Here is a 57,671-nt window from a genome sequence, read left to right on the forward strand (position 1 = left end):
AGCGCCATTTACGGTTCTTCCGGCGCCAGGGGTGTTGTTTTAATTACCACCAAAAATGGCGGGCTTAATAAAAAGGCACAGCTGAATTTTTCCAGTTCGTACAGCATTGACAATCCCATTTTACCAGGCTTCCAGGATAAATATGCACAGGGCCTGAATGGGGTTTATGTAGATGGCAACAATGGTCAGTTTGGTTCTGGTTCATGGGGACCGTTGATTGATACCTTAAAAGTAAACGGTGTACCGGTAAAAAAACATAACCAGGCGAAAGAGTTTTTCAGAACCGGCCATAGTTACGACAATACGGTAAGTGTAAGTGGCGCCGCCAACAATTCACGCTACTTCTTTTCTTATTCTTATTTAAAAGATGATGGTCTGATCCCCACTACCAGTTTAAACCGGCATGCTATTTTTGGAAAATTTTCCAACCAGGTGGCGGATAAACTCAACCTGTCTTTTCAAATGAACTACGTAAATACCGACAACCACCGCACAAACGAAGGTAACGGTTTGGGAAATCCATTGTGGACAGTATATGGAGCTCCTATTTCATGGGATCCTCTCCCCAGCACCAATCCTGATGGAACACAACGCTTGTACCGTGCTGCAAGAAATAACCCTACATGGCTGGTTAATAATACTGGTTTTCAATCCAACGTAAACAGGTTTATACCAGTAGCCGCACTTACCTATACTCCCTACACCTGGCTTACACTAACCGAACGACTGGGTGCGGATATGTACACCGACCAATCTGACTATCATGAAGCAAAGGGCATTGTAGGCGGTTTAAGTCCGGATGGCGGCGTGATTAACCGCAACGAAAACTTCAAGCAGTTTAACAATGATTTCATTGCCGATATACATAAGCAACTGACTTCAAAAATATATGGCTCTTTTCTGCTGGGAAGCAACCTGTTTTCAAAATCTGATCGGTTTGACCAGGCCACAGGTTTGGGATTAGGCATAGATGGCTTCTATAACATCAGCAATACTTCCAAACAAACATCCAGCAGCAACCTTTACAGGTATCGTAAAGTGGGATTTTATGCGCAGGCCAACCTGGAGTACGAGAAGCTGCTAACCCTCGCCTTAACCGGCCGGTATGATGGTACTTCCACACTGGCACAGGATAAAGCTTACTACCCTTACGGTTCAGCAGCGCTGGGCTTCATTTTCAGTGAATTAATGCATGATAAATCCTTCTTAAGTTTTGGTAAAATAAGGGCTTCTTATTCACTGGTAGGCAGTGATAATATCGGGCCTTATGCTTTAACAACGCCTTACTCTTCAGCCGTTGTTTCCAATATCACGTTCCCCTACAATGGCCAGACAGGGTTTTTATTAAATACAACCCTGGGAAGCAATAAGCTGAAAAATGAATCATTAAAAGAAATGGAAATTGGCCTTGATCTGAAATTCCTTAAAAACAGGTTGTCTTTTGAGGGATCTTATTTTAAACGTACCAGCTCCGACCTGCTGGCGCCAATCCAGATTGATCCTGCCACAGGTTTTACCAATGCCAATTTAAACGTAGCAACCATTGAAAACAAAGGATTCGAATTGTTACTTAGCGGTATACCCATTAAAACAAAAGATGTAACCTGGGAAATAAACCTCAATTTCAGCCGCATCCGCAACAAGGTGATTGACCTTGGTCCGGGCTTAAACTCTTACCAGTTTGGTGGCTTTTCAGGAGGCGGTGGTATCTATGCCTTTAAAGACCAGCCTTACGGCGTTATTTTTGGCTCAAGATATAAGCGGAATGCTGCCGGCAGAATTTTAGTGGATGATGACGGAAGAGCAATACTGGATGACAATAACGGACCAGTAGGCAACACCAATCCGAACTGGACAGCAGGTTTTTCCAACACCATTACTTATAAAGGATTTTCTTTCAACTTCGTTTTTGATGTAAAGAAAGGTGGCGATCTCTTCAACTTTGATGAACATTACAACTGGTTTTACGGTACTCCCAAAGCTACAGAAGACCGCAGCCCAAGACTAATAAACGGTGTACGGGAAAGCGACGGAAAAGAAAATACAACGCAGATCTCAGCCCAAACTTATTTCAGGGATTTAAGCGCTATCGACGAGGCCGTAATTGAAGATGGAACGTATGTGAAGTTGAGAAATGCGGGTATTTCCTATACGCTGAGCCGCGCCAAAATGGGCAGGTTTCCTTTCAGTGCTTTAACATTTACCGTAGCCGGCAGAAACCTCTGGATATACAAACCACATTTTTACGGATCTGATCCTGAGGCAAACCTGCAGGGCGGTGGTAACGGCCAGGGCCTGGTGAATTATATGGTACCTACAACCCGTTCAATCAGTTTTGGTTTAAAAGCTACATTTTAAAAAACAAGCAACATGAAAAAAATTAATTTCCTCATACTATTTGTATTTTTTATTTCCGCGAATGGTTGTAAAAAATTCCTGGATGTAAATAAAAACCCCAACAATCCCACGGAGGTTCCGGAATCTATTTCACTGCCCGCAGTGGAAACAGTAATTGCTACCGAAATTGTGGGAGGCAATGTAACTTTCGGCGTATCCACTACCACTTCGTACTGGACACAACAGCTGGCATTGAACCAGGAGCAGCCGCAGATTGATGGGTACAAGATTACAACAGACGGAGTAGACTGGTATTTTTTATACCCTACCATTAAGAACCTGCAGTTGTTAAGCAGCAAAGCAGTAACCAATAGCAATTACGCATACGCTGGCATTGCTGAAGTATTGTCGGCTTATACCATGGGTATTATTACCGACCTGTGGGGTGATGTGCCTTATTCGCAGGCGTTAGCCTCCGACAATATCCGTCCGACTTATGACAAGCAGGAAGACATCTATAAAGGCCTACAGGCACAATTAGATAAGGCAATTGAATACTTTGGTAAACCAGCAGGATTAGCACCAGGTTCAGATGATTATATTTATGCCGGTGATATGGATAAATGGAAAAAGTTTGCCTATACCCTTAAAGCAAGATATTACATGCACCTTACAAAGGCGCCAGGCTATACCGCTGCTGCGCAGGCAGACCTTGCGCTGGCCGCTTTGCAAAACGGGTTTGGCAGCAATGCTGATGAAGCATCATTTGCCTACCCGGGAACTTCCGGAAATGAAAGTCCATGGTTCCAGAACACCTTATCCGGCGCCGGTGGTGTAGTGCTATCTTCCACATTGATAGACTCCCTGGTTGCACGCAATGATCCACGATTGCCGGTAATAGCTGCTGAAGCTGCCACAGGTGGCGGGTATCATGGAAGGATAATCGGTACTGGTGCCAATCCCGACCCCGACGCATATTCACGCATCAATGATTTTTATGCCGGTGCGGCAGCCAGTGTGTATATATTAACTTATACTGAAGCGCTGTTTCTTAAAGCCGAAGCTACTTTAATCAAAACCGGATTCAGCGATGCACAACCTATTTACCAGGCGGGTATTAAGGCACACATGACCAAGCTGGGACTCAATGCCAGCTCTCCCGCTGTAGCAGCTTACCTGGTAAAAAGAGGTACGTTGACAGCCGGCAATGCATTGCAAAGAATAATGGAAGAAAAATCGCTGGCTAACTTTTTATCCGTTGAAAATTACAATGACTGGAGGCGCACTGGCTTCCCTTTGTTAACCCCGGTGCAACACAGTTATTACCCTGCCATACCGGTACGTTTTCCTTATCCTTTAACATCCATTACCAGCAATCCTCAACCTCAGCAGTCTGCTACTGTTACCACGCCTGTTTGGTGGGATAATTAATATTTTTTAGTACTACTGTAAAGAGGCGCTTTGTTACACAAAGCGCCTCTTTATTTTTTAATAGAAAGCGTTGGGAAAGCAAAAGAAATGTACAACAGCAACAGCTGTCAGCAATTCGATACTTTGTATAAAATACAGTCAACAATCGCCGCTCTATTTCGTCATGCTATAGCTGAACTGTTCGCCAATGGCCGCGTCGTAACTGGTAATAAATATACTCGATAATTTGATGTCAGGAAATACTGCCGGACAACACTCTTCGCCATCCTCCTCTTAACTGGAATGCCTTTTGAAGCTGCAAAATAAAAAGTTTTGTTTAGTATCAAACGGGGTAACATGATCTTCTGTAATACACCGGATCTTGTCAAAACCATTGTGTAGTTCTGCTGCTAATTGCTCTTCATTGTATTGCCTTACTTGCAGTCCGCTGCATTTCTCCGGGCCGTTTTCGGAGAAAGTGCCGATGGTTAAAAAGCCATTCACCGCGTTTTTCGCTATGTTGATATATTGAGCGATTTGCTCACCGGTTGTTAAAAAATGAAAAGTCGCCCGGTCGTGCCAAACATCAAAAGTGGTGTTGGGTTTAAATTCCGTGATGTCACTAACTATCCAGTTAATTTTTTTAGCCTTATCTCCCAGCCTTTTTTTTGCTTTTTCAAGTGCCTGGGCCGAAATATCGAGCACCGTTATATTTTCAAAACCTTCGTCCAGCAAATAGTCGGCAAGTTTACTGTCGCCTCCACCAATGTCAATAATTTTGGCAGTTTTCGGTAACCCGAAAGAATGTATAAAGTTCAGTGAAGTTACAGGGATGGCTTGTGTCCAGCTTACCTGGCCGGCATCTTTAGTTTTATAAATGGTATCCCAATGATTTTGTGTTGTATTACCCATATTATAAAGTTCTGAAGAAAAACACTTTTCCTGTGTTACAAAAGTTGCACTTGGGTTACATGATATCTTTTTATGCAGTTAACTACAGCGGGTAACATCCGGATAAGAAAGATTGCACCAACCAGTACCCTGTGGAAATGCAATGCCGTAAACACAATACATGGTTAACCGCGTGCTGGTTACAATAGTGTTACCTCCTGTTTCGCAAAATAATAGCTCACAGCTTCCTGGACCGCCTGCAGAGAACTATACCTGGGCTGATAGTTAAGTAATAGTTTTGCCTTTTCAATGCTTCCATTAGGGCTATGGGTAATATGGTCCCATGTAAGTTCTGCATCTCTTTGGCTGACTGTCGTCTTCCATTCTTCCCAGGGTTTAAAACAAAGGTTGGCTTCCTGCCCGAACCATTTTGCCATCGCAATGGCAAAGCCTCTCAAAGTAATTGCCTGCTCAGAAACAATATGAAAAGATTCGCCGATACAGCGCTGCCTGTAGTCTATCGCATGCAGGAAGGCTTGCGCTACATCATCCGCATGCACATGGTGCAGGGTTTCCATCCCCTGGTTAGGTAAGGTAACTGATTCGCCTCTTGCTAATTTCACGAATATTTCCGGATCCAGGTTCCCGGCAGGATTGATGGGCAGCCACCCCGGCCCAGTGATATGCCCGGGGTGTAATATTGTAACCGGAAAGCCCTGCCGGCGGCAAACGGACAGCAGGTAAGATTCTATTTCGGCTTTGTTAATACCATATTCATCTATGGGCTTTTGCTCCTGGGTTTCCTTCGCCGGCACCAGTTCGCTGTGCCCATGCACCCACATTGTGCCACAGTGTATAAATTGCTGCACCTCCCCCATCAGTGCTTCTGTAAGCATTGTAGCACTTGCCTGCGTAAAACAAATCAGGTCAATTACAACGTCGCCCTGCAACGCTTTAATAGCTGTACCAAAGGTTCCGCCTGTTTCAGCTTCCGGCCGGTCGATTAGAACATGCCTGACAAACTTCCAAAGCGGGTTTAAACTATAGGGCACACTTTTTTGCCGGCTGACACAAGTGACTTCGTGACCTGCTACTACCAACAGGGGAACTAAATAAGTGCCTATGTGGCCGGTGCCACCGATGACTACAACTTTCATTTTTACCTTAATTTGCTTTGATGCCATGATGAAAACAAAGCATACACCCAATACGTTTTTAATTTGCTTTAGCAGTGCTTTTTAACTATCACAACGGGAGTTTGTGGCAGTTAATACCGATATCAAATATCACTGTTAATAATTACATAGTTCATCAAATTCTGCGACAATTTCATGCTCATCTTATAAGCATCATATTCTTTAAAGCTTTTTATTTTAGGAGTGAAAAACAAATCACATCTTCATCAAAGCCGGATAAAACCGCAGGTACACTTCAAAAGCCATCGGATTTTTGCCGTATAAATTATTCAGCTTGTTATCTGCATGGTAGAACGTAAACTGGCTGCCCCCGGCTATTTTGGTTTTTCCAATCTTCAGCAGGTCGTAATTAAACCCGAGGCTAAAAGCGTTTACAGGAAAAACAGCACTGTGTCCATAGATCGATTCATCGAGATTTAATTCTTCCACTGATTTTTGAACATACTCATACCTGCCATGAATGGCAAGTTTGTTGCGGAGCCATGAAGCTTCCAGCAATAAAGCATTTTCACCAACGTGGCCTTTTATTTTGTTTTGCCCCCAAAGTGCAACGGCATTCAACCAGCCGCTACCCGGCAAAGGCAAACTGTAAATGGCAGAAGCTGTAGTACGGTTGACGTCTTCGCTTGCATGCAACTCTTCCGGGCTTTTTATAAAACCATGCGATACCTGCAAAGCCCAGTTTTTGGAAGGGTTGTACGATAGTCTGCCGCTCCAGCTGTCAAAACGTGGCTTATCAAAATCAAAACGTTTATCATTCGGCTCCCTCCCGGTAAATGAAGAACCTTCCAGTTTAATATTACCCAAACGAACACCCAGCGTTGCTACGCCGAACGTAACGTGAGTGGCATCAGCCCAGTGGTGAGAAAGTGGCGCATCGGGATTGTATAACGCAGACGGGCGGTGCATAAAGGCAACCGGACCCAGCGCAGGTTCGCCAGGATAAGCCAGGTAAATAAACACGTCGGCTTTTTTTGAAAGCGCCTGTGCATAGCTTACAGACAGCTCAGAAAATAAGTCGTGCGGATGTTGCCTGTCGACAATGGGCTTGCCTTTATAAGCTTCGCCGCTTTGAAACAACAACGGATAACCACCACCGCCCATCGTGACGGCATCCAGCGAAAGCATAGTATTGAAATGCAACAACCCGTTGTTGCCTGCTTTTCTTTGGCCCATCCACATCAGCCAGTTCGGGGCATCCACTTTATCGCCACCCCTTACCCCTTTGTTTGAAAAATCCTGGTTGTTGTACCTGAGAAAAAGGTTGTAATGCAGCATGTGCATCCATTTTTTTTTATGATACATATTGCCATACATCGGTGAGGCATCCGGCAGCCACCCTGTACCGGAGCCATTTCGACTCATGGGGAGGTGTAGCGAAAAAGCATGGCTCATGTTGCCCATATCCATGTCATCGTCCATCATCGTATGGTCTTGCTCCATCATTGTATCCATTTCCATTGGCATTGTATCTTTAGCTGTATGCTTCGGAGTATCCTTCATGGGCATGGGATGTTGCTGCGCAGTTGACGCCAGGACCATCAAACAAAATAGTACAGTGAACCCAATTAATTTTTTCATGTATCGTAGTTTGTTTTTCATTACAGTTTATAAAAGTGAAACAAGCAAGCCGGCACTCATTGCTATCATCAGTGCGTCTTCAATAATGGTAACGCTACTCATTGGTAAATTGAAAACCGCTCCCAGGCACGCACATTGTATTTTTCTTTTATTGAATACGCTTTGCAATACCCCTATAATACTTACTCCCATAACAATTAGTGTTCCTGAATTGGTGATGAATGGCTGAAAGTTCAGGGCATATGCGATACCCAGCAACAGCTCAATAAAGGGGTAAATAAAACCCCATAGTCTCATTCTTTTTGCTACAATATCATACATCGCATAACTATCGGCAAAGCCGCTCAGGTTCAGCATTTTGAAGAATGAAAATGTGAGAAAGAAGCCTGCCATAAAAACATTCATTCCCTGCATTTGATTAAACCCGCCCTGTGCAGTAGCTGCAATTAATGCGACGGTTGTGATATAGCCAAAAATTAGCAAGAGAGGTTTGTATGCAGCCAGCCAGCTTTTTGTCTGTTCCGCAGTTTCGTTGTGTTCCGTTTCAGCTATTGCATATTTTTTGTCAAGTGCCTGTTGAAGAACAGCAAGTGGAATATGCTGGTCCATACTGATAACTGCTGTTTGCTTTTCTTTTGAAACTTCAACGGCCGTAATATTGGGCAGCTTCAGCAGACTGCTTTTTACATTGGCTTCGCAATGACCGCAGGTCATGCCCGTAACTTCATATGTATGTGTCATAATTGATTATTTTGACACAAAGTTAGTCTGGGCTGCAGGGCTGCCTGTTACGGAATTTTGTATTTGATTTATAACATTTACAGGTCTTCTATATTCTGCCTTTTATTTTCTTTAAGCGATTTAAAATAGCTGGGTGTAAAGCCGGTTATTTTTTTAAACTGGTTAGATAAATACGCAACGCTGCTATAGCCCAATTGATCAGCGATTTCAGAAATTGTCATTTCATCATACACCAGTAATTCCTTAGCCTTTTCAATGCGTTGATGAATGAAATATTTTTCAATGGTAGTGCCTTCAACTTCTGAAAACAAGTTGCTTAAATAATGGTAATCCTGGTGAATTTTAGAGGTGATAAAAGCTGACAGGTTGGTGTGCAGGTCGTTGTCTGAATGATGTACCAGTTCAACGATGGCATTTTTTATTTTTTCGATAGTCTTACTTTTTTTGTTGTCTATCAGTTTAAACCCAACCGCTTTTAAAGCCGTATCCAGCTGGAGTAACTGATCTTTTGATAATTCGTTTTCAATTTCAACTTCGCCCAAATCAACTGATAGTGGACGATGTCCCATAGTTTCCAATTGCGCCTTCACCATCATTTTGCAACGGCTGCAAACCATGTTTTTTATGTAGAGTTTCATATTTTATTCATCTTGTTGTACCCGCGAAAGTTAACAGGGCAATACTTTATATCTAAGTGATATAGCTGCATTATTTCATCAGAAATTGTCCGGATATTTTGCGTACAGTTCAGGAAACATAAGCTTCAAATCATCACTCTCTTCTGTCCATTCTTTTCCGGTTGTGTACTGGTTTTCTTCAAATGCAGAGGGGATGTCCTGCCCCGTCATCTCCTGGAAAACAGTGGAAGCAACATAGCCCAAACCTTCCCAGTCAACCTCCTCTATTTTATCTGTGTTAACTTCTACAAGGCTTTCCGGATCTTGAATCGTTTTATAATAAAAGGCTTTGCCTTGTCCTATTACCCATTCCCTGAAATCGTTAAAACTGTCGTCACTACAGCCGCCATGGATAATATAAATGGCACCCCAAAGCTCCCACGTATTTGCCCGGCCCCTGAGATAACGAAACCGGTTGTCAAACAACATAATGTCTCCGGCGGTTAGCTTACCCAATTCGTCCGCCAGCGCTTTCTGTTGTTGTTCATAGTCGCTACCTGACTTATCTTTTGTTGTTTGGATAATTTTCCAGAATGGATCTTCATCCATTAATTGATCTGAGGAAGTAAAGCTGGTGTCTTCGGGCAGCTCAACGTTTGAGCCTTTCTTTGTTCCGCCAAAAAGTTTGTCAAATAGTCCCATAACTAACTTTATTTATTGTAATGTACCACTTGTTTAGGATGAAGGGTTCCACATTTCGTCACCTCATCTTCTTTCATACATATTTTTTCAGCTGCTGATAATTAGTAATTACATTTTCGCCTGGCAGGCTTTCATTTTCCCCAAGATAGTCATACAAAACGGTAGCAATACCCAATTCTTTTGCTGCTTTTATTTCTGAATGCAGGTCATCACCAATAACCAAAACCTCATTGGGGGTAAGATTATACCGCAACATAATATCCTTAAAAAAATTCTTTTTTGTCAGCGAAGAAGCAATCGGATCAACAATGATTATTTCTTCAAAATGATCTTTAATATTCAGGTGATCAATTTTACTCAGCTGCAACTTTTTAAATCCGGTTGTTACTAAAAATTTCAAACAGGTTAATTTTGTAGTCAACGCATAATCATCAAAAGGAGCTATTGTGTCATCATAAGTAAGTTCGGTTAGCAATTTCAAACAGGTAGTTGTCAGTGCATCGCTGAAGGCATACATCTTTGCTACTACCTGGAATGGCTTTCGCATAATCTCCGCTTTTATTTCGCCCATTGTGCCTTGATAATTCCCATCATTCTCAATGGTTCTAAAAAGTGACTTGAATAGTTGATCACCTATAGCCGCAACCGGGTAGATGGTATTGTCAAGATCAAATATGATTGCTTTTTTTGTCATGGCTAAATTATTTACCTGCTGCCATTAACCGATAATGAGCAATACGGACAGGTGGCATAAACATGAAGCAGTGTGCTATCAGGCATGGATTCCGGGAAGAGCAATGATTGTTTATATATATGCCTGAGAAGAAATTTGGTTACCTTCTCAATATCTTTTCCATCGCTTTTCCTTTGGCTAATTCATCGATGAGCTTGTCAAGATATCGTATCTTTTGAATCACTTTGTCCCCGATGTCTTCTACCCGGTATCCGCAAATAACACCAGTTATTTTTGAAACATTTTCGTTCATCGCAGGAGCTCCGGCAAAAAATGTTTCGAAATCATTTCTACTGTCAATTTGTTTTTGTAATGTTTCTTTGTTGTAACCTGTTAACCAAAAAATAACCGCATCAACCTCATCCTTCGTACGACCTTTTGCCTCCGCTTTTTTTATGTATAAAGGATAGACACTGGCAAAAACAAGTTTATATATTCTATTCTTGTCCATTGTAGCATTGTTTAAAAATCAAGCCAGGTTAATGTTCAGGTCTTAACACAGCCGGGATATTACTTTCGTCCGCACAAAACCCTGTGCTGAATTTATAACTAAAAATTCAATATTCTAATTGCAATTTAAAGTTACCCGTTAATCCGGAACTAAATACTGGCTTGCTTTGGTTAAAGCCAAGGCCTCAATTCAATAATACCAAATGTTGGCAGCACGCTATTCTTTAAGTTGTTTTATTTTTTCAAAATACCCCATTACTTTTTTTTCAGTTTTAAACTGTAAAATAGTGTGTGCTTTAAAAAGTTCAGTTCTAAGTTGCCTGTAAACTGAAACTGCATTTTCTAAACTATCCAAAAGTGATGCTCTTGTATAGCCGGGTATTGTAGCTTTTAAATCTTCCAGGTCTTTGTTTGAAATTTGAGTTTCTATTTTCCTGACACCTCTTGGTAAATTGTTGTTTTTAATGTGTAGCAAAGGGCCTAATACCACCATTCTTAAAAAACCCAAAAAGTCAAATGCTTCTAATAGTTCACCACGTCCGATTTTCAAAAGTGCGTAGTGTATCCAAATCCAAAAACGGTCTTCAATCCATTGGTCGTCCGGGTAAGGAAATTGAAATTCTGTCTGTTCAATAATTTGTTGTAATTGATTGTTTGTATCCAGCAAAATTACTGGTTGCTCAATTCTATGTTTAAATTCTTCACGTGTCAAAAACTTGATATCAACGTGCAACAATGGGTTATCGTATAAGCAAATTAAAACCCTTGGCTCGCCAACGTGTTCCCCTGTGAATCCGGTTAAAAGCTGTCCAAACTGGCTGGCATATCCAAGCATTTTATTCTTGTCGGCTGAAATTTTTTCCTTGGTTACCACTATGAGGTCAAGGTCTGAAAACTCATCAAGTTCATCGGTAAGCCACGAACCTGCAACGGCTAAACCAATAACTGAATTGTCTGTTTTTAAGATTTCTTTTACCCTGTTTGCAAAATCTACTTGTAGCATCTTCGTCCTGCTTTGAATTTAAGGCTATGTCACTTTATGTTGGCGCTAACAACTCAATGGATGGTATTGCACGCAAGTAAAATAAAAAAAACTGAAATTGAAAAGTATTTCTTTACCATTGGCAATCCTGTTTGTTAACCGGGCAATGCACCACCATCATGCTGTATTTACTTCATTGCAGCAATCGTATAATTGCTGTATACAGCAGCCGGTTGTTGTTACTGATATTCAAATAATGCCAGGTCGTTCTGCTGTCAAAAAAATAGCAAGCCATTCGCACAAGGCTGTCGTCTCCCGGCGTATATGCCGGAAGGATGGCTACTTTGATAAGCCGTCAATTTATTTTAACAAATAAAAATTTGCAGCAGCGTTTACGTCTGCACCAGCATCCAGTCTGCATTGGACGACTGATGCAGCAAACACATCATTGAAAGCAGCACACCAACACACAGCGTTTGCCGCAGTTGGCATTGGTTTTGATTTTAGCAGCATACAACCAACCTCATGACTAAAAAACTACTATTGGTACTGGCGCTGATTACAGGCAGTATCGCATTTAAAGCTGCAGCCCAGGTTCATATTAATGTAAATATTGGCGTTCGTCCGGCATGGTGCCCCGTTGGGTATGAGCAGGCAGCATACTATTATATGCCAGATATTGACGCTTACTATGATGTACCGCAAAGACAGTTCATTTACCTTCAGGGTGGTGACTGGATTTTCGGTGCCTCCTTACCTGATCGTTATTGCAATTATGATTTGTACCGATGTAACAAAATAATGATCAACCAGCCAAGGCCTTACCTGCGGAACGATTATTACCGCCGGAGATATGGCGGCTATCGTGGCTACGAAAATGAACGTTTTGTAAGTTATGGGCGCAACGAAAGATACCGTGAGGAGCGGGAGCGTCCATACGAACGCAGGTGGGTTAACAACGATGGCTACAACCGTGGCTACGGCCGGGATTGGCACGAGCGCGGGCGGCACAATGGTCATCGCAGGGATTAACAACATGGATTACCTTTCATTATATAAAGGTCAATTTTTCCACTTGCGAAAAATTGACCTTTTTTATTGGCTGCAATCGAGGGATTGAAATAAATAAGCTGCAATATGCAGGGAGTTTGTTGTCCTGTTAGACTAAAACGCTTTTATCAGTTGTTGGCACTTTTTAGAAAATCAGTAATTTTTTCAACATCAGTTTTGGTAAGGTTAGCCCTTATTTGCATGTGTGTACCAACGATATCCCAGTTATCGTTATTTAATTCACCCGGGGCCGGTGCATTGTGGCAACGGTTACAGTTTTCTCCCCACAACTGTGCGCCCGATTTGTTGGCTACTTTAGCTGATACATAACAACCGGTTAATAAACTGGTTGCTAAAATAACAATGCTGAATACCGCGAATATTATCAATATTTTTTTCATACAATTTTTTTTAGGAATTAAAAACCAAATACAACAGAAGCATAGAATGTTTTAGGCTCATCGCTTTTAGACTGATATGCCAGCTTTATAAGACTGTTCCAGTGCAGCCAGTAATCAACCGCAAACTCATTGGAAGTTACAGCGGCTCCGCCCCATGGGGCGTTTACAGGTCGTTTATAATTGGAGTACCTGTAGGCAAATTCCAGGTTTCTGAAAAAAGTATTGTCAACCAGCGCAGGCCTCAAACTCCCTGATAAATACCAGGCCCTGGGTGAATTGGCAAACAAGTATTTTGTTACGCCATCGGCGGCCAGGTAAGCTGCGTTGGCGCCTGTTTTCTGGTGCCTTAATTCACCCGTAATACGCAGCGTACTTTGCAGGGCACTAATATTTTGGTACCAGTTAAGATCTACCGCCTGCATATCCAGGCTTACGTTCTCATTTTCAGTACCCGCGTCGCCGGTTTTTGCTTTATGCTGAAAAGAAAACCCCAACTCAAGATTAGATGCTGCCAATGGAACAATAGCAATCCTTCCGCCCACCGCCAGGCTGTTATTATTGGCTGTATAAGCTTCGTAATCAAACTGCCCGGCATTTAATGTATCCGTTAATAAATGAGGCCCGTTCACAACATAGCAATCGTACAAAATTTTAATGTCGCCAAAAGGCAAAGCACCCAGGGCACCAACACCGGTTTCAACGGAGGCACCAATACCGCCATCACCAAAGCCTGTGGGATTAGATGAAAAGCGGTTTATAAAACCTTCGGCAAGCCGCCCGCGGTAAGCGCCGAATTTTGGTAAAAATCTCCCTGCATGCAGAGTGAGGTAGGGGTTTACGGTATAGCACATATTGGCGTATTCAAGGCCAAGGTCTGCACTGCCGCCGCCGGTTTCAATTTCCATTTCCGCTTCTATAAAAAGCCTGGGCGAAATACGCCATAAAAAAATGGGTTTAAAGTTGATTTCACCAAAACCTTTAGCAGCGCTGTTGGAAATATAGCTTGCTTCCGCATTACCATAAACAGCAAATTTATTTGAACCGGGAGATGCCTTTGCAACGGCAACATTGACGGAATCCTGAGCCTGAGCTGATACGCACGATAACAGCAGGAGCACAATAGCCGGAATTATCTGTCTCATATATTTTGTTTTAGTTGTTTATTTTTTTACAAACGTTCTGATGTAGCTGATCAATTCCCAGCGCTGTTTTTCGGTTAGCGTAGTTTTGTAGGATGGCATCGGATTATGCCCCTCACTCATTTCCCAAAAAAGTGCACCATCCGTTTGGTTTTGTATAAAGGTGGAAGTATGGTCTGCAGGCTTTATCGCTAAACCTGCAGCGGCAACACCATCGCCTTTGCCCTTGCTTCCATGGCAGGGCATACAATACGTAGTGTATATTGTTTTAGCCTCCTTTAAAGTTGCCGCATCTGGCACAACCGGATTTTTTACCGCATCTGCAGATTTTGGAGCGATCCATTTGCCACCCTTTACCTGGGCCTTTGAGATAACGGCAAATAATAAAAACAAAATACTGATGGTTAACCGCAGCTGTAATAAAGCAAAACGGCTTTTGTTAAATTTGTAAGGCAGCATAAATTTATTTTTTTATAAATCTACTCCTGATACCAGCCTTTGCCAATGACTTTTTTACAGCATACAAATGATTGGTATCATGTTTAAGATGCCTTCAGCGGGATCAATTGATGCAATAACAATTGGTTAACAAAACACCCTTGACATTTAAGGAAAAAAAATAAACCATCAAAGTATAAATAATTTTCGCAATGCCATAGCGTTGTAAGGCAGAATGATAAATTTATCAGTTGGAAATTTGTAAAAACCTTCTGCTAAAACGGAAGCTGCCCAACGGGCTGATGGATCCATTATGCCATTCAAGCACAATGCAATTTGCATTGTTGACACGCAATAGGATTCGAAAGAATCAGCCAATGCTAAAACCAAGCCGCCCAAGAAAATATACCACACGAATACGTTCCGGCCATATGTGTCCTGGAAACAGAAAGTGCGCAGGAGGCGTCCGTATTTTAGACAACTATCCCTTTTACGGAACTGTTCACTTTAAAGAAAAGCTGCCAATAAATGGTCATCATGCGGCGGAACTTTACTACCCCACCAGCCGCATTTACAGGCGTTTTTACTTAGTTATTCTACAGTAAAGCAGGTTGCAGAATTCTAATTTGCAACTGCGTTCGTACCGTTACATCAGCCGTTGTAATTGTACCTCGCAGCATTTAATCCGACGCATAAAACTACCATTTATGAAACAGCATCATTACATACCATTTTGTTTCGTCCTGCTTTTACAAAACTTCTCTATACAAACAACTACAGCCCAAATTTGCCAGAAGGAAAGTAGTCAAACCGATTTTTTAGCAGGCACTGCTTACAATGTTGATCTGTTGAGCAGCCCCGGAGATATTACTTTACCGGCATTGGTTATAGACCAGCAAAACGCCTTACTAAGCAATACCGGTACAGCGCTTACGCCCACCAGTTATGGCGGACAAACATTTACACCTGCTGTCAGCGGCAGCCTTGCCAAAATTGCAGTTAGCCTTTTCTGTAGCAGTTGCACGGGCACTACCCCCGATCTTGTTGTTGAAATAAAAGCTACTGCGGCGGCAAAGCCAACTGGCACAGCCCTGGCAACCGGAACCATTGCAGGTTTTAATTCAGGGACCGCTGTAGATGCGGTTGCTAATTTTACAAGTCCGGCTACCTTAACTGCGGGCACTATGTATGCCATTGTAATTCATCCGTTGGCAAAACCATCTGCAGGCAGTTATGCCATTCAACGCAGCACCGGTGATGTATACGCAGGGGGAACAAATATCTGTGGATCCTCTTCCGGCACGGTGTGGTCAATACCCCTAACGCCCGGCTCTACTGATGTACGTTTTAAAACTTACATGGTAAACCCCAACCCCATTTCCGGCGATTTTACATCACAGTTGCAGGATGCAGGCACGTTATTAACATTCAGCGGCCTGGGATTTACCGCTGCCAAACCTGCCGGAACAGATATAAAATTTCAGGTAGCGGCCAGCAACCACAGTGCAGGACCTTTTACATTTGTTGGTCCGGATGGCACCGCCTCCAGCTATTTTACCAACAGCAACGCTTCACTTTTACAGTTTACCAATGTGCAGTATATTCAATACAAAGCGTACTTAACTGCCTCTAACGGCTATGCTTTACCCATAGTAAACGATGTAAACATTTGTCATTTGACCACCATGGCTGTTAAATGGCTGGAGGTGTCTGGCGATATAAACGATCAGCACCAGGCTGCATTAAACTGGACCATACAGGAAACCAATACCGACCACTACATTGTACAAAAAAGCGCCGACGGTAAACGGTTTATCAATGTTGGTACTGTTGCCAGCAAAGGGGATGGTACAAAAAGATATGCCTTTACAGAGGCTGTGGAAGGCAACGATGGCCTTTTGTTCAGGATACAGCAGGTAAATAAAAATGGAAGTTCTTCCAACTCACCCGTTAGCAAAATACTTCCACGTGTGTTAAATAGTGTGACGGTTTTCCCTAACCCTACAGATGGCTTCGTAAGACTGAGCACAGGTGCGAGCCTGTTAAACACAAAAGCCATACTTACCAACTGCGATGGTAAAATAATGCTTGGTTTTGCTATTCAATCTACTTCGTATGTATTGAATTTAAGCAGTTTTCCTGCCGGCATTTATATCTTAAAACTGGCCAATGGCACTTCTCAAAAAATAATTAAAAGATAACGGAACCGGGCTTTCTTGTCCTGATAATCCAATGCCCCTCACCCCGGCAACAAATGGTGGAGCCGTTGGAAACTGAATGCCTTGTTTAAAAATTTATTGAACAATTTTTTGTGGGTTTACAGAGCCGCTTTGTTGGGATGCAAGGCGGCTTTTTTTGACCTGTTGTTTGCATTGTACAATAACAGGCAGGCAATTTGCTGCCCCATACTCTATGCATTGTTTGAATTATACAATCATTGGTTTGAAAACAGCAATCGCTGCCTTCAATGCCTGTCGTAGTTTTGCAGCACAATCATTTGCCCACCGGGGCGGCAACATTCATCATTTAAAAATTAACGCAACATGAAGTATAACCTGCTTGGCACTACCGGCCTGAAAGTATCTGAGCTTTGCCTGGGCACCATGACCTTTGGTGGTAAAGGCATGTGGACCGCTATTGGCACGCTGCCTCAAACCGAAGTTGACACCATTGTAAAAAAATCGGTAGATGCCGGCATTAATTTTATAGATACAGCCAACGTGTACAGCGAAGGCCTCAGCGAACAACTCACCGGCCAGGCCATCCGCAACCTGGGGCTGCACCGCGACGAGCTGGTAATCGCCACCAAAGTAAGGGGTAAAATGGGCGAAGGGCCTAACCAATCGGGCCTTACACGTAAACATATTTTGCAACAGGCAGATGAAAGCCTGAAAAGACTACAACTGGATTACATTGACCTGTACCAGATACATGGCTTTGATGCGATTACGCCATTTGAAGAAACCCTGCATGCGCTGGATACACTCGTGAATAGTGGAAAAGTACGATACATCGGCTGCAGCAACCTGGCCGCCTGGCAACTGATGAAGTCGCTGGGTATAAGCGAGCGGAAAGGATATGCTAAATTTGTATCATTGCAGGCGTACTACACCATTGCCGGCCGCGATTTGGAAAGAGAACTTGTACCACTGTTAAAAGATCAGCAACTGGGCCTGATGGTGTGGAGCCCGCTGGCGGGTGGATTTTTAAGTGGCAAATACACCCGGCTACAAGGTGCGGAAGACGGGCGGCGTGCAGCCTTTGATTTTCCGCCAATTAATAAAGAAAAAGCCTATGATATTATAGATGTGATGCAGGCAATTGCCACCACTAAAAATGTATCGGTGGCCCAGGTTGCACTGGCGTGGTTACTGCACCAGCCGGTGGTAAGTTCTATCATCATTGGTGCTAAAAGGCCTGAGCAGCTGGATGAAAATATCAAAGCAACAACGGTATCCCTTGACGCAGATGATCTGATAAAACTGGATGCTGCAAGTAAATTAAACCCGGAATATCCCGGTTGGATGCTGGAAAGACAGGGTGCCGACCGAAAAGCATAAATCTAAAAAATAAAGATGCCAACAACAGAAACACTGGAAGATTTTTACAGGCAAAAATTCAATCAACTTCCCCCGGGGCCGCAGCAGGACCCGGGGCATTTCAATGTGTTCCGCATAGAAGATAGTGTGGGCTTAGGCAAGCCGCCTATGCAATACAGCCGCAGGGAGTTTTACAAAATCTCTTTGGTGAGGGGGCACCAGCGCTATCATTATGCAGATAAAAGCATTGAGGCGGAAGGCACTACGTTGCTGTTTTTTAATCCTACAGTGCCGTATAAAATGGAACAGGCAGGAGGCCCGCCAACAGGACGCTTTTGTATTTTTAAAGATGCTTTTTTTACCGAGCATATACGTGGCAGCCTAAAAGACCTGCCCATGTTTGCCCCCGGTGGTAAACCAGCCTATATGCTGGATAGCCACCAGGACCAATACATCAATGCGGTGTTTGACAAGATGCTGGATGAGATCAGCAGCGGTTACCGTTTTAAGTACGACCTGATACGCAACTACATCATGGAGATTGTGCATTATGCATTGAAAATGGAGCCAGCGGAAAATTTATATGAGCATACAGATGCCAATGCGAGAATCACCGCGGTGTTTACTGAGTTACTGGAAAGGCAGTTCCCCATTGAATCACCGGCGCAGCAGTTTAGTTTGCGCAGTGCGAAAGATTTTGCACGGCAGCTGAACGTACATGTAAATCATTTAAACAGGGCCATCCGCAACACTACCGGTAAAACCACCACCGCACATATTTTTGAGCGGCTTATCAGCGAGGCCAAGGCATTGCTGAAACATACAGATTGGAACGTATCTGAGATCAGCTATTGTTTGGGCTTTGAAGAACCAGCGCATTTTAATCATTTCTTTAAAAAGCAAACCAGCACTACGCCTACGGCGTTCAGGAGTTAGATGAATTTTATGATATCGTGAGATGGCGCCTTATTGTAGCAGTGTGCATTTTTATAACGATAAGCAAAAGCAGCATCCTTGCAATAACGCAGGCCACCAGTTATGATGGCTAATCGGCACGTAAAAATTCTTTTGGAATTGCTGCAGAACCGGCAACATTAATTGTTTTGGCAAAGCTTACTTTCCTTTTATCCTGCTATAAAAAGAAACAAAAAAATCAATAGGCCGTGGCGGATAATTACATAACGGCTTATCTCTAAAATCCCTGCATTTAATCTGGCAGCAACCCGTAACGTTGTATCCCGTAAGCGTGAATTTTTTCACTGAAAAAATAATTTAGTGAAACTGTTTGAAATTAAAATAACAGGAGCAGCGCTTACATCCACGTAAAAGGATCGCCGGATGCAATGTGCGTAATGGGTATACCAGGTAACATGGGTTGCAACCATTGCGCTACCCACTCCATGCCTGGCTCCTCGCTTACGCTGTGGCCCAGTACAACAAGTGCAGTCTTTGACCCCAGCAGTCTGCCATCGCGGATAAATTCAACAGTTTCCCATTCAGATGCTTCGCCGATAATCAGTACATCAGGCTTGTCTTGCAATACCGCTGCCATTTGCCTGTCGCCACCCCAGGCCCCCGGCAGCAAGGCGATGCGCTGGCAGTTTTGCTGCGGATCGCCTATTACCCGTACATGCGCAATGCCCAATGATTTTTTGAGGTGCTGAATGAGTGCAGCAAATTTTATTGCCGGAAGCTCCAGCAGCTTTTCACTTTGTTTATAATAGGGCAGCCATCCCGAATTTTTTGCCACGCCATAACTGATGGCATCCGGTTGTAATGCATGGCAATAATCGTGAAAGCGCCAAACCGTAATACTATGCTTCGCCAGCAGGGCTGCCTTTTGCTCCACTATTGTATTGTCTTTTACCTGCGTTTTATTATCGGTGTGATTATAAAAAGTGGGCTCGTGGGCGATGATAAAATTGGCATTTCTTTTCACTGCCGCATGAATCACATCAATGGTGGCAAACATGGTGGTAACAATGCCGGTCACTTTTTGATCGCCACTCCCGCTTTTAAGTGTGTCCACGGTTTCCTTAAAAGGTGCACCCGGTACTTCTTTTAAAATCAGGTCCATTATTTCCTGCACAGTATATTCTTTCAGCGAAGCACCGGCTGTTGCTGCCATCGCAAAGTTGTTGACTGACAACAATGAGATACCGCCGGCAAGTTTAACGGTATCGGATAAAAAAGATTTTCTGCTGTAATTAGTTTTTTTGTACTGGTCGGAAGGCTGTTTCATATTTGCGCTATTGTTTACAAAATGGAAATTGATTTAATAAATACCTGGCATTAAAGGCATATGATTTGTTTAAAAGAATGACGTAAACCTACTAAAAAGTCATAAACCTGGAGGTGGTATTTCATCCAGCTTAGTAACGATATAATTTACCTGTGCTGTTAAAATACACCAGGTGAGCAGTCCAAGGAGAAGAAAAATAGAACAGCCATGGTAAAAAAGGTAATCACTTTAAAGGTTAAAACAAAGCGTCCCGGCATTTTTCGTGTGGGAACAAGCAATGTTGTTTTGCCCGGCAACAAGCAATCTTTTCCAACCGGCTTTCAGCACAGTAGCAGGCTGCAATATTACGGTTCCCTATTTAACACCGTAGAACTAAACAGTACTTTTTATAAACTTCCACGTTTGAGTACGTTTGAAAAATGGGCACAGGAAGTAAATGGCAATTTTAGTTTTACCATTAAACTTTCCAAAGAAATAACACATGGAAAGGAGCTGCGGTTTGACCCTGAAAAGATCACTGAATTTATGACCGCCGCGGCAGGCATAGGCAACAAAGCCGGTTGCCTGCTGATTCAGTTTCCTGGTAAGATTACGCTGGATTATTTTGCCAAAGTAGAAAATATTTTTGAACAGCTTGCAGCAGCAGATCAACTAAATCAATGGCGCAAAGCGGTTGAATTCAGGAGCGCCGGCTGGTATATTGCAGAAACTTATGAACTGCTGAATGAATATGGAATGGCACTCGTATTGCACGACATATCAAAAGGAAAAAACAGCAACCCAGTGGCCTCACCCGGTTTTATTTACTGCCGGTTTCATGGACCAACAGGCGATTACAGGGGAAGTTACAGCGATGCGTTTTTACTCGAACAATCCATCAAAATAAAGGGCTGGCTTAAAGAAGGAAAGGATGTGTTCGCCTACTTTAATAATACCATGGGCAACGCCTTTACAAATGCCCTTACCTTACATCGCATGGTTGAAGCATAATTAAACCATGCCGCTACTTATCACCGCTCAAGGTCCAAACTGATACAGATCCTGCCGGGCAGTAAAACTCGGCCCAGCCTGTTTCATTGATTGTTATTTCCGCCGCATGTTTTCCCAAAATATCTTTAAATATTTTACCTGCATAGCGCTGGCCTATTTCCATCATTTTAGTTCCTTCTTCGCCATTGCTGCATACCACGGCGCAACCATGGTGTTCATCGTCACCCTCTCTCGTCCAGCCGATACAATTAGCATGATCAAAATAATCACGCTGCATTCCATAGGCATTGTTTACCCTTGCCTGCATCAGTAACTCGATTCCCTCTACCTTATCCAGAAATATTTCATAGTCCTGCCCATCTTTTCCTTTATCGGTGTAACTGCATCCAACCAGGTCGGGATAAAATATACAGGGATACCCATCCACCCTTAATAAAATAAGTGCATAGGCGATCGGTTTAAACCAGGGTTCTACCGGGGCTTCCAGTGCCTGCAACGGTTGTGTATCATGATTATCCACCACTGTTACGGCCAGCAACGGGTTGGCCTTTACCAGGCTGTCATCAAAAATAGTCCGCATATCAAAGTCGCTGCCACTGTTGGATGCATTGTGTAAGTTATGGTGCAGGGCTGCATCAAACAAACTCATATTGCCTTCTGTCATCTCAATATACTTCAGCAACAGTGGCAGTCTGCCTGGTGCCCAGTATTCGCCTACGGCGAATATTTCCTTGCCTGTTTCTTTCCTTAGCCTTACCAGCCATTCGTTAAAAAATTTGGGCGAAATGTGTTTTACAGCATCCAGCCTTACACCGTCAAATGCCACCATATCATGGTACCATTTTCCCCAACTTGCCAGTTCATCCCTTACCGCAGCATTCCTGAATTCAATGTCGCAATACATCAGGTAATCATAATTTCCTTTTTCGTCATCCACCATGGCTTCCCAATCACTGCCATGTTCATTCAGCAACGAGTAAATAGCGGTTTCGCCCGTCGCATGATTGTAATCTACCCCGGTAAAACAGCGGTAGTCCCATTTAAAAGAAGAATATTGTTCTTTGCGGCCGGGAAATAAAAATTTGGTATAAGCTTCAATTTCTTCCGGCTCTGCAAGCGGCTGATTCCGGTCTTCTTCATTCACTTTCACCGCCATCACTTTTTCAGTTTCATCACCACCTGCCTTATGATTGAGCACAACGTCTGCTATCACTTGTATGCCGGCACTTTGTAACGCATTCACTGCAGCCAGGTATTCTTCCTTGTTACCATATTTGGTTCGCACAGTGCCCTTTTGATCAAACTCGCCGAGGTCGTATAAATCATACACATCATAGCCTGTACTATAACCTCCACCAGCGGCTTTATACGCGGGTGGCAGCCATGCACTGGTTATGCCAAGCTTTGCCATTTCCAGGGCTTTTTCTTTTATCTCTTTCCATAAACTATTATCGGAAGTGTACCAGTGAAAATACTGGATCATGGTGCTGTTTTGCATTGTTGCCGGGGGTTTTTGCTGTGCATTAAAGCAAAGAATAAGCCATGCGGTAAAACAGTCAATTTGTTTCAGGTGTAAGCCTTTCATCAATAGTAATACATGAACAAGCAAGTAATAACCGTAGCATTTTTTCCACAATATTTAGTGAACTAAAGTTTTACATCAGCAACAGACTATGCTGACTTGCGGTATGCAGGTTGCGCCATACACGGTTAATTTCTGTTGCAGGGTTGGCAGCCTGCAGACCACAATAAGGGTATATTTCATCTACTGATTGCCGGGCAATTGCAGCGAGGTTCCTGCTTGCATTGGCTACAGCATTTAATAGTTGTTCCTGCTCCCGCTGTTGCAACAAATGCGCCCGCCATGATTGATCAATGGCTGTATAAAAATCGTTTCTTGCTGTCTGTAGTGCTGTGTGGCCCGTCATCCATCTGTCCAAAGAAAGTGTTATTGCATTTGTTCCATGGTTAGCCGGCTGGCATAGATCAAAAAAACGCATGGCCATACCCGAACTGTTAACTGCCAGCGTTGCTTCCGCCAGTTGCTGAAACGGATACATGTAAACGGGCAGCTGCAATATGGCCGATGCACCTGCAATAATAAAGCTCCGGTTTTTCGGGACCCGCAGTCGCTGTACCCCAAAACTATTGCTGGCCGTAGCAATCATACCTATCGTCTTCCAGGTAGGATGCAGACTTACCTCCTTTCTTAAAAACACAAAGCTTTTTATCACCGGGCTACCATCATTATTTTGCAACGGCTGGTCATCTTTTTCTATCACGCAGTTACCGGTAAAAGCAGTGGCCATAAAACCGCCCGTGGCGTAGTTCCAATGACCGGTTACTTCATAGGCATCTCCCAAATCTGTTGCCTTGCCCGTAGCTCTTCCACTACCGGCCAGGCAAACTTGCGGATTTGAAAAAAGTTCTTTCGCCAGCGTGGGATCGAGGAATCCTACAAACCAATTGGCACCGCTGCAGAGTGTAACTGTCCAGGCAGTGCTGCCGTCTGCCCATGCCAGGCCTTCTTCTTTTTGCAGTGCTTCAGGCAATGATAACTGCAGGCCACCAAATGTTACCGGTACAAAAAGCTTCAGCCATTTTTGTTGGTGAATAACGGATACCTGCTCCGGATGCAGGTGTTGTAATTGTTCCGCCGCCGCAGCATATTCAATGATAGTGCCTGCAACGGCAGCATCAATAAAAGATGCAGGATGAGGTATGGGTAGTGTTTGTATCATCGTCATACTGTAACGGTACTTGTAAACTGATTTTCTTTTTTTTTGGCAATTTTTCTCCATTCAATAAATCCCTGTATGGCAACTATAAAAAGAAAAATGGTGAGGCCGCTGTACAACAGTAAATGTTTATACACCAATAATGGAATGGCGAACAGATTGGAGATGTTGAGCAATATCCAGTTTTCAATTTTACGTTTGGCCAGCAACCACATGCCTGCCCAGGCGGTGGCACTTACCCAGGCATCCCACGCCGGCACAGCTGACGGGGTGAAGTTTTTTAAGCTGTAATATAGAATTGTAAATGCCGCTACCACAATCAACACAACTGTTCTCCATTCGCTACGGCTGCACCAGCTCACTTCTACGGCCGGCTCATCCTTCTTTTTTATCCAGTACCACCAGCCGTAGATGCTCATCGCCAGGTAATACCCGTTTAACAACCCTTCGGCATATAATCCTGCCGCAACCAATACATAAATTGAAATAACGGTACTGGCAATACCTGTGGGATACAACCATATTTTATTGGCTTTGGCATACAAAACTTCTGCCACGCCAAAGGCTACTGCCAGCCATTCCATCAAGGTTGTTTCTTTCATTTGAAGCAGCAGCAATTGCCACCAGTGTTGTACATCCATCAGTAATAAATTAAAAACACTTTGCAGGGTGAAACAAAAACAACGGCAATAAATACAAAGTATTAACCTCTTTCCTACGCCGGCATTATCCGGATCAGGTGCATGAAATGAAACTGGTCTGTTGAAAAACAGTTTCTTTCAATGGGTATAATCTCAGCCTTTATTTCATCAATTATTATACTGCTGTCAACAATTGTAAGGCACCCCTTGAGTGTGGATGCAAAGATAGGCTGAAAAGTAATAGCCCTGGTTTGTTCCTTTGCGGAGTTCCCGCTTTTTAAAACGGTTTCATTTTTGATTGCTGATATAATTTTTACTACCTTGATCAATGAGTAAACATACTTTCATCCGAAGAATAAATTATGAAAATAGCAACCTATAATGTAAATGGTGTTAACGGCCGGCTACCCGTTTTACTACGCTGGCTGAAGGAGACTTCTCCGGACGTAGCCTGCCTGCAGGAACTGAAAGCTCCGGATGAAAAATTTCCGCTGCAGGCTATTAATGATGCCGGCTATGAAGCTATCTGGCATGGGCAAAAAAGTTGGAACGGCGTAGCCATACTCTCCCGCATGGGGAAAATTAAAGAAATTCGCCGGGGACTGCCCGGCGACCCGGATGACACCCATAGCCGTTACCTTGAAGCGATTGTAAATGATGTGATCATTGGCTGTCTATACCTGCCCAATGGCAACCCGGCTCCGGGTCCGAAGTTTGATTATAAATTGCGTTGGTTTGAACGATTCACCGAACATGCAGCTGAATTACTGGCTTCGGATAAGCCGGTAGTGCTCACCGGCGATTACAATGTGATGCCAACCGAACAGGATGTATACAAGCCGGAACGATGGGTGGATGATGCCCTGTTCAGACCAGAAACACGTGCTGCTTTTAAAAAGCTGGTAGCACAGGGCTGGACAGACGCCATCCGAAAATTATATCCGGACGAAACCATCTATACTTTCTGGGATTATTTCCGCAATGCCTACGGCCGCAATGCAGGGCTGCGCATAGATCATTTTTTGCTGAGTCCGAAAATTGCCAGACGCCTTACCGCTGCTGGTGTGGACCGCGACGTACGTGGCTGGGAAAAATCAAGTGACCATGCACCGGTGTGGATTGAATTGTAAAAGCTGCAGAACTTCCTGTTGTTTCGGCAATGCTGAGTGCTAAGAAATTTCTTCTATCATAAAATAGTAAATAAACATCCTGATGTCCGATCAACAAGTACTTATCATCCAAATGATACTCGACAGCTGGAACCAGCAAATCAGCAAAACCGCCACCCTGATAAATAGTCTTACAGATGAGCAGCTGATGCAGGAAGTTGCCCCTGGCCGCAACCGTGGTATTTACCTCTTCGGGCATTTGATAGCTGTGCACGACCGGATGCTGCCATTGCTAAATTTATCAGAACAATTGTACCCGGAATTAAATGACCCCTTTCTCGACAAACCAGACAGGGCAGTGGCCACTATTCCGACCCTTGCAACATTACGGGCTCAATGGAAAACAGTGCATGCAGCACTCGCCATACATTTTGAAAGTATGCGGCCTGAAGGCTGGCTGTTAAAACACAAGGCCGTTTCTGAAGAAGCGTTTGCAAAAGAGCCGCACAGGAACCGGCTGAATGTGATTCTGAACAGAACAAATCATTTGTCGTACCATTACGGGCAACTCGCTTTTCTAAAAAAATAACAGGGTGCGTTTTAAATTCCTGCCTCTGCAAATCTTCTAACGGCAATTCTTTTCTTTCTCCGCTGAATGCTCCACAAGTCCACTGTAGTAAAGGTTCTTCCCTTTGCTCCACTATCAGTGTTTGCAATGTCTTCATGCACTTCTTCTGTAAGTACATTCATTTCTTTTTTGTTTACCGGCACAAATAAACCGGGTAGTAGCTTTTTCATAATAATTATTTTTTTGCGTTAATTTTTAATTTACAGCACAAATTTTCTATTGTTTTTTTGGGATTCAAATAACAAGTGAAATGAATTGCTGAAAGCACCTGATGAATTGAGTATAAAAGTGATAGCAAGCGTTCTGCGAAGGGTCTTTCGAAATAAAGATGGCCGGTACTTATCTTGATTCCAGGCTGCAACCGTTCTGTACAAATATGAATTTTAGCAAAACTTTATTCCCTGTAAATTAAGACGATTATAAAGTCATTTTCTTGAATTAATGTTGTAATGTGTGTAATTTTTGCCACAAAATCACTGTACTTAAGCACTGATGTGTTATCGTTATTACATCGCAAACAACAATAAATAATTGGCATTTATTTTGAAAAAATCCTATCGCAGTTTACTACTTCATTATTTTTTTACATGAGATTCTTCTGCCTTAATTAAAGGTTTATGTAATCACGTAATGTTTCCGGACAGCACTTAAACAAATTTTTTGCTGCGTTAATACTGCTGCATTTAACCTGGTGGAGGTATTGAATGAACGGGCAGGTTTTTTGAATACGGCACTTTAAATTATTTTGATTATGGCTACAGCATTGTCAACTAAAAAGGATACAAAAATCCGCCTGCAAAAAAGCCCCACGGGCATTGCAGGTTTGGATGAAATAACTGAAGGAGGCTTACCTAAAGGCAGACCTACATTAATTTGTGGGGAAGCAGGCGCAGGAAAGACGCTTTTTGGTATTGAATTTATAGTAAAAGGCGCCACGCAGTTTAATGAACCTGGTGTTTTTGTTGCCTTTGAAGAAAAGTCGGATGAACTTGCGGCCAACGTAGCCTCGCTGGGGTTTGACTTAAAAAAACTGGTGCAGGAAAAAAAGGTGCGGCTGGATTATGTACACATAGAAAGAAGTGAGATTGAAGAAACGGGCGAGTACGACCTGGATGGACTTTTCATTCGGCTTGGGTATGCGATCGATGCAATAAAAGCAAAGAGGGTTGTACTGGACACACTGGAAAATTTATTCAGCAGCCTGAGCAATGAAGCTATTTTGAGAGCTGAATTACGCAGGCTGTTTGAGTGGCTGAAAACGAAAGGTGTTACTGCTATTGTTACCGGAGAAAAAGGCAGCAACCAATTGACAAGGCAGGGACTGGAAGAATATGTTTCGGACTGTGTAATCCTGCTGGATCACAGGGTACAAAATCAAATTTCTACCCGCAGGTTAAGGGTTATAAAATACCGGGGCAGTATGCATGGTACCAATGAATATCCGTTTCTAATCGATAACAATGGTATTTCGGTATTACCCGTAACATCACTTACCCTGGAAAATAAGGTGTCCTCCCAACGTGTTTCTACCGGCATCCCGTCACTGGATAATATGCTGGGCGGACAGGGATTCTTTAAAGGCAGCAGCATACTGGTATCAGGAACAGCAGGTACGGGTAAAACCAGTATCGCTGCACATTTTGCCAACGCTGCATGTATGCGCAGGGAGCGCTGCATTTATTTTGCATTTGAAGAATCCCCGGAACAGATCATCCGGAATATGAAATCTATTAATGTAAATCTGGAAAAACATGTAAAATCAGGATTACTGAAATTTCATGCCAGCAGGCCTACCCTGTATGGTCTTGAAATGCACCTGTTGGTGATTTACAAAATGATACAGGAGTTTAAGCCAACCACAGTGATACTTGACCCCATTACCAACCTGGTTACTGTTGGTACGGTAAGCGATATAAAAAGTATGCTGATGAGGCTGATAGATTATTTACAAAAAGAGCAAATCACCGTCTTGTTTACGGCGCTTACTTTAAATACCATTATCAATGAAAATACGGATGAAGGTGTATCGTCGCTGGTAGATGCCTGGTTATTGGTAAGGGATATAGAATTTAACGGAGAAAGAAACCGCGGGATGTATATCATGAAAAGTCGTGGAATGAAACACAGCAACCAGGTACGTGAATTTGTGATTAATGACAATGGACTGGAACTGGTAGATGTGTTTCTTGGTCCGGAAGGCGTACTTACAGGCAGTGCAAGAGTAGCGCATCAACTGATGGAAAAAACAGAAAATGCGTTGAAAGCATTTTCGCTGAACAGGAAAGACAGGGAGATCGAAAGAAAAAGCAGTATGCTGGAAGCAAAAATAAGTGGCTTGCGCAGCGAGTTTGAATCGGTAAAAGACGAGCTGAACCGTATATACCAGGAGGAGGAGCTGAAGCAGGAAGTGTTGAATCAAAACAGGGAAGCCATGATCAACCTGCGAAAAGAAAAAGTGCAGCAAAGCACAAAAAAATAGTTTTATCATTAATAGAAAATACCATGGAAGAGACCTGGCAATTAAAATTGTATGTAGCAGGCAAAACAATAAAATCAGCTGCAGCTTTAAGCAACCTTAAAAAGTACTGTGAAGAATATTTGAAGGGCAAATACAAAATTGAAGTAATAGACCTTTTAGTAAAACCACAACTGGCTGAAGGTGACCAGATATTTGCGGTGCCTACACTGGTAAAAAAAGTACCTGAACCAATCAGGAAGATCATTGGCGATCTTTCAAACAAGGAAAAAGTTTTAGTGGGACTAAACATTATTCCTGTAAACAAATCATAATGAAAAAGCAGGAATCAGTTGCAGTGGATGAGTATGTGTTAACACTATTTGTTACCGGTGCATCACCCAATTCCGTTAGGGCTATTGCTAACATCAAACGCATTTGCGAGCTATACCTGGCTGGTAATTACAATTTGGAAATTATAGATGTATACCAGCAACCATTACTGGCAGAGAAGCAACAATTAATTGCGTTACCGATGCTGTTAAAATCGTCTCCGCTGCCACAAACGCGTTTAATCGGAGACATGAGTGACACACAAAAAGTGCTGAAAGGCCTTGGCAAGAACAATGAAACAACAGATGGAATTGAAGAAAACTTATAAAGAACTTGAAGAGGAACTAGCGAAAATTTCTTTACAACTGGAGGAAGCTACGGACAGCATTGAAGCCATCCGCAGCGGGCAGATAGATGCGCTGATAGTGAAGGGAGAAAATGGGAGCCAGATTTACACCGTAAAAAGTGCAGATCAAACCTATCGCATGTTTATTGAAAAAATGAATGAAGGTGCGCTTACACTCAACATTGATGGTTTAATTTTATATGCCAACTCCCGCTTTGCTGAAATGGTGGCATTACCTTTATCTAAAGTAATCGGTCATCCCTTCATACAATTTGTACCGCAGGAATATAAAAAGGTGTTCACCGAGTCAATAAACAACGGGTGGCAGGCGCATAATAAAGGTGAAATAATCATCACAAGAAGTGATGGTCATTGCATACCTCTTTTGTTTTCGCTCAGCACACTTGAACTGGACGAAGGCATGGCATTGAATATGATATTGACAGATCTTTCCCTACAAAAAGAAGGCGAACAGCGGCTAAAAGAAACCAACGAGCAGCTTTTGAAGGCGAACAGTTATGTAGAAAGAATGAACGACGAACTGGAACTGATGGTTAAGGAAAGAACAAAAGATTTACTCATCAGCAGGGAGAATTTTAAATTCTTAGCAGACAACATACCGGTAATTGCATGGACTGCCTTGCCGGACGGAACAATCAATTATCTTAACCAGCGGTTTTATGAATTTGCCGGGGTGAATGCAAGCGAATTTTTTATGAACGATTGGATCCAGGTGATTCATCCTGAAGACAGGGAAAAGACAACTGCGCAATGGCTACATGCAATCAAAAGTGGCGAGCCCCTGGACATTGAATACCGCTTTAAGTATGCGCCTGACGACAGTTATCACTGGCATTATGGTAAAGGGCTGCCTTACAAAAACGAAGAAGGGCATATCATTGCGTGGTTCGGCACTTCTACGGATATTGAATTGCAAAAAAAGGAGCTTGAAAAAAAGGATGAATTTATCAGCATGGTAAGCCATGAATTAAAAACACCTTTAACCAGTTTAAAAGGATTTACACAACTATTGATGTTTACAAACAAGCAGGCTAAAAACAACCTGGTAGACGGGTACCTGGAGACCATGAACAATCAGATAAACAAACTCACCCGTTTGATTGCCGACCTGCTTGACATTACAAAGTCCGAGGGTGGAGAACTGCAGTTTGATAATGAACTCTTCGACTTTAATGTACTGGTAAAAGAGATTGCAGGAGAAATGCAATTGACCACCATTAAACATACTATTGAACTGGAACTTGCGAAATCGGCAAAGGTTAATGGCGACAGAGACCGCATTGGCCAGGTAATTACCAACCTTATTTCCAACGCAATTAAATACTCGCCGGCGGCGGATAAGATTATTATAAGCACCAGAATTGAAAACAATAAGATCATTTTGTGTGTGCAGGATTTCGGGATTGGCATAAGCCGCTTGCAGCACCCCAACTTATACTCCCGTTTTTATCGGGTACTTGACACTTCCGAAGCGCATACCTTTCCAGGGATGGGACTGGGATTATACATATCAAAAAATATAATTGAAAAACACATGGGTAAAATGTGGCTTGAAAGTGAACCAGGCAAAGGCGCTAAATTTTATTTTGCCCTGATGATTGCCGATAACTAACAAGCAATAGCGTGAGTTGTAATTACACCTTCAGGTTCTATGCTTTGCACCGGTTGGTATTTAACATCGGTGCTTATTTTCGCTAACGCAACGTTTACAAGTTTCAATTATTTACGAATGGCAAGTTTAACTCCCTCTATAAAACTTTCAGCTGTAATTGCAGGGATGCCATGCATTTTATAAAGCTGACGTAGGCAGCGTTGGCCGGCCACCTCATTATAATTTTTTTGGGCCGCACAGGCGCTTTTACGGATCAGTTTGGCAAACACCGGATAACAGGGTGCAACAAGCGACAAGCCGCAATAGTTAATTGAACCAAATACCGCATTGTACAGCAGGGGCTTACTTTGCCTGATACAATTCATCAGGCCGCGTGGTAGATTGCTGTATAACCAGTGAAGCTTTCAGCTGACTGGTACTGATTGTCCCATTATGCAGCAAATTACTGAGCAGGTAGCTAACGGCCAATTCTCCAATTTCTTCAAGGGGTTGCTTAATATAGGTAACAGGTGAATAGAAAAGGTCCAGCATTTCGGTATGGTCAAAACAAATTACTGCCAGGTCGCACGGTACCCGCAACGAAAGTGAATTAATCAATTTTAAACTACTTGTTGCAATTTTATTTGATCCGAACAAAACGGCATCAACCCCCGGGGTAGCTGAAAGCAGGGCGCGGACAGCATCTTCAATTTGCTGTTGGTTATTTTCAATACCAACCAGCTGCAGCCATTCTTTTTCCACCCGCACACCATTGTTTTCTAATGCCCTGATATAACCGTTTTTTCTTTCCAGTAAATGTTGTAACTCGCTGTCGTAGGTAATCATGCCAATTCTTGTTCGTCCCGTAGATAGTAAATGATGAACAGCTTCCATTGATGCAGCAAAATTATCAATGATTACATAGCTGGTTTTGATGCCGGGAAAATACCGGTCCAGCAAAACAATCGGAATATCCTTTTGCTGCAGGCTTTCAATCACAGCTTCTGATTTTGCTGGCGGAGAAAGGATGAGGCCATCTACTTTCCTGTTCAGCATGGTGTGTACCAATTTGTCAAATTTGCCGGGATCTTCATCGGAGCTACCGAAGATGGTTGTGTACTGGCATTTTTCCGCTTCATCCTCAATAATGCGGGCAAGGTTAGCCGAAAAGGGATTGGAGATATCTGCCACTATAAGCCCAATGGTATTGGTTTTATTTGTTTTAAGGCTTTTCGCCAGCTGGTTGGTACTGTAATTTAACTGTCCTGCAATATCCCTTATTTTTTGGGCTGTAGCTACGCTAATCCTGCTCGGCAGGCGGTTATTTAGCACATATGAAACGAGTGCAGCAGACACACCTGCTTTTGCCGCAATATCCTTTAATGAAACCCTCTTTTGCATGGTAATTTGTAAAAGTTATGTAAAGTCAACAACCAGCCGGCTGTTAATTCTACGTTAACCAATGGGCTTTTTTTGAATAAATTAAATTGATAACGAGTGGATTATGCAAGCAGATGGCAACGGAGCAAGCTGCGTGTTTAATCGTTTAAACAAAAGTACGTATCTTTGTGTAATTATTACACGTTAAACAAATAAATTATGGCAAACGTAATGAATGTGGGATTGATAGAATGCAGGGATGCAGCCAGGCCTTTTCAATTGGACAGTAAAAACGAATCGAACAATTTCCACATAAAAAAAGTACTGGCAAATACCAGCCATTCATTCGCCGCATATTACCCTGATGCAGAATTTGTACAGGATAAAAACGCGATTCTGCAGGATGGGTCAATTGACCTTGTAATTATTTCTTCACCTGGTCAGGAAGGAATGCACCTTGTTACTGAAGCCCTTGAAGCCGGTAAAAGTGTAAGGATACTGTAACACAGTTACACCTTTCCATACGATTATTGCTACCAGGTACACTGCTTAGCCGAATGGCCAGGCAATGTACCCCGATTGTACGCTTGTACACCCTGCATGTGCAGCAGGCCGTGTATTGCGTGTTAAACAATTGAACGATTGTCTGCCTGCAGGCAGTTGCTTAAAGCAGCAGCCGTAAAACAGGACATTAACATTCACCTTTAAAAACTAAACAAATGAAAACATTCCCCTTAAAACAATTCGTAAGAATAAAAGCAGTATTTACTACCTCGGCTGAACCGGCAGAAAGTAACCCTGCAACCTCCAAAACAGTAAACAATCGCAAAACCGCTGCGTTGCATCGAAAAGCCCATATGGGTAACTTCTTTGCAGGTCCGCACTGTGTATTTGACCCAAGGTTGTTTTAATACTATCAGAAAGGAATCTTGTTGAAATGATAGCCTTTAAACAAACAGGTGCCCCGCAAGTGCAGGGGGCCTGTTTGTTTACATCTCTGTTTCCTTTGGAGGAAATCCATAACACTTATATCCGTCATTAAAACCACGTCCGTCCTGATGGACAGAAGATGCAGGAATAATAACAACAGGTTTATCCTGAAGCAAAATCATTTAATCAAATAGCCGAAGCTGTTTTAAAAATGAGCTGTGGCGGTTTCGAAATTTAATCGTTGCAGGCGTACATGTTAAATCCTGCAAACGCACTACAACCTGCAAATATCAGGGCACTGCGACAAAAATTCTTTTCAAACCTTTCCTGATTATGCATACGTATACAAGCAAGGTGAAGGGTTAATGAAATAAACAAATAGTTATTGTAAAAAAGAGACGCGGAAAATCCTGTATATTATTGAGTAAAACCAAACAGCCTTATTTATTATTTTTCGCCTTTAGTTTTTTTTCAACCACATCCGCCGGGTACTTCAACGCCAGCTGTCGTATCTCATAGCTGAATTCTGTGAATGTTTCCTCCCATAATTTCGCTTCTTCCGGCGTATAGTTATAAAAGCCGTGCGCATTGGCAACTCCTTTGCCACCTTCCCTTACAATTTTATCAATGAGTTCCGGCACTTCGGTACCATTGTGTAAGGTTGGAAAAAGATCTTTCATTACGGTATGATATGCCGGCACGCCTGTGAGGTCCATCCAGCGAAACACGCCTACCAGCGTCATCCAGTAACCGGTATTATTGCGGCAGGCCCGGTCCACATCTTCCACTGTAGCATAGCCATTTTCCACCAGGTTTATTGCTTCCCGGTACATGGCGTACATCAGGCGGTTGGTAATAAATCCACGGATATCTTTTCTTACCAGCGTAGGTTCCTTGCCCCATTGATGCGACAGGTTGTATAAAAATTCAGCCTTTACCGGATCACTTAATTCACCGCAAATAATTTCAAGAAAACGGGTTGTATGAGATGGTTCTGCCCAATGCAATCCAAAAAAACGCTTCGGATGCAGGGTCAGCTTTTGCAAAATACTGATAGGTATTGCGGATGTATTGCTCGTTAAAATGGCATCGCTGCCAATAACTGCCTCAATCTTATTGTACACTGATTGTTTGATGATTTCGCTTTCCAGCGTGCATTCAATTACTACCTGGCAATCTTTCAGCAAGCTGTAATCTTCCGTGATAATTAATTGCTGCAGATAATATTCTGGCTGCTGTTTAATTAAGCCATGTTCTACTGAGCGAATCAAATGATCGTGGATTCGTTTAGCTGCATGTTCAAGATCGGCGGACAGTGGTGCCACCGCAACAACAGGATGTCCGGCCATGAGCAGACAGGTGGTAATACTGCAACCCATCAAGCCAAGCCCCACTACCCCAACCGAAATTTTGGTTGTATCAATTGTTTCCATTGTATTAATTTATCAATGTAAGATGAAAATGTTTTGAATCGAATTTTAGTTGGCGCCGCTTTATCATTTATCTTCCAAACTCATCACCATATTCTGCTGCATACTTTTCAAATCTTTTTATCAGCGTGATGTTTTTTCTTTCTACATCCGTAAGCATGTTTTTTACCTCAGTTGTATTGGGGATGTACCACTCTTTATTTTCAAATAACTGGCGCAGGTATTTCTTTTGAAAGCAATAGCCATGTCTTGCAAAAATTTCGTTGCGCATCTGCTCCAGTTCTTCCGTATTGAAATTGTATACATCCTCCTCTTTCAGCAGCCGTTGAGAGGCCTGCGGGTAGCTACCAACTTCAGTCCTGTAGACAAAAGCCCGGCTTTGCAGTGTATATTCTTTAGATCCCAATTCATTTGTCGGCTGGTATGGATCCCAGGTTCCGGTTAACACGCCGGGTGTTTTGTTATCGAAGGAAAATTTAAATATCCCATCATGCACTTCTCCGCCTGGTTCCTTTGCAATAACAGTAATAACGCCATCTGCTGCTGCCATCACGCCCTTAAATGGCCGGTCATTTCCTCCCACAATCGACCTGCCTTCCAGGCTATCGCCAGTAACTTTTGTAATAAGCAATGTAATCATGTTGTCGCCAAAATTCCCGGCATAAGAACCTATCACGTTCGTGCTTGCCGCAAGCGTAGCGGTTTCTGCGCCACCCGGTTCTGCAGCGGATTTCGTATTGCTGTTTTTGGACTTACAGGCAAACAGTACTACTACTGAGATAAATAAAAAAATGCTGCCGGTTTTTTTCAATCGTATCATGGCTTTATAGATTTTGGAGCGAATGCAAGCGGCAGGTATATCCATGCTGTACATCAATATCCTATTTTTGCGTATACAAAATAGGATATTGAAACCAACCTGCAAAAACATACCTGTAAAAATAGCATTGATTGTTCTGGCAGTATTCAGCTGGCTGATGCTGAAAATTGTTTTACAATATACATCGCTGGATATAAATGCCGCTTTTTTACAATTGAAACAGGCGTATATTTTAATTGATGTGTGGAGGGTTTCGTTTTATATACATGTGTTCAGCAGCATGTTTGCATTGATGGCAGGTTTCAGCCAGTTTTCAACAAAACTACTAGCAACCAAACCAAGGCTGCACCGCCGGTTTGGTTATGCATACGTAATCAATATTTTATTTGTTACCGGGCCAGCTGGATTAATAATGAGTTTTTACGCGAATGGTGGAATATACTCCCGCATTGCATTTGTATCCCTATCGGTGTTGTGGATGATATTTACATCGCTGGCTGTATTTAAAGCCTTTAAAAAAGATTTTACTGCTCACAGGGCTTTTATGATAAGGAGTTATGCATTGACTTTATCGGCGATATCATTGCGTATATGGAAAGTAATTTTGGCTGATTTCACCAACCTCGGGCCGATGGACCGTTACCGCATCATCGCCTGGCTGGGCTGGGTATTGAATTTGCTGATTGCAGAATGGATATTGATGAAGTATGTAATTAAAAGAGAGGTTGCATTCAATTGAAATGTAACTATCAATTACATCAGCTTGTTCATTTTAAAAGTCAATAAAAAAATCAACGCCGCTAGCAAAACAGTAAGGTGAATTCCGAAAAAAACATACTGTGTTACTTTCAGTAAAATACTTTTTTGACCAGCAACAATTGTATACACGGCACATGCAATTACAATTATCTCAAAGCCTAAAACAACCAACTCTCTCGTTTCAATATAGTGTTGCGTAACCATGAGTTGTCTTACAGCCCAATAAATAATAACAGAGGCGCCGGCAAGCAAGTTTACAATAGCAGTCAAAAAAGGAAGCTTATTCATCCGGTATCCGAACACCCAAACGGATAAGTGCAGAACTATTACAGCAACTACGATAATGAGCACCCATTGATCTGTCTTGTTCATAGTCGCCTGTTTAAAAATGTTTGGTTGCAGTAAAATAAAATGGCAATAGATATTTAGCGGCTTTCCGTGATTTATGAGATTTTGATTTTAAAACTACGCTATTCTTTTAGCATTTCAGTTTATAAAATCATTGCAGTGACTCAACCAAAAAATCCCCGCAACATTCGTCACGGGGATTTTGTTTCATCTATATTAATCAAAAAACAAGCAGCGTTATTAAACGCTGCAAAGACATTGACCGTTTACCAATTTTATTTCACCGTTGTCCAGATTTTTACCTGCAACATAAACATCGCTGCCTGAAACGAAAATGGAAGCTGCGTATGCATTGTTGTTGCCGCTGCCCAACGTTGTTGCCACACCATTTTTCCAATATTTCGCCTGGTAAAGAGTCCCGTTGAATTCGTAACCTGAGACATACACATCCGAGCCAGATACGAAAATACCCGTTGCATACGCACTATTTGTGCCATTGGTTAGAGCGGTAGCTGTACCATTTCCAGTACTTTGCTACATCATTACCCGATACAACTACCGAAACGGCTTGTGCATCTTTGCTTCCATCTGTCAGAGCTGTCGCCGTTCCATTTTCCAGATTTTTGCTACCGAATTATTAGCAGCATTCGCTTAAGTTCTGCACTTTTCCTGATCTGTTTTAAGTGGAAGTATCCAGGCGTAGCAAAAATGAATTTCTCAGCAGGGTAAATAAGGCAATTTGATAAACACGAATCGTGTAAAATCACTTACCAGGTTGCTTCCAATAGAGATCAAATACACTTTGAGTTATAATACCGGTTCGCCGCTGCCACAAAACAAACAAGTCATTAAGCATTTAAAAAATCAATTGCTTAATGACCTGCAACGCATGGGCGTCAATTAAATTTGTTTTTATGTATCTCTCTGCATCCTACAGAGGAATCGGCAAAAATTTAGAATCCGCATTGGCAGCTTCAGGCATTTTTCCCACTTCAGCCCATCCCGATGTGGATTCAACAATGCAGAAATTAACGAAGTTCTTCATTGCACCCAGCGAACTCTTTTTGATCGAGAACTCAATAATTTTCTTACCGCCTTTGACGGTGATTGCTGAAAAATGCATCGCATCGCTAAAGCCTGCAACAGAAGCCCAATTCCAGTCGCCGGGAGCGCCTGCATGCTGCAGTACGTCGCCCCATCCACCAACAGGACTTCCTTCGCACAAATATTCAACCCCGGAACCAGCGGGATACATCCACGTACTAAAACCTGTTGCCGGGTTATTGTCCGTGTCTATGTACAAATCAATAATCTCCATGTTCATATCCGTTGTTCCTTCAAGGTAAAAATTAATTGCCTGGCTGGATGCAAAGGTTTTGATGCCAGTCATACTGCTAACATAGGTGGCCGCATTTTCGTGTGTGTAGGGCACATACTGCCAATCACTGAAATCACCGTCAATTTTTATATTGGGTCCGATGATACTAACAGTATCAATAAACGTGTTGCTTTCGGTGCCATTTTTTACAGTGAGCGACACCAGGAAATCACCCTTTTTTGTAAACACATGCTGCGGCGTTTTGCCAGTTGAAGTAACATTGCTGCCATCTCCAAAATCCCATAGATACTCTTTTGCACCGCTGGAAAAATTGGTAAAGTTTACTTTATAGCCATCCGCCACATAACTGAATACAGCTTTCAAACCACTACCCGCTTTGTCTTTTTTACACGAGCTGCCGCTAAGCACCAGGGCAAGCAATCCAAATAAATAAATGATATTTCTTTTCATACTTTTATTTTTTAGTGTGTTAGTTTTTATTTATTATCAGTTGATGTTTCAGGTTATTCATGCCGCCATTTTCTTCTACCCATGTATCTGTATTGGCCAATCTTACAGCGTATTCTATTCTCGGTTTTAAGTTGGCTGCATTGTCGGCAATGCGCAGGTACATATCATACGTTCCTGCCGGAATGCCCGTTAGCGCAGGCGTTTCACTAACGGCCAGTGTAGCAGCAGGCTTACATGTACGCAGATCTGCGGCCAGTGCCACCTCGTACAACGTGCCGGAAGTTTTGTCTTTTAATACCAGGTACGCATTCTTTTTATTATAGAGCGGAGCATATCCTTTGTTGATTATGCTGATGTCAACAGCAAGCGTGCCGTTGGCCGCAACTTGGTCGGGAAACTTAGCACTTACCAACGCCAGCCGGTAACCGAGGTAGGTATGAAATTCATCAAAGCAACCGGAATTTTTCCATTCATTGATGGTTGCCGGATACCAGTCTAAATTCAGGTACGTCCACCGCAACCGTTTCATCTCATTTCTGCCTTCATTACAAGTGGGGTCATACCCATTTTCAGGCGGACAAGTTTCTCCACCGGTAGGAACATATAAGGCGTCATCGCTGATGTATTGTTTCTCCGCTGTTACATTGGTGTATGTTCCGTAATCAGTTCCACCGGTTAAAAAACAGTCGTTGTGATGACCTACCCTTGCCCTTCCTTCGCTGGTATAGGCAATATCTGCCGTTACCGGTAAATTGCTGTTGAATATTTGCTGTTTGGCTGTGGGCGTTCTTACCTGCACCATAATTTCCTGTGGCAATACACTCAATAATTTGTTGAGTACCTGCCTTTCATTGTCTGCCGTGGCAAGCCCGTTCGTTGAACTGTGCCATTCACCCCATGCGCCGATAAAGCCCGCCTGAACGAAAGCAACCACATCTTTATTGGCCTCAAAAATGGGCCTCAGCTGATCCAGGTGCTGGGCGATGATCGTATACGGTGCATCGGTGCCACCAATACTATCGGTGTATGCAAAACGAAGTATCGCCTTCAGGCCGGCCACCCTTATTTTATCCAGATCGCCCTGAATCAAACTAAGTTCCGCAGCACCGATGGCTTTGTCTTTAAATGCTTCCAAATAAAAAAAGCGCAGCACCATGGATACATTTTGTGCACGCATGGAGGCAAGCAAAGTTGCACTCAAGGGAGCTCCTTCAGAATGCACCTCCATGTTGTGCATAAAGCCCCTTTCCGGGTTGGGGAAAATGGCTGCCGAAATATCGTAGGTAATGGTATTGTCAACAACCGGCGGTGTTGTCGTTTTACTTTTTTTACAGCTTACCATACAGCACAATACCACACCGGAAAAAAATATTCTATACCAGTTTTTCTTTTTCATACTCAATTTTACGTGCACGTATTTTTTTATTTATCACGGTCGGTACCGAAGGTCAGACCGTGATAAATACGTAAATTTTATTTTTGCGAAAGCATTTGCGGTCTGACCTGCGGTACCGACCGCAAATGACCTGCGGTGCCGACCGCAAATGTTTTAATTATATCCCGGGTTTTGAATAAACTTGCCCTTGCCTTCACTCACTGCTTTTAAAGAAAACGGATACACCACCTTGTTGGGTCCTGTATAAGTGGACTGTGTAACTTCCTGGCAGCGGCTTACAAATTTTCCGTGGCGGATAAGGTCTGCACGGTACTGGCCATTCTCACACCAAAACTCATGGCTTCTTTCCAGTAAAATCAAATCATTAAATGCAGACAAGGAACTGTAATCTGATAATTTTTTATCAGCAAGTCCTGCTCTTCTTCTTACTACATTGATTAATTCCATAGCCTCTTCTGTAGGTGTACCGGCATTGGCAATTGCTTCTGCTTTTGACAACAGCACATCAGCGTAACGATACATCACAATGTCTACTGTTGTAAGACCAGTTGTTCTGTCAGCATCCTGATTTAATTTTAATGGAATTGGCCCCCAATCGAGGATTGCACCCGGGCTGGCCCTGTTATAGGTAATGCCATCGGTTCCCGTAAATTCAGTGATCATCATTTGCTTTCTTTTATCATTCGCTTCAAAACGGTCGTAAAACCACCAGGTACTGGTGATGGTTCCAAAACCGCCCTTGGGTGCAAAGTTGGCGGGCAGCACCATCAGCTGCCATTGATTTTCGCTGGTGCCTGCATAATCGCAGGGTATGGCCCATATTACTTCATGGCTATTTTTCGCGCCATCCAAATCCCACATGGCCGAATAATTGGCATCGAGTGAATAGGCATTGTAAGCAATGATTTCGTCACTCAACGTTTTTACTTTCGCCCAGTTTTTTTCATGCAGGTTCAGCCTGATGTCAATCATTTTTGCCAGCGCTTTATTAAAGCGGCCATATTCACCATCCTGCGGTGCAGGTAAGTCGATGGCAGCTGCTTCCAGGTCTGCTTCAATAAAAGCCACCATTTCTTCATTGGTCAATCTTGCCAGCGGAGCTTCCTGCAAAGGGTTCTTTAAAATTTCCAGCGGGGCAATTACCAGCGGGCCGTACAAATCAAATAAAGTATAGGTCAGTAAACCTCTTGCACAACGAACATGTGCAATGGCTTTTTTCTTAAGCTCATCATTCACGGTTGATTTCTCTATCAGGTCAATCGTTAAAGTCATGCGGCTGATCTTGTTATAAAAATCATCATAGTACCGGGTGAACAATTGGTCTGTTGGTTTATAATTTTGCAGCGAGGCCAGCATCTGGTCGCCATATTTACCATGCAGAATTTCTGTAGTGGCATCGCTTAAAAACATCACGCCCCTTTCTGAAGTAGAAAAAATGCCATCATACCAGGCGCCCCGTAACGGGTAATAAGCTGCATTCACCATCGCATCCAGGTCAGCTGCAGACTTGGGAAAAATACTGGGGTTAATCTCCGCATAGTCAATCGGCACAAGATCTTTGGTACAACTGTTTAACAGCAGCAATAATGGCAGCAGTAATAATTTATATAGTTTCATCTGTTTTATCTTTTAAGTATTTTATTAAAATGTAAAATTTAATCCCGCCGTAAATGTTCTGATGTACGGATAGGCCGCAGTATAAGAATCTGTTTCAGGATCAACACCGGTATAAGGAGTGATCACAAAAAGATTCTGCGCATCTACATGAATACGGGCTGATGAAAAAACACGTTTTAAAATGGTATGCGGCAGGTTGTAACCGAGCGACACATTCTGCAACCTTACAAACCAGGCTTTCTGTAAAAAGAAATCACCCACGCTGTAAGGTGAAAAACCCCAGAAAGAACTTGGCTGTGTGGTAGAAGGATTGGTTGGTGTCCACCTGTTTTTTACAGACCTTAATGCATTGTATCCTTCGGCATATACACCATAAGCGCTGATACCATATGCAGTGTAATTTGGATCTGCCAAACGACGGCCAAACAAGGCATTGAAATCAAAATTCAAAGAGAAATTTTTGTAGGTAAGAATGTTGGTGATACCGGCCATATAGCTTGGATCGGATGTACCCAACAGTCTTGTATCAGCATCATCAATCAACCCATCTGCTTTGCCTGTTCTTAAAAATCTGCCGTTGGCATCTACTGCAGGGTTGCCGTTGGCATCCCGCTGAAAGCCGTCTACGTCTTTGATCTTGATCATACCCGGTTTAAGCTCTGGTTGAGATGCAGGTACTTTTTCCCCTACCTGTAAAATACCATCAGAAATCCTGCTATAGACGGATCTGATCGGGTCATTGGCATTTTCATATACGGTAGGTTTCCAGTCGGGTGCTCTTTCTTTCCAGTTGTCTTTGTAACGGGAAAGCGCAAACATGGTACGCCATTGAAAGTTGGCAGTAGATATGTTGCGGGTATTGATGGTGATTTCAAAACCACGGCTTTGCGTTTTACCAATATTGGCAATGATGGTATTTACTTCCTGGTAAGAGTTCAATGTTTTGGTAGCAAGCAAATCAGAAATAACATTGTTATATACTTCTACCGATCCATCAATTTTTCCATCCAGCAAAGAAAAGTCTAAACCCAGATTGGTGCCGGTTGTGGTCTCCCATTTCAAATTTGGATTTTCAAGCCTTGATAAAGAAACGCCAATCATTCTTGCATCGCTTCCGGATAACCACGCCGGGTAAGCGCCATAAGCAGCAAAGGCATTGCTGTTAATGGTGGCATTACCTGTTTGGCCATAACTTACTCTCAATTTAAATTGAGATACTACGTTTTTCAGTGGCTTGAAAAAAGATTCTTCTGCTACATTCCAGGCAAAAGCTGCAGATGGAAAAGTAGCCCATTTGTTATTAACGGCAAATACACTTGCGCCATCTGTGCGCACAGTTGCAGTTAGTAAATACCTGCCTTTAAAATTGTAATTGATACGACCAAAATAAGAAGCGATCAGGTTTTTGGAACCGGCAGAATTGGTGGGCAATTGGATGCTTCCTGCGCCGAGGTTATTCCATAAAAAAGCATCTGTAATAAAACCGGTTGCGCCGGCGCTGCTTAAACGGTTAACAAATGTTTGCTGCGAAACACCGGCCAGTAATTCAATTTTATGATCGGTTAAAAATGTTTTGGAGTAGTTGGCGGTTGCTTCCAGTAAGTAATCATCCTTATCACCATTGCTGACAAAAGCCCTTCCATGTTCCAGCGCTCCGTGCAAGGTAGTGGTAGGGATATAACTTTGTCTTTTGGTATAGCCCCTGTCCATACCGGCCTTCAATTTAATCACCAAATCCTTTATGGGAGTAATGTCTATAAAAACATTTCCCAGCATTCTTTCTATCCTGCTTTGGTCGCTAATGGTTAATAAAGAATAAGGGTTGGGTTGCAAAGCCAGTTGCGGATTCAACGGATAGTTACCATCTTCATCAATGGCCTGTATATGCGGTCCCTGCTGAATTGCAGCCCGTATAACGCCGGAGTTTTCATATTGATCACCGCCCAGCTGGCTGTTATTATTATCGATCCTGCTGGCAGTTAAATTCATACCCATTTTAATAAACTTGTTGATATCCTGGTCGATATTGGCCCTTACGGAATATCTTTTAAACCCGGAATTTTTTACAATACCCTGCTGATCGTAATAGTTGCCCGATAACAAATAGCGGGTAGTTTTGGTACCACCTGAAACACTGATATTGTGTTGCGCCGTTGCACCATCACGGGTAACAAGCGACAACCAGTCGGTGCCCCTGCCCACATTGTTGATGGCATTTTGTGTATATAATTTTTTGTACAAACCATTCACCGGGTTGGCTTCTGCTTCAGCCCTTGTGCGGGTGCCATAAGGAATTACATTGTTGTCAAAATCCCACTGCTCCTGTCCGGCTTCATTGCGCACCTGCATCCATTCATTTAAAGGCAGCACATCAAAAGGGTTGTTGTAATGCTGAAAAGAAAAATTATTGGAATACTGCACTTTAACAGCGCCTTCAGCACCTCTTTTTGTGGTGATTAAAATAACACCATTGGCTGCTCTTGATCCATAAATGGAAGTGGCACTGGCATCTTTTAATACATCGATCGATTGTATATCGTTTGGGTTGAAAGAATTTAAAATACTCTGCGTACCCGCCTGGTAGCGGCCGCCACTTTCCGGTTGCTGCAAATCCGAAATCGGAAAACCATCCACTACAAACAGCGGTGCGTTACTGGCATTGACAGAACCTGCACCCCTGATTAGAATATCCAGTCCACCGCCCGGCTGCGCACTGTTTTGCCGGATGGTAAGTCCTGCCACTTTACCTTTCAGCATATTGCCAATTTCAGGGCCGGAAGACATTACCAGGTCTTTTGCCTTTACTGATGATACAGCACCGGTAAGATCTTTTTTCTTTTGCGTGCCATAGCCGATGATCACTACTTCATCCAGCGGTTTGTTAACAGCAGTTAAAGTGACGTCAACAACAGATTGACTTTTTACAGCTATCTCTGAATTGACATACCCGACAGATGAAAAAACAAGTAATGCATTTCCGTTAGGGACTTTGATGGTATAAGCACCATCCGTATTGGTACTGGTGGCTGTTGCTGCACCTTTCACAACCACTGTAACACCAGCCAGCGCTTTGCCTTCCTTATCACCGGTTACTACACCAGTAACCGTGCGTTGCTGGGCCAGTGCTGTCAGGTTAAAACAGAGCAGCATGATAAACAGCCAATTTCTTTTAAGACATTTCATTGCAATTCAGTTTTTGGTTTATAATATTTAAGCAATATTTTCTGTGGTAAACAGCAGCGGCTTCGCAAGGCGTCAGATAAAAATGCTGTTACTTTTAGTGTTGCTAATTTGGAGGATAATCCCTTCTTAAAAAAATGGCAAAACCACTACACGGGTGGTTTTTAAAATTGCAATCGTTTGTGTAAACAGGTAAAACGTTTGCTTAACTTTTAAACATTATTTTATTTGCAGAAGAAAGCGATTAAATAACGTAGCAAGTTATTTTTTGGGTACTGAATTACCCGGCAAAAAGCTCATTGCCCTGTTGTTTATAAACCGAATCTTCAGGATGTATTACAAATTAAAAGCGGCAATTATTGCGGTGACAAAAATGAATTATTTTAAAGTTTGCATTGCATAGCAATTGGCTGCGTAATCGCAGATTACAGGAGGTACTTGTACCCCGGCTTTAAGGGTAAAAAGCAGTTTTATACAATCTATCAGTAGTGATGTTGAATTTACTTTATGCGGATGATGTGATGAAGATCATTGTAGCCTGTTGTTTTCTCAGCCATATTTTCGTTGGCCAGCATTACAGCGTATTCGGTCCGAGCAGCAAGGGTTTCAGCAGCATCGGGTAAATATAAAAATAGCTGGTAATTACCGGGATTGATACCCGCAGGCAGTTGCAGCTTTTCTTGCACGTGGTGGGTGCCGCTAAACCAAAACCGCAGATCTGTTTTTAAAACAATTGAATATTCTTTTTGCGTTGCGCTGTTGCGCAAAATAATTTTTAACGGCCTGGCATTATATGCTGCAGCATAACCAAGATTGGTGATTATAAAATCAATTATTAATGAACTTTTTTTATTCAGCTGCAACGGTAATATTGCTTTGCGTAAAACAAAGCGGTAGCCAAGATTTCGTTTGATGTTGTCGAGACAGCCGCTGCTATCCCAGTCATTGTTTACATCATTATTGTACGCTGCATTCAGGTAACTGTAATGCATGCTGCGCATTTCCTTTTCTGCATGGCCTGCGGGGGCACAATCATTCTGCGGACTAAAACTATCATCACATGTTTCTCCGCCAACCACAGTGAATTTTGTATCCGCTTCAATGTATTTTCTAAGTACTGCGTTTGCCGGTTGTCTTGGCTGGGTAGAACTTCCATAATCATAAAAAGTACCATAATCATCTTGGCCCGATAAAAAACAATCATTGTGAAAACCAATCCTTGATGCATTGGCATTATTAAACGCTGCTGTTATTTTAAGTGGTGCGCTTGTAGTTGGCGCCGACGGGCCGTATACAAACTTTTGTTTTATCTGTGGTGTGCGAACCTGTACCATCCTGCTTTTTGGCAAGGCATCCAGCAAAGCCTGCAGCAATTCATTCCGGTGACGCCAGCTGCTGTCAAGCACTTTTCCAATACCACTGTTGGATGCATCGCCAAAATAATCAGTAAAATAATTCTCGCCCCAGATGCCGATAAAACCCTCCTGCAGCACGGCGATCACATCCGCGTTTTGTTGCAATAATGGCTTCAATTGTTGTATGTGATGGAGCGTGATGCTTCGTGGTGCATCCCCATACGGAGAACATATTTTATACTCATCCCCGCAGTTGCCTTCGTGCGAAGTATTGGTGTATGCAAAGCGTAAAATCATCTTTAAACCAGCTGACCGTACTGCATCAAAATCTTTTTGCAGATTGGCTAAAAATGCAGCTGACAAAGGTTGATTTTTAAACGTATCCAGTTCATAACCGCGGTAAATCAAACTAACTTTAACTGTGTAACTGGCTTTGGAACTGCGTTGCGGGTTATTGCGGTACGCTCTCAATTTTTCTGCATCCAGCACAACAAAATTGCTGGCCCTTGTTCCCGAAGGAATATAGAAACCTCTTTCAGGATTTACAATATCTTCCTGGCTTTCTTTATATACAATTGTCTTGTTTTGGGCTGCTGCGATCATTACAGTAAAAATGCCTGACAGAACAAATACAAACTTTGTCATTGATTGATTGGTTTTAAATTATTGCAATTGCTATTATGCAATGGTCATACACTTCACCATACAAAAAGGTGATGTAAAAAATGTACAACATCCTGCATTAAAAATCCATGTGCATAAAGCGTTAAATTATACAAAGGTTTGCGGAGAAAACTACGCAAACGTTTTACTGTTTTAACCACATTTATAAAAAACGATTTACTTTAGGGCCATGGAGCAAAAGCCAACAACGATTAAAGAAATAGCAAAACAACTGAACATTTCTTTTTCCACCGTTTCAAGAGCTTTGCATAATCACCCGAACATTGGCTTACGCACCAAGCTGCGTGTGCAGCAACTGGCCAAGGAATTAAATTATGAGCCCAACCAAACAGCAATTTTTTTTCAGCAACGAAAAACTTTTACCATCGGCGTTATCATTCCTGAACTGGCGGAAGCTTTTTTTTCAACCTCCATCAATGGCATTGAAGATACGGCTGAAAAAAATAAATACACGGTACTGCTCGGCCAGTCGCATGATAGTGAAGAAAGAGAAAAAAAGATTTTGGAAACTATGAAACAGCACCGGGTAGATGGTGTGATCATTTCCATTTCAAAAAACACGGTCAATTACGAACATTTTGAAAGCCTGAAAAAATATGGTATCCCGGTAGTGTTTTTTGACCGCATTCCGAAGATGAGCGATATACACTATGTAAGTTCCAACATGATTTCAGGAACCCTGCAGGCGGTTTCTTTCCTCATTAAAAAAGGGCACCGGGTAATCGGCATGATCAATGGCCCGGAAAAATTACTGGCCAGCCAGGAAAGAAAGGAAGGCTACCAGCAGTCAATGACAAAAAGCCGTTTGAAGTTTGATCCATCCCTTGTGGTAAACAGTGATCTTTCTTTAACAGGCACACAACTTGCCATGGAAGAACTGCTGAGTTCAAAGCGAAAACCTACTGCCATCGTTACCTTTAACGACTATGTAGCGCTGGATGCCATCCAGTATGCGCAAAAAAGAAAACGAAAAATAAATAAGGATGTCTGTTTTGTAAGTTTTGCCAATTTACCCATCAGCAGCTACAGTGCCTACCCACCGCTGGCTTCGGTAGAACAATACCCGTATATACAGGGTCAAAAAGCTACGGAGATTTTACTTGAACTGATGAATAAAAATAAAGACGAAAGCGGTCAAAACGAAGTGTATTATAAGATCATCGTAGAATCGCAACTGGTACTGCATGAAAAGAAATAAGCAATACAAAAAGCCCTGTGCACGGGCTCTTTTTCCCCAACTAAAATAATTGAAAATATTGTTTACTAAACCTAAAATGGTGAAGGGCTGATACAGGTCCATCCACCATCCACCACCAAACTTTGCCCGGTAATATGCCTCGCTTTTTCTGATACCAGGAACAACGCCGTATCGGCTATATCGGTAACCGTAGCGGCTCTTCCCATCGGTGTTATGCGGCTCCAGGTGGCTGCATATTCCGGATCGTCCATGGTGCGTTCGGTTAGCGTTGCACCAGGCGCAATGGTATTTACATTGATTTTAAATTGTGATAATTCTATTACCAGATTTTTTGCCAGCATTTCCAGTGCAGCCTTGCTCATACCATATGCCGCCAAATCTTTATGCGCCTGGTGACCGGTAACCGAAGAGGTAAATAATAACGATCCGCCCGAAGCCTGTTTTTTCATTTGATTGGCTGCAGCCTGCGCTAAAAAGAAGGTGCCTCCAAGGTTCACCTGCATTACCCTGAAGAATGCTTCCGGAGTATAGGTAAAAAAATCACCAAATAAAGTAATGCCGGCATTGGCGATTACAATATCAAGCTGGCCAAATTTGCTGACTGCGGTATCTACCATGCGTTGTATAAATACGGGGTCGCTTGCATCGCCCGAAAAAGCAATGCAGCTTGTACCGCCAGCAGCTATCACCCGTTGAACCGCTTGGTCAGCAAGGACTTCATCCACATCATTCAATAATACATTGGCTCCTTCCCTTGCAAGCTGGCTGCATATTTCAAGGCCAATACCCTGTCCCGCCCCGGTTACAATCGCTGTTTTATTTTTGAAAGACATGTTCTTTAAGTTATAAGTTGTAAATGATAAGTGATAAGTTATAAGTTTTTAAGAGTTGTAGGTTATAAGTTTTAAGTTATAAGCTGCGGAGTCTTATGTTTTGATCCTTTTTAGTTGTCACAGGAGCGATATCAATATGGTTCTTTATACTTATTAGCCGGAAAAGATGCATACAGCTTCGAACCCGTGTGCGCTAACTTAAAACCTATAACTTAAAACTTATAACTTTCTTCATAACTCCTTAGTGCGAATCCCTGCTTACCTTATTGCCTGAACCTCCTTTTAAAAAATCCATGTCTGCGCCCAGGTGCGCCTGCTGTACATGTGTTTGATACAAGTGCACATAACCCCTTGTCTGCATCGTTTCTGTTTGCTTCCATGCCGCTTTGCGAACAGCCAGTTCTTCCTCACTCACTTCCAGCTGCAATGTTCTGTTATGCGCATCCAGGCTGATGATATCGCCATTTTTTACCAGCGCCAACGGGCCACCCACGGCGGCCTCCGGTGATACATGCAACACGGTTGTTCCAAAACCTGTGCCGCTCATACGGCCGTCTGATATACGCACCATGTCTGTAACACCCTGTTCGAGTAACTTTTTTGGCAGCGTCATATTGCCTACTTCTGCCATGCCGGGATACCCTTTTGGGCCCACATTTTTTAATACCATAATGCTGGTTGCATCAATGTCCAGTGCAGGATCGTCTATGCGTGCATGGTAGTCTTCTATATTTTCAAACACCACCGCTTTACCGGAATGTTTTAATAGAGCCGGTGTGGCTGCCGATGGCTTCATCACCGCACCATCGGGTGCAAGGTTTCCCTTTACTACCAGTATGCCCGACTCTGGTTTAAATGGTTCCTGCATGGTGCTGATAATATTGCGGTCATACACTTCTGCCGTCGCACAGTTGTCGCCCATCATTTTCCCATTTACGGTTATCGCATCATTGTGAATAATGGCTTTCATTTCTTTGATCACCGCAGGTAAACCTCCGGAGTAATACAAGTCTTCCATATAGTTTTCACCTGATGGCTGAATGTTGGCCAGCAACGGTATTCCCTGGGAATACTTGTCAAAATCTTCAATGTTTAAATCAACACCAATGCGACCTGCAATGGCCAGCAGGTGAATGACAAAATTAGTAGATCCCCCCATGGCAGCATTGACCATGATGGCATTTTCAAAAGCCTTGCGAGTTAAAATTTTTGACATGGTGAGGTTTTCTTTTACCATATCCACAATACGCCGGCCGGATAGTTGAGAGAATACTTTCCGCCTGGCATCTGCAGCAGGTATGGAGGCATTGTTGGGCAGTGAAAGCCCGAGCGCCTCTACCATTACCGCCATAGTAGAAGCCGTGCCCATTACGGCGCAATGGCCCTGTGTCCGGGCCATGCAGGCTTCTGACTCCATAAATTCTTCTGTTGTAATTTGCCCCAGTTTATGGGCAGCATCAAAACGCCAGATGTCGGACGTACCGATATCTCTCCCCTTCCAATGGCCCTTTAACATAGGACCGCCCGAAATAACGAGTGTTGGGATATCTACGCTGCAGGCACCCATTACCAGCGAAGGCGTTGTTTTATCACACCCGCACAATAACACTACGCCATCTACCGGGTTGGCACGGATAGATTCTTCCACATCCATGCTTACCAGGTTGCGGTATAACATGGCGGTTGGCTTTATCAGTGTTTCGCCTAGCGACATTACCGGAAATTCCACCGGGAAACCACCGGCTTCCAGCACGCCCTTTTTAACTGCTTCTGCCAGTTCCCTGAAATGCCCGTTGCAGGGTGTTAATTCACTCCAGGTGTTGCAGATGCCAATTACCGGCCTGCCATCAAACATATCTGGTGGTGCACCCTGGTTCTTCATCCATGCACGGTATATGAATCCATCCTTGTCTTTGCGGCCAAACCAGCTGGCGCTTCTTAATTTTTCGGGTTCCATAGTCTATTTTATTACAAGCAACAAATTACGCATATTGCCTGACTGACATTTATTTTGTTTGAGGGCTATTATTGCAATGGTTCATAATCAATCTCCAGAAAATCCTGCACGTACTTTACCCAATATTGCTGAATAAATTGTTGATGACGCGGATGGCTGGAATACGCATCATACGATTGCTGGCTTTCAAACTCCATTGACAAGCCGAAATCAAAATTATTTTTTTTACTTGTTTGTTTAAGCATTTCAAAATTAAGCACTCCTGGTATGTTGGATAGCGTTGCAGCTGCTGCAAAGAATGCCTTTTCTTCGGCACTATTTTTCAAGAAGGTTAAGGTAAAAATAACGGAATGACGTATCATATATAGCCGAATTGTAAGCTGCGGTGATTTTATTCAAATTCCCTTATGGCAACTCAAAAAAACAAATAATCAGGCAAATAGCAAGCAGGTATTTTTTTGTTGGATGATTTTTTTTGTTTCCCCAAGTGGGGGCCAGGTTTTGAAAGATGGACAAACCTTTTTAAAAAATCCATGCAACCAATTTGATTGTATTTTTGTCAGCCTGTAAAAGCTATGAAATATATTCTATTGCTGGCATTAGCGGGCCTGTTATCTTCCTGCAAAAAAGAAAAAGTTGTGGTGTATGCTAATGAGGGCACGATTACAGGCATTGATTTGCGGGAATGCCCCTGTTTAGCGCAATGCCCGTGTGCATGTGGTAGCCTGGTTTTTCATTTTACAGATGGAACCGATAGTTCAAGGATGATTATAGACAACCCTGCTATATTTCAGTTACCAGATAACCCCCGGTTCCCGGTGCATGTAAAATTGAACTGGCAAAATACTTCGCGTTGCAATATGAAAGCGATTAAAGTGACAGATTATGCCACATTTTAATTTCATTTCATCTGGAAAATACAATAAAAATTACTCCGGAAAACTATACCGGTTGAATGTGCTAGAACATATACGTTACCGCTGAGTAATAAAGTCCGCCAATAGAAGGTCCGCCCAGGAAAGAATAGTAATAACGATTCAACAGGTTGGTGGCACCCAGTTTTACGCTTACCCCTGGCTTTTTAAACTGGTAGTTCATTTGCACATCCATACTGCCATATGCAGGCACCTGGCCGTTTACCAAGAACGATTGCCAGTAATAACTGCTCTGCCATTTGTAAGTAATACCAGCACCAATGCCTTTATAAAGATGATCCGTTGAAAAGGTAATATTGGTGATCCATTTGGGTGTGTTAAAGCCATCTTCCAAACCATCATTACCGGTTTTTCTATCCAGCTTTGCATAAGCAACATTGGCATTGATGAGCAGGTTGCGCAGCAGGTTATATTTCACACCAAGGCTGCCTCCATAATTGAACACGGTAGTTTTTGAATTGGTCCATAAGCGGTACCGGTCCTGCAGTTTATTATCATTTAAATAAAAAGGAATTGAATCTGCAATGGCTGTTTTGGGCACACTTGCTTCTACCTGGGCAATAAATGAATGGTAGTGATTGTAATAAAAATCCACATCCACCAATAATTTTGATTCAGGAAACAATCCTTTATAACCAATCTCAAACGAGCTGATATGTTCCGGCACCAGGTAAGTGTAACTGTTTTTCGCCAGCATCGTTTGGTTCTTTTTAATGGCTGCAGCTTTGGTGAGTCCGCTGGTATTCACATCTTTTATTACTGCCGCTTTAAACGCATCAATCGATGATTTTAACCACGAGTTTTCAAACACACCATTGGACATTACTTTCAGCCCGCCCACTCTTTTTACACCACCGCTGTTTACGTTGCTAAAGCCTTCGAACAAACTGGGAAAACGGTAACCGCTCTGGTAAGATATACGGAAATTACCTTGGACGGACGGGGCATATACGGCTGAAAACCGCGGATTAAAAGTGGTATGAAAATAATCGTTTTTATCAGCTCGCAAAGTAGCGCCCAATTTTAGTTTTTTATTAAAGAATTGTTTTGTTACCGCCACAAAACCGCCGGTTTTACTGTACACCAAATTACTGTATGGATCCTGCTTTACCGGGTTGACAAAGTAATTGCCATCGGGTACAACAATATACGTTCTGTAATCAAAACCTGCCAGTAATTCTACCCGGGCATTCTTTTTTAAGTTGGATAAAAACGCGTCTGTTATATTAATTTGTCCGTCGATATTTACCAGGTTGGCTTTTACCCGAAGGGCAGCCCCTGTATCCCAGTTGTTGATGTTTTTTAATTTATCAAAGGTTGTTTTCCATGCGCTGCTGCCAGGCTCAAACCTGCCGGAATCGGCAAATGCCCTTGCCACCTGTAAAGCCCGCAGTACATCGGTGCCGGCCGCAACCGAACTGTTAAACCGGCTGGTATAATTGCTAAACCAGTTATCATCACTTTTAAAAGCCTTGTCCATATTTTCCGCGATGGAGCGAAGGTTATAAGCATCACCGGTGTTTTCTGCATTCCAGTAGGCATGTGCAGTAACAGCCGATGTTTTTAACGTAACGCCTTGCTGCTGCACCTTATAATTTTCCAGCCTAAACCTGTTGGACCGCTGGTAAATATTATCCAGTATGGCAAATTTGTAGGCGTATGTCAGTGTACTGTTTTTATTGATTTTATAAACCAGCGTTGCATCTGCCCTGGCATTTTGCAGGTCGTAATTGGCTACCTGCTTTTCATAATAACCGGTACGGGCCACTACATAGTTTTTGCCCTGCAATACAAGCGTTCGCCTGTTGGATGATTCATTGCCATAACCATTTACCGGATCAATGGCCGGGTTATCTGCACCAATAAGGCCGGCGCTTGAATTTGCGGTAGTATTCAAATCTGTATGATCATCCGCCACCCAATCATTTCCCTTAGTAAAAGTGGCGTTTATTTTAAAGGCAAATTTGGAAGAAAAAGCATGTGCAATGCGGAGACTGGTTTCAGAAAAAATGGAAGGACTGCTGTTGTTATCATGTAAATGATTGACACCTGTTTTTTGTTGTACGCTTATTCCTTCGCTTGTAAAGGGATCTTTGGTAATAAAGTTGGCAAGGCCATTGATCGTATTCATGCCGTACAAGGCAGACGCTGCACCCGGAATAATTTCCGCACTTTCTATGTCCAGGTCACCCGGTCCAAGCGCATTGGCGATAGGCGCCCCAAGGTGTGGCGCCTGTATGTCCATTCCATCTACCAGTTGTGCAAAACGTACGTTGGTAGTGTTGGCAAACCCTCTTGTATTAATTACCTTAAACCCCAGGCTGGGCGTAATCATCTGCACGCCCTTCACATTTTCAAGTGCATCAAAAAAAGAAGGAGAAGCTGAATTTTTAAAATATACCGTTGTTTGCTTTTCGATACTCACCGGCGATTGCAATATATTTTCTGGTATTCTTGATGCCGTTACCACTACTTCATTCAGTACTGCAGCATGCATTGAATCGTTGCTATTTTTATTTACCAGGCTGGTATCCTGCGCCGCAACCTGCGCCACAGAAAAATAACTTACAACAATTCCTGTAACAAATTTCATTGTTTATCTTTTATAGTCCCGGCATAATTGGAGGAAGATTTGGAACAAGTTTCGTTATACCTGTTGAGGTATAACGAAAACAAACATAATACCAAAATGGCATTTTAAAAAATAAAATGCTGTGTTTGCTGTGCAAGCAATTGCTGAAATTTTTTATTGAAGCTGTTGAAGAGGGTAATATATTGTTCGCCTTTTTCTGTGACAGTTGCCTTGCCACCACCCTTGCCACCCCGCGTTGAAATTACCAGGGGCGTTTGTGCCTTGGTGTTCATGTCATCTATTAACTGCCAGGCCTGCCTGTAACTCATTTCCATCGCCATAGCAGCCTGCCGAATGGAGCCGTACTGTTTAATTTTTTCAAGTAGTTCTATGCGGCCCTTGCCAACCAGTTTTCCCTCAGCGGTACTGATCCAGATACGTCCGTCGGCTACAAGGGATAGTTTCTTTTTTGAAGCAGGCATTATCTTGTTTTATACTACGATTAATTGCGCTAAGTTAAAGCAGTTTACTAAACTTCGCCACTGCACAACAGGCCCAATTTTAAATTGCATGAAATGACGTTTAAGGGAATAAAAATAATTTTCAGGTAACTTTACGCATGCAGCAAAATTCTACAAACGCTTCGACAGATACTTTCTGGGCGCTTAAACCTGAAGATGCTTTCAAAAATATTTCCTGTTCTTCAAATGGACTATCAACAAAGGAAGCCAATGCGAGGCTTAAACAATACGGTAAAAATAGTTTCAAGGCAAAATCAAATTCATCCGCGATTATTCTTTTTCTGTTACAATTTAAAAGTCCTATCACGATTTTGCTGATAGCAGCTGCTTTGTTATCAATGGCGCTGGGTGACATTTCTGACACGGTAATTATTCTGCTGATTATTCTGGTAAGCAGCATACTCGGTTTCTGGCAGGAAAAAGGAGCCGCCAATGCCGTGGAAGAGTTATTAAAAATGGTGCAGATAAAATGCAGGATCGTAAGAGACGAAAAAGAAATGGAACTGCCGGTTGAAAACGCAGTGCCGGGAGATATCATCGTTTTATCCGCAGGAGACGTGATACCTGCTGACAGTTTACTGATAGAATCTAAAGAACTGTTTATTGATGAAGCCGCCTTTACCGGGGAAACATACCCGGTTGAAAAATCGGTAGGCATCGCAGCTGTTGATGCGCCGCTTTCCAAAAGAAGCAATTCACTATTTATGGGCTCGCATGTAATCAGCGGCAGGGCCAAAGCGTTGGTGATAAAAACAGGTAAGCAGACTGAGTTCGGTAAAATATCAGATAAGCTTGGAACAAAAATTCCGGAAACAGATTTTGAAAAAGGTATCCGCCAGTTTGGATACATGCTGATGGAAATTACACTGGTACTGGTGATCATCATCTTTGCCATTAATGTATTGCTGCATAAACCTGCGTTAGATTCCTTTCTATTTTCTCTTGCATTGGCTGTCGGACTTACACCTCAACTGCTGCCCGCCATCATCAGCGTAAATCTTTCTGTCGGTGCCCGGGCTATGGCGAAGCAACAGGTAATTGTAAAGCGGCTTTCTTCTATCGAAAACTTTGGGTGTATGAATATTTTGTGCTCAGATAAAACGGGCACTATCACAGAAGGCAAAGTAACGCTGAAGGATGCGCTGGATATTGAAGGCAATCACTCAGAAAAAACATTGCAATTTGCCTGGTTAAATGCTACGATGCAGCAGGGGTTTAAAAACCCGATTGATGAAGCCATCCGTTCCAGTTACACGGGTGATGGAAAAGGCTTTACCATACAGGCAGAAATACCGTATGACTTTATCAGGAAAAGATTAACCATACAGGTGAAGAACGCCACTGATAATTTTGCTATTACCAAAGGAGCATTGAATTCTATTCTTACTATTTGTGATGAGGCTGAAACAACAGCAGGCGCTATCCCCATGAAAGATAAGCTGGAAGCCATTCGTACAGAATATACCACATTGAGCGCTGCAGGTTTGCGGGTATTGGGTGTAGCCTATAAAAAAGGGTCAGCTGATAAAAATTTTACCCGGGCCGATGAAATCAATATGACTTTCCTGGGTTTTATTACCCTGTTTGATCCGCCTAAAAAAGATGCGCAGCAAACCATTGCCAACCTGCATAATTTAGGTGTATCACTAAAAATAATTACGGGAGATAATGAACTCGTAGCAGCAAGTTTTGCAAAGCAGGTTGGCATGGAAAACCCGGTGATTCTTACAGGTGCACAAATGAGAGAAATGAGCGACAGAGCGCTGTTTGAAAAGGCTCCCCGGACAAATATTTTTGCAGAAGTTGAACCCAATCAAAAGGAACGCATCATTTTGTTTTTGAAAAGATCAGGCAATGTAGTTGGCTTTATGGGCGATGGCATTAACGACGCTCCAGCCTTGCATGCTGCGGATGTGGGCATCTCTGTTAACACGGCGGTAGATGTGGCAAAAGAAGCCGCAGCGATTGTGTTATTGAACCAGGATCTGAATGTTTTGATAACCGGTATCGTTGCAGGGCGAAAGACATTTGCCAATACTATGAAATATATTTTTATGGCCAGCAGCGCCAACTTTGGCAATATGTTTAGTATGGCGGGCGCCTCTTTATTTTTACCGTTTTTGCCCTTGTTACCAAAACAAATATTACTGACCAATTTATTAACCGACTTCCCGGAAATGGCAATTGCTACCGACCGCGTAGATATGGCTTCCGTAAGCAAACCGCAGCGTTGGAATATTAAGTTAATCAAACGATTTATGATTGTATTCGGGCTGTTAAGTTCCGTGTATGACTACCTTACTTTTGGTGTATTGCTTTTATTAATGAAGGAAAATGAAAAAGTATTTCAAACGGGCTGGTTTACAGAGTCAGTTATTTCCGCCACATTGATTGTATTGGTTGTAAGAACGAGACTGCCATTTTTTAAAAGTTTGCCAGGCAAATGGCTTGCTATCGCAACGAGCCTGATTGTGTTGTTTGTATTGTCCATTCCGTTAATGCCTTTCGCAGGTTTATTCGGTTTTGTTCGCCTGCCGTTGTCTTATTATGGATGGATGATGCTGATCATCAGCTGTTATATTATATCTGCCGAGCTGGCAAAGCGATGGTTTTATAAAAAATTACAGAACCAATCCTGACGCTCTATGCAGGGCTTCAGCAACTTT

51 protein-coding genes and 1 riboswitch (1 of these 52 only partly in view) are annotated in these 57,671 nt (G+C 42.7%); of the genes, 20 read left to right on the forward strand and 31 right to left on the reverse strand.

Going from position 1 to position 57,671, the window contains the following annotated elements; all coding sequences use genetic code 11:
- Together JWR61_RS19785 and JWR61_RS19790 are read left to right on the forward strand one after the other, a co-directional pair.
- Positions 1-2,358 carry the 3' portion of a SusC/RagA family TonB-linked outer membrane protein gene (locus JWR61_RS19785; protein WP_301929452.1) on the forward strand. It extends 681 nt beyond the left edge of the window, so the window shows 2,358 of its 3,039 coding nt (coding positions 682-3,039); its start codon lies beyond the left edge, outside the window; its stop codon occupies positions 2,356-2,358.
- Positions 2,359-2,370: 12 nt separating this feature from the next.
- On the forward strand, positions 2,371-3,768 hold the full coding sequence (locus JWR61_RS19790) for a SusD/RagB family nutrient-binding outer membrane lipoprotein (RefSeq protein ID WP_301929453.1): 1,398 nt from the start codon (positions 2,371-2,373) through the stop codon (positions 3,766-3,768).
- Between the two features lie 273 nt (positions 3,769-4,041).
- Here the strand turns inward: JWR61_RS19790 and JWR61_RS19795 are convergent, their stop codons facing one another.
- The 9 genes from JWR61_RS19795 to JWR61_RS19835 form a co-directional block, all read right to left on the reverse strand.
- On the reverse strand, positions 4,042-4,659 hold the full coding sequence (locus JWR61_RS19795; protein WP_301929454.1) for a trans-aconitate 2-methyltransferase: 618 nt from the start codon (positions 4,657-4,659) through the stop codon (positions 4,042-4,044).
- A gap of 179 nt (positions 4,660-4,838) precedes the next feature.
- Positions 4,839-5,795 (reverse strand): NAD(P)-dependent oxidoreductase, encoded by a 957-nt coding sequence (locus JWR61_RS19800; protein WP_301929455.1) that lies wholly within the window; start codon positions 5,793-5,795, stop codon positions 4,839-4,841.
- A 234-nt stretch (positions 5,796-6,029) separates the two neighbouring features.
- The gene (locus JWR61_RS19805) at positions 6,030-7,415 is read right to left on the reverse strand and encodes a hypothetical protein (protein WP_301929456.1); all 1,386 of its coding nucleotides are present in this window, start codon (positions 7,413-7,415) and stop codon (positions 6,030-6,032) included.
- A gap of 27 nt (positions 7,416-7,442) precedes the next feature.
- Entirely contained in the window at positions 7,443-8,156 is a 714-nt protein-coding gene (locus JWR61_RS19810) for a heavy-metal-associated domain-containing protein (RefSeq protein WP_301929457.1), read from the reverse strand.
- Positions 8,157-8,233: 77 nt separating this feature from the next.
- A complete protein-coding gene (locus JWR61_RS19815) occupies positions 8,234-8,794 on the reverse strand; it encodes an AraC family transcriptional regulator (RefSeq protein WP_301929458.1) in 561 nt (186 codons plus the stop codon).
- A 78-nt stretch (positions 8,795-8,872) separates the two neighbouring features.
- Entirely contained in the window at positions 8,873-9,475 is a 603-nt protein-coding gene (locus JWR61_RS19820) for a DUF4240 domain-containing protein (RefSeq protein ID WP_301929459.1), read from the reverse strand.
- 73 nt (positions 9,476-9,548) lie between these two features.
- Positions 9,549-10,169 (reverse strand): HAD family hydrolase, encoded by a 621-nt coding sequence (locus JWR61_RS19825; RefSeq protein ID WP_301929460.1) that lies wholly within the window; start codon positions 10,167-10,169, stop codon positions 9,549-9,551.
- A gap of 139 nt (positions 10,170-10,308) precedes the next feature.
- On the reverse strand, positions 10,309-10,659 hold the full coding sequence (locus tag JWR61_RS19830; protein ID WP_301929461.1) for a DUF2200 domain-containing protein: 351 nt from the start codon (positions 10,657-10,659) through the stop codon (positions 10,309-10,311).
- Positions 10,660-10,875: 216 nt separating this feature from the next.
- Entirely contained in the window at positions 10,876-11,661 is a 786-nt protein-coding gene (locus JWR61_RS19835) for a nucleotidyltransferase domain-containing protein (protein ID WP_301929462.1), read from the reverse strand.
- A gap of 504 nt (positions 11,662-12,165) precedes the next feature.
- On the opposite strand from JWR61_RS19835, the gene JWR61_RS19840 reads away from it, so the two are divergent.
- Positions 12,166-12,672: a hypothetical protein gene (locus tag JWR61_RS19840; protein WP_301929463.1), complete on the forward strand. Its 507-nt coding sequence runs from the start codon at positions 12,166-12,168 to the stop codon at positions 12,670-12,672.
- 146 nt (positions 12,673-12,818) lie between these two features.
- Here JWR61_RS19840 and JWR61_RS19845 read toward each other — a convergent pair whose 3' ends face one another.
- Genes JWR61_RS19845 through JWR61_RS19855 form a run of 3 tightly spaced genes read right to left on the reverse strand, consistent with a single transcriptional unit; the run spans position 12,819 to position 14,689 of the window.
- The gene (locus JWR61_RS19845) at positions 12,819-13,091 is read right to left on the reverse strand and encodes a cytochrome c (protein ID WP_290339266.1); all 273 of its coding nucleotides are present in this window, start codon (positions 13,089-13,091) and stop codon (positions 12,819-12,821) included.
- 17 nt (positions 13,092-13,108) lie between these two features.
- Complete coding sequence (locus tag JWR61_RS19850) at positions 13,109-14,233, reverse strand: hypothetical protein (protein WP_301929464.1); 1,125 nt, start codon at positions 14,231-14,233, stop codon at positions 13,109-13,111.
- 18 nt (positions 14,234-14,251) lie between these two features.
- A complete protein-coding gene (locus JWR61_RS19855) occupies positions 14,252-14,689 on the reverse strand; it encodes a cytochrome c (RefSeq protein WP_301929465.1) in 438 nt (145 codons plus the stop codon).
- A 686-nt stretch (positions 14,690-15,375) separates the two neighbouring features.
- Between JWR61_RS19855 and JWR61_RS19860 the strand changes: the two genes are divergently transcribed.
- The 3 genes from JWR61_RS19860 (at position 15,376) to JWR61_RS19870 (ending at position 19,143) form a co-directional block, all read left to right on the forward strand.
- On the forward strand, positions 15,376-16,869 hold the full coding sequence (locus tag JWR61_RS19860) for a T9SS type A sorting domain-containing protein (RefSeq protein WP_301929466.1): 1,494 nt from the start codon (positions 15,376-15,378) through the stop codon (positions 16,867-16,869).
- A gap of 342 nt (positions 16,870-17,211) precedes the next feature.
- Positions 17,212-18,228 (forward strand): aldo/keto reductase, encoded by a 1,017-nt coding sequence (locus tag JWR61_RS19865; RefSeq protein WP_301929467.1) that lies wholly within the window; start codon positions 17,212-17,214, stop codon positions 18,226-18,228.
- Between the two features lie 15 nt (positions 18,229-18,243).
- On the forward strand, positions 18,244-19,143 hold the full coding sequence (locus JWR61_RS19870) for an AraC family transcriptional regulator (protein ID WP_301929468.1): 900 nt from the start codon (positions 18,244-18,246) through the stop codon (positions 19,141-19,143).
- Between the two features lie 376 nt (positions 19,144-19,519).
- On the opposite strand, the gene JWR61_RS19875 is transcribed toward JWR61_RS19870, so the two are convergent.
- Positions 19,520-20,449, reverse strand: a complete 930-nt coding sequence (locus JWR61_RS19875; protein WP_301929469.1) for a Nif3-like dinuclear metal center hexameric protein — start codon at positions 20,447-20,449, stop codon at positions 19,520-19,522.
- A 207-nt stretch (positions 20,450-20,656) separates the two neighbouring features.
- On the opposite strand from JWR61_RS19875, the gene JWR61_RS19880 reads away from it, so the two are divergent.
- The gene (locus tag JWR61_RS19880) at positions 20,657-21,439 is read left to right on the forward strand and encodes a DUF72 domain-containing protein (protein ID WP_301929470.1); all 783 of its coding nucleotides are present in this window, start codon (positions 20,657-20,659) and stop codon (positions 21,437-21,439) included.
- 13 nt (positions 21,440-21,452) lie between these two features.
- Here JWR61_RS19880 and JWR61_RS19885 read toward each other — a convergent pair whose 3' ends face one another.
- The 3 genes from JWR61_RS19885 to pnuC form a co-directional block, all read right to left on the reverse strand.
- Positions 21,453-22,937, reverse strand: a complete 1,485-nt coding sequence (locus tag JWR61_RS19885; RefSeq protein ID WP_301929471.1) for an alpha-amylase — start codon at positions 22,935-22,937, stop codon at positions 21,453-21,455.
- A gap of 157 nt (positions 22,938-23,094) precedes the next feature.
- A complete protein-coding gene (locus tag JWR61_RS19890) occupies positions 23,095-24,180 on the reverse strand; it encodes an acyl-CoA dehydrogenase (protein ID WP_301929472.1) in 1,086 nt (361 codons plus the stop codon).
- A 2-nt stretch (positions 24,181-24,182) separates the two neighbouring features.
- Positions 24,183-24,818, reverse strand: a complete 636-nt coding sequence (pnuC, locus tag JWR61_RS19895) for a nicotinamide riboside transporter PnuC (protein WP_301929473.1) — start codon at positions 24,816-24,818, stop codon at positions 24,183-24,185.
- A gap of 54 nt (positions 24,819-24,872) precedes the next feature.
- A riboswitch (TPP riboswitch) is annotated at positions 24,873-25,036 on the reverse strand.
- Between the two features lie 144 nt (positions 25,037-25,180).
- Here pnuC and xth point away from each other — a divergent pair.
- The gene (xth, locus tag JWR61_RS19900; protein ID WP_301929474.1) at positions 25,181-25,948 is read left to right on the forward strand and encodes an exodeoxyribonuclease III; all 768 of its coding nucleotides are present in this window, start codon (positions 25,181-25,183) and stop codon (positions 25,946-25,948) included.
- Positions 25,949-26,030: 82 nt separating this feature from the next.
- The gene (locus tag JWR61_RS19905; RefSeq protein WP_301929475.1) at positions 26,031-26,516 is read left to right on the forward strand and encodes a DinB family protein; all 486 of its coding nucleotides are present in this window, start codon (positions 26,031-26,033) and stop codon (positions 26,514-26,516) included.
- A gap of 11 nt (positions 26,517-26,527) precedes the next feature.
- Here JWR61_RS19905 and JWR61_RS19910 read toward each other — a convergent pair whose 3' ends face one another.
- Positions 26,528-26,725, reverse strand: a complete 198-nt coding sequence (locus JWR61_RS19910) for a hypothetical protein (protein WP_301929476.1) — start codon at positions 26,723-26,725, stop codon at positions 26,528-26,530.
- A 581-nt stretch (positions 26,726-27,306) separates the two neighbouring features.
- Between JWR61_RS19910 and kaiC the strand changes: the two genes are divergently transcribed.
- The 4 genes from kaiC to JWR61_RS19930 are packed head-to-tail and all read left to right on the forward strand — an operon-like array spanning position 27,307 to position 31,322.
- Complete coding sequence (gene kaiC, locus JWR61_RS19915; RefSeq protein ID WP_301929477.1) at positions 27,307-29,034, forward strand: circadian clock protein KaiC; 1,728 nt, start codon at positions 27,307-27,309, stop codon at positions 29,032-29,034.
- A 23-nt stretch (positions 29,035-29,057) separates the two neighbouring features.
- A complete protein-coding gene (locus tag JWR61_RS19920; protein ID WP_290339281.1) occupies positions 29,058-29,345 on the forward strand; it encodes a circadian clock KaiB family protein in 288 nt (95 codons plus the stop codon).
- On the forward strand, positions 29,345-29,671 hold the full coding sequence (locus tag JWR61_RS19925; protein ID WP_301929478.1) for a circadian clock KaiB family protein: 327 nt from the start codon (positions 29,345-29,347) through the stop codon (positions 29,669-29,671). Before JWR61_RS19920 ends, JWR61_RS19925 begins: the two co-directional genes overlap by 1 nt.
- A complete protein-coding gene (locus JWR61_RS19930) occupies positions 29,637-31,322 on the forward strand; it encodes an ATP-binding protein (RefSeq protein ID WP_301929479.1) in 1,686 nt (561 codons plus the stop codon). Before JWR61_RS19925 ends, JWR61_RS19930 begins: the two co-directional genes overlap by 35 nt.
- Before the next feature lie 342 nt (positions 31,323-31,664).
- Here JWR61_RS19930 and JWR61_RS19935 read toward each other — a convergent pair whose 3' ends face one another.
- On the reverse strand, positions 31,665-32,702 hold the full coding sequence (locus tag JWR61_RS19935; protein WP_301929480.1) for a LacI family DNA-binding transcriptional regulator: 1,038 nt from the start codon (positions 32,700-32,702) through the stop codon (positions 31,665-31,667).
- Between the two features lie 198 nt (positions 32,703-32,900).
- Here JWR61_RS19935 and JWR61_RS19940 point away from each other — a divergent pair, with 198 nt between their 5' ends.
- Both JWR61_RS19940 and JWR61_RS19945 read left to right on the forward strand, forming a co-directional pair.
- Positions 32,901-33,185: a Gfo/Idh/MocA family oxidoreductase gene (locus JWR61_RS19940; RefSeq protein WP_290339286.1), complete on the forward strand. Its 285-nt coding sequence runs from the start codon at positions 32,901-32,903 to the stop codon at positions 33,183-33,185.
- Between the two features lie 215 nt (positions 33,186-33,400).
- Positions 33,401-33,592 (forward strand): hypothetical protein, encoded by a 192-nt coding sequence (locus tag JWR61_RS19945; protein WP_301929481.1) that lies wholly within the window; start codon positions 33,401-33,403, stop codon positions 33,590-33,592.
- Positions 33,593-34,051: 459 nt separating this feature from the next.
- Here JWR61_RS19945 and JWR61_RS19950 read toward each other — a convergent pair whose 3' ends face one another.
- Both JWR61_RS19950 and JWR61_RS19955 read right to left on the reverse strand, forming a co-directional pair.
- Positions 34,052-35,044: a 3-hydroxyacyl-CoA dehydrogenase family protein gene (locus tag JWR61_RS19950; RefSeq protein ID WP_301929482.1), complete on the reverse strand. Its 993-nt coding sequence runs from the start codon at positions 35,042-35,044 to the stop codon at positions 34,052-34,054.
- A gap of 67 nt (positions 35,045-35,111) precedes the next feature.
- Entirely contained in the window at positions 35,112-35,861 is a 750-nt protein-coding gene (locus tag JWR61_RS19955) for a YARHG domain-containing protein (protein ID WP_301929483.1), read from the reverse strand.
- 88 nt (positions 35,862-35,949) lie between these two features.
- Here JWR61_RS19955 and JWR61_RS19960 point away from each other — a divergent pair, with 88 nt between their 5' ends.
- On the forward strand, positions 35,950-36,600 hold the full coding sequence (locus tag JWR61_RS19960; RefSeq protein ID WP_301929484.1) for a DUF2306 domain-containing protein: 651 nt from the start codon (positions 35,950-35,952) through the stop codon (positions 36,598-36,600).
- A 14-nt stretch (positions 36,601-36,614) separates the two neighbouring features.
- On the opposite strand, the gene JWR61_RS19965 is transcribed toward JWR61_RS19960, so the two are convergent.
- Complete coding sequence (locus tag JWR61_RS19965; protein ID WP_301929485.1) at positions 36,615-36,992, reverse strand: hypothetical protein; 378 nt, start codon at positions 36,990-36,992, stop codon at positions 36,615-36,617.
- 715 nt (positions 36,993-37,707) lie between these two features.
- Between JWR61_RS19965 and JWR61_RS19970 the strand changes: the two genes are divergently transcribed.
- The gene (locus tag JWR61_RS19970) at positions 37,708-37,872 is read left to right on the forward strand and encodes a hypothetical protein (protein WP_301929486.1); all 165 of its coding nucleotides are present in this window, start codon (positions 37,708-37,710) and stop codon (positions 37,870-37,872) included.
- 27 nt (positions 37,873-37,899) lie between these two features.
- Here JWR61_RS19970 and JWR61_RS19975 read toward each other — a convergent pair whose 3' ends face one another.
- The 5 genes from JWR61_RS19975 to JWR61_RS19995 all read right to left on the reverse strand — a co-directional run bounded on the left by JWR61_RS19975 (position 37,900) and on the right by JWR61_RS19995 (position 46,950).
- Positions 37,900-38,757 (reverse strand): PKD domain-containing protein, encoded by an 858-nt coding sequence (locus tag JWR61_RS19975; RefSeq protein ID WP_301929487.1) that lies wholly within the window; start codon positions 38,755-38,757, stop codon positions 37,900-37,902.
- Positions 38,758-38,776: 19 nt separating this feature from the next.
- A complete protein-coding gene (locus tag JWR61_RS19980; protein ID WP_301929488.1) occupies positions 38,777-40,153 on the reverse strand; it encodes a DUF4832 domain-containing protein in 1,377 nt (458 codons plus the stop codon).
- Positions 40,154-40,306: 153 nt separating this feature from the next.
- Positions 40,307-41,770: a RagB/SusD family nutrient uptake outer membrane protein gene (locus tag JWR61_RS19985; protein ID WP_301929489.1), complete on the reverse strand. Its 1,464-nt coding sequence runs from the start codon at positions 41,768-41,770 to the stop codon at positions 40,307-40,309.
- Between the two features lie 24 nt (positions 41,771-41,794).
- Positions 41,795-44,953: a TonB-dependent receptor gene (locus JWR61_RS19990; RefSeq protein WP_301929490.1), complete on the reverse strand. Its 3,159-nt coding sequence runs from the start codon at positions 44,951-44,953 to the stop codon at positions 41,795-41,797.
- Between the two features lie 497 nt (positions 44,954-45,450).
- Positions 45,451-46,950, reverse strand: a complete 1,500-nt coding sequence (locus tag JWR61_RS19995; RefSeq protein WP_301929491.1) for a DUF4832 domain-containing protein — start codon at positions 46,948-46,950, stop codon at positions 45,451-45,453.
- Between the two features lie 208 nt (positions 46,951-47,158).
- Between JWR61_RS19995 and JWR61_RS20000 the strand changes: the two genes are divergently transcribed.
- A complete protein-coding gene (locus JWR61_RS20000) occupies positions 47,159-48,187 on the forward strand; it encodes a LacI family DNA-binding transcriptional regulator (RefSeq protein ID WP_301929492.1) in 1,029 nt (342 codons plus the stop codon).
- Between the two features lie 71 nt (positions 48,188-48,258).
- Here the strand turns inward: JWR61_RS20000 and JWR61_RS20005 are convergent, their stop codons facing one another.
- The 3 genes from JWR61_RS20005 to JWR61_RS20015 form a co-directional block, all read right to left on the reverse strand.
- Positions 48,259-49,020 (reverse strand): SDR family NAD(P)-dependent oxidoreductase, encoded by a 762-nt coding sequence (locus tag JWR61_RS20005; RefSeq protein ID WP_301929493.1) that lies wholly within the window; start codon positions 49,018-49,020, stop codon positions 48,259-48,261.
- Positions 49,021-49,261: 241 nt separating this feature from the next.
- Positions 49,262-50,977, reverse strand: a complete 1,716-nt coding sequence (locus JWR61_RS20010) for an IlvD/Edd family dehydratase (RefSeq protein WP_301929494.1) — start codon at positions 50,975-50,977, stop codon at positions 49,262-49,264.
- A gap of 68 nt (positions 50,978-51,045) precedes the next feature.
- The gene (locus tag JWR61_RS20015) at positions 51,046-51,339 is read right to left on the reverse strand and encodes a Dabb family protein (RefSeq protein WP_301929495.1); all 294 of its coding nucleotides are present in this window, start codon (positions 51,337-51,339) and stop codon (positions 51,046-51,048) included.
- 213 nt (positions 51,340-51,552) lie between these two features.
- Here JWR61_RS20015 and JWR61_RS20020 point away from each other — a divergent pair, with 213 nt between their 5' ends.
- The gene (locus JWR61_RS20020; RefSeq protein ID WP_301929496.1) at positions 51,553-51,876 is read left to right on the forward strand and encodes a hypothetical protein; all 324 of its coding nucleotides are present in this window, start codon (positions 51,553-51,555) and stop codon (positions 51,874-51,876) included.
- Between the two features lie 61 nt (positions 51,877-51,937).
- Here the strand turns inward: JWR61_RS20020 and JWR61_RS20025 are convergent, their stop codons facing one another.
- Positions 51,938-54,505 (reverse strand): TonB-dependent receptor, encoded by a 2,568-nt coding sequence (locus tag JWR61_RS20025; RefSeq protein ID WP_301929497.1) that lies wholly within the window; start codon positions 54,503-54,505, stop codon positions 51,938-51,940.
- 104 nt (positions 54,506-54,609) lie between these two features.
- Positions 54,610-54,966, reverse strand: a complete 357-nt coding sequence (locus JWR61_RS20030) for a winged helix-turn-helix domain-containing protein (RefSeq protein WP_301929498.1) — start codon at positions 54,964-54,966, stop codon at positions 54,610-54,612.
- A gap of 137 nt (positions 54,967-55,103) precedes the next feature.
- Here JWR61_RS20030 and mgtA point away from each other — a divergent pair, with 137 nt between their 5' ends.
- Entirely contained in the window at positions 55,104-57,644 is a 2,541-nt protein-coding gene (gene mgtA, locus JWR61_RS20035; protein ID WP_301929499.1) for a magnesium-translocating P-type ATPase, read from the forward strand.
- Positions 57,645-57,671: the final 27 nt, after the last annotated feature.

Source organism: Ferruginibacter sp. (assembly GCF_028288465.1).
Taxonomy (GTDB): Bacteria; Bacteroidota; Bacteroidia; order Chitinophagales; family Chitinophagaceae; genus Ferruginibacter.

Bases quoted from the DNA above. Each gene is read 5' to 3' on its own strand.
- JWR61_RS19790 (WP_301929453.1), top strand. From the start codon at position 2,371: ATGAAAAAAATTAATTTCCTCATACTATTTGTATTTTTTATTTCCGCG.
- JWR61_RS19795 (WP_301929454.1), bottom strand. From the start codon at position 4,659: ATGGGTAATACAACACAAAATCATTGGGATACCATTTATAAAACTAAA.
- JWR61_RS19800 (WP_301929455.1), bottom strand. From the start codon at position 5,795: ATGAAAGTTGTAGTCATCGGTGGCACCGGCCACATAGGCACTTATTTA.
- JWR61_RS19805 (WP_301929456.1), bottom strand. From the start codon at position 7,415: ATGAAAAAATTAATTGGGTTCACTGTACTATTTTGTTTGATGGTCCTG.
- JWR61_RS19810 (WP_301929457.1), bottom strand. From the start codon at position 8,156: ATGACACATACATATGAAGTTACGGGCATGACCTGCGGTCATTGCGAA.
- JWR61_RS19815 (WP_301929458.1), bottom strand. From the start codon at position 8,794: ATGAAACTCTACATAAAAAACATGGTTTGCAGCCGTTGCAAAATGATG.
- JWR61_RS19820 (WP_301929459.1), bottom strand. From the start codon at position 9,475: ATGGGACTATTTGACAAACTTTTTGGCGGAACAAAGAAAGGCTCAAAC.
- JWR61_RS19825 (WP_301929460.1), bottom strand. From the start codon at position 10,169: ATGACAAAAAAAGCAATCATATTTGATCTTGACAATACCATCTACCCG.
- JWR61_RS19830 (WP_301929461.1), bottom strand. From the start codon at position 10,659: ATGGACAAGAATAGAATATATAAACTTGTTTTTGCCAGTGTCTATCCT.
- JWR61_RS19835 (WP_301929462.1), bottom strand. From the start codon at position 11,661: ATGCTACAAGTAGATTTTGCAAACAGGGTAAAAGAAATCTTAAAAACA.
- JWR61_RS19840 (WP_301929463.1), top strand. From the start codon at position 12,166: ATGACTAAAAAACTACTATTGGTACTGGCGCTGATTACAGGCAGTATC.
- JWR61_RS19845 (WP_290339266.1), bottom strand. From the start codon at position 13,091: ATGAAAAAAATATTGATAATATTCGCGGTATTCAGCATTGTTATTTTA.
- JWR61_RS19850 (WP_301929464.1), bottom strand. From the start codon at position 14,233: ATGAGACAGATAATTCCGGCTATTGTGCTCCTGCTGTTATCGTGCGTA.
- JWR61_RS19855 (WP_301929465.1), bottom strand. From the start codon at position 14,689: ATGCTGCCTTACAAATTTAACAAAAGCCGTTTTGCTTTATTACAGCTG.
- JWR61_RS19860 (WP_301929466.1), top strand. From the start codon at position 15,376: ATGAAACAGCATCATTACATACCATTTTGTTTCGTCCTGCTTTTACAA.
- JWR61_RS19865 (WP_301929467.1), top strand. From the start codon at position 17,212: ATGAAGTATAACCTGCTTGGCACTACCGGCCTGAAAGTATCTGAGCTT.
- JWR61_RS19870 (WP_301929468.1), top strand. From the start codon at position 18,244: ATGCCAACAACAGAAACACTGGAAGATTTTTACAGGCAAAAATTCAAT.
- JWR61_RS19875 (WP_301929469.1), bottom strand. From the start codon at position 20,449: ATGAAACAGCCTTCCGACCAGTACAAAAAAACTAATTACAGCAGAAAA.
- JWR61_RS19880 (WP_301929470.1), top strand. From the start codon at position 20,657: ATGGTAAAAAAGGTAATCACTTTAAAGGTTAAAACAAAGCGTCCCGGC.
- JWR61_RS19885 (WP_301929471.1), bottom strand. From the start codon at position 22,937: ATGCAAAACAGCACCATGATCCAGTATTTTCACTGGTACACTTCCGAT.
- JWR61_RS19890 (WP_301929472.1), bottom strand. From the start codon at position 24,180: ATGATACAAACACTACCCATACCTCATCCTGCATCTTTTATTGATGCT.
- pnuC (WP_301929473.1), bottom strand. From the start codon at position 24,818: ATGGATGTACAACACTGGTGGCAATTGCTGCTGCTTCAAATGAAAGAA.
- xth (WP_301929474.1), top strand. From the start codon at position 25,181: ATGAAAATAGCAACCTATAATGTAAATGGTGTTAACGGCCGGCTACCC.
- JWR61_RS19905 (WP_301929475.1), top strand. From the start codon at position 26,031: ATGTCCGATCAACAAGTACTTATCATCCAAATGATACTCGACAGCTGG.
- JWR61_RS19910 (WP_301929476.1), bottom strand. From the start codon at position 26,725: ATGAAAAAGCTACTACCCGGTTTATTTGTGCCGGTAAACAAAAAAGAA.
- kaiC (WP_301929477.1), top strand. From the start codon at position 27,307: ATGGCTACAGCATTGTCAACTAAAAAGGATACAAAAATCCGCCTGCAA.
- JWR61_RS19920 (WP_290339281.1), top strand. From the start codon at position 29,058: ATGGAAGAGACCTGGCAATTAAAATTGTATGTAGCAGGCAAAACAATA.
- JWR61_RS19925 (WP_301929478.1), top strand. From the start codon at position 29,345: ATGAAAAAGCAGGAATCAGTTGCAGTGGATGAGTATGTGTTAACACTA.
- JWR61_RS19930 (WP_301929479.1), top strand. From the start codon at position 29,637: ATGAAACAACAGATGGAATTGAAGAAAACTTATAAAGAACTTGAAGAG.
- JWR61_RS19935 (WP_301929480.1), bottom strand. From the start codon at position 32,702: ATGCAAAAGAGGGTTTCATTAAAGGATATTGCGGCAAAAGCAGGTGTG.
- JWR61_RS19940 (WP_290339286.1), top strand. From the start codon at position 32,901: ATGGCAAACGTAATGAATGTGGGATTGATAGAATGCAGGGATGCAGCC.
- JWR61_RS19945 (WP_301929481.1), top strand. From the start codon at position 33,401: ATGAAAACATTCCCCTTAAAACAATTCGTAAGAATAAAAGCAGTATTT.
- JWR61_RS19950 (WP_301929482.1), bottom strand. From the start codon at position 35,044: ATGGAAACAATTGATACAACCAAAATTTCGGTTGGGGTAGTGGGGCTT.
- JWR61_RS19955 (WP_301929483.1), bottom strand. From the start codon at position 35,861: ATGATACGATTGAAAAAAACCGGCAGCATTTTTTTATTTATCTCAGTA.
- JWR61_RS19965 (WP_301929485.1), bottom strand. From the start codon at position 36,992: ATGAACAAGACAGATCAATGGGTGCTCATTATCGTAGTTGCTGTAATA.
- JWR61_RS19975 (WP_301929487.1), bottom strand. From the start codon at position 38,757: ATGAAAAGAAATATCATTTATTTATTTGGATTGCTTGCCCTGGTGCTT.
- JWR61_RS19980 (WP_301929488.1), bottom strand. From the start codon at position 40,153: ATGAAAAAGAAAAACTGGTATAGAATATTTTTTTCCGGTGTGGTATTG.
- JWR61_RS19985 (WP_301929489.1), bottom strand. From the start codon at position 41,770: ATGAAACTATATAAATTATTACTGCTGCCATTATTGCTGCTGTTAAAC.
- JWR61_RS19990 (WP_301929490.1), bottom strand. From the start codon at position 44,953: ATGAAATGTCTTAAAAGAAATTGGCTGTTTATCATGCTGCTCTGTTTT.
- JWR61_RS19995 (WP_301929491.1), bottom strand. From the start codon at position 46,950: ATGACAAAGTTTGTATTTGTTCTGTCAGGCATTTTTACTGTAATGATC.
- JWR61_RS20000 (WP_301929492.1), top strand. From the start codon at position 47,159: ATGGAGCAAAAGCCAACAACGATTAAAGAAATAGCAAAACAACTGAAC.
- JWR61_RS20005 (WP_301929493.1), bottom strand. From the start codon at position 49,020: ATGTCTTTCAAAAATAAAACAGCGATTGTAACCGGGGCGGGACAGGGT.
- JWR61_RS20010 (WP_301929494.1), bottom strand. From the start codon at position 50,977: ATGGAACCCGAAAAATTAAGAAGCGCCAGCTGGTTTGGCCGCAAAGAC.
- JWR61_RS20015 (WP_301929495.1), bottom strand. From the start codon at position 51,339: ATGATACGTCATTCCGTTATTTTTACCTTAACCTTCTTGAAAAATAGT.
- JWR61_RS20020 (WP_301929496.1), top strand. From the start codon at position 51,553: ATGAAATATATTCTATTGCTGGCATTAGCGGGCCTGTTATCTTCCTGC.
- JWR61_RS20025 (WP_301929497.1), bottom strand. From the start codon at position 54,505: ATGAAATTTGTTACAGGAATTGTTGTAAGTTATTTTTCTGTGGCGCAG.
- JWR61_RS20030 (WP_301929498.1), bottom strand. From the start codon at position 54,966: ATGCCTGCTTCAAAAAAGAAACTATCCCTTGTAGCCGACGGACGTATC.
- mgtA (WP_301929499.1), top strand. From the start codon at position 55,104: ATGCAGCAAAATTCTACAAACGCTTCGACAGATACTTTCTGGGCGCTT.